Raw genomic sequence first — 57,671 nt, forward strand, 5'->3', positions numbered from 1 at the left:
ATCGCCGATGGTAGTGTGGGGTTTCCCCATGTGAGAGTAGGTCATCGTCAAGATTAAATTCCGAAACCCCAATTGCGAAAGCAGTTGGGGTTTTGTTTTGCCCGCAGGAAAGTTCGTACGGCATTCTCGGACGCCTTGCGGCTGTCCTCGCCAGCCGACAATGCTAAGGTTCAGTCCTAGCTTTTGTACTTTTCCAAGGAAGCCTTCATGCCGGACACCCAGTCCCTCAACGCTGCATTCATGGTCGTTCAGAGCAATAGCCTGGATGAACTGCGCAGCCTTGTGATCAGCATCATGAGGCGTTATCCACTGGCTCCCTTGGAGAACGAAATTGCACTCGTACAGAGCAACGGCATCGCTCAATGGCTCAAGCTGGCACTGGCTGAGGATCCTGAAGCAGACGACTTAGGCGGCTGTGGTATTGCCGCCGCAATTGATGTGCAACTGCCGGGCAGTTTCATGTGGCAGCTTTACCGGATGGTGCTGGGCCGAGAGGAAATTCCGGCAAAGTCGCTGCTCGACAAGGCACCGTTGACCTGGCGTCTGATGCGCCTGTTGCCACAGGTCATCAACCGGCCGCATTTCGAACCGCTGCAACGCTTTCTCACCCATGACACCGATCTGCGCAAGCGTTACCAGTTGTCCGAACGCTTGGCTGACCTCTTCGACCAATATCAGGTTTACCGCGCTGATTGGCTTGAGGACTGGGCAGAGGGGCATCATCAGCTTCGCAATGTAAGAGGTGAAGCGAAGCCGCTCCCAGCGTCCAGTTGCTGGCAGGCAGAGTTGTGGCGCGCCCTGCTGGACGATGTGGGCGAGCAAGGCATGGCCCAAAGTCGGGCAGGCGTGCACCAGCGATTCATGGAGCGCATCAACAGTCTTGAAAGCGCACCGTCCGGACTTCCCCAGCGAGTGATCGTTTTTGGAATTTCCTCGTTGCCCGCACAAGTACTGGAAGCGTTGGCCGGGCTTTCCCGTTTCAGCCAGGTTTTGTTGTGCGTCCATAACCCCTGTCGTTATCACTGGGCCGATATCGTTGCCGACAAGGATCTACTACGTCATCAGTACAAGCGACAAGCCCGCAAAAACGGCATGCCTGTGGTGCTGGACTCGGAATCACTCCACCAACATGCTCACCCGCTCCTCGCTGCATGGGGTAAGCAAGGTCGTGATTACATCAACCTTCTCGACAGCTACGACGAGCCTGACAGCTATCGCGCAGCATTTCGTAACGGGCGTATCGATCTGTTCAGCGAAACCCAGCCGGAGAACATGCTCAATCAGTTACAGGACGATATTCTGGAACTGCGGCCACTCAGCGAGACTCGAGCGCGCTGGCCGGCAGTCGATCTGACTCAAGACGATTCGATCCGCTTTCATATTGCCCATAGCGCCCAGCGCGAAGTGGAGATTCTTCACGACCAGCTCTTGGCCCGTTTCAGTGCCAACCCTCAATTACGCCCTCGCGATGTGATCGTGATGGTGCCTGACATCGATAGTTATGCGCCGCATATCCGCGCCGTCTTTGGTCAGCTGGATCGTCATGACCCACGCTTCATTCCCTTCACCATGGCCGATCAGGGGCAACGCGGACGAGATCCATTGCTGATCGCGGTCGAGCATCTGCTCAAGCTGCCGGATAGCCGTTTTCCCGTCAGTGAGATCCTCGACTTGCTCGACGTTCCTGCGTTACGCGCCAGGTTTGGTGTGCAGGAGCGAGACTTGCCGACCCTGCATCGCTGGATCGAGGGGGCTGGGGTGCGTTGGGGCATCGATGCCGGGCAACGTGCCGAGCTGGGATTGCCCGACGAGTTGGAGCAAAACAGTTGGCGCTTTGGCTTGCGCCGGATGCTGCTCGGTTATGCCGTCGGCAGTTCCGGCGCCTGTGGGGATATCGAGCCGTACGACGAAATCGGTGGTCTCGATGCCGCGCTGATCGGCCCGTTGGTAGCATTGCTGGATGCACTGGAACTCTCGCATCAGCAACTGATGAGGCCTGCACAGCCACAGGAGTGGGGGTATCGGCTTCAGGCGTTGATGCAGCTTTTTTTCAAACCCGAAGACGAGCATGACGACTACCTGCTGGCTCAACTCGAGGAGTTGCGCGAAACCTGGCTGGAAACCTGCGAAGCCGTCGGTCTGCTGGACGAGCTGCCACTGACCGTCGTCCGTGAGGCCTGGCTGGCAGGACTGGATCAGGGGCGTCTGTCGCAGCGCTTTCTGGCCGGAGCCGTTAACTTTTGCACGCTGATGCCGATGCGCGCGATTCCGTTCAGACTGGTTTGTCTGTTGGGCATGAACGATGGCGATTATCCACGCGCTCAACCACCGTTGGACTTCGATCTCATGGGCAGCGACTACCGGCCGGGAGATCGTTCCCGTCGTGAGGATGATCGTTATCTTCTGCTAGAGGCGCTCTTGTCCGCTCGTCATCAGCTCTACATCAGTTGGGTCGGTCGCAGCATTCGCGACAACAGTGATCGGCCAGCCTCTGTGTTGATCGGCCAGTTGCGCGATCATCTCGCCAATGGATGGCGATCGGCTGACGACAACGAGGATCTCCTGATTGCCATGACCCAGGAGCATCCGTTGCAGCCATTCAGTTCGCGCTACTTCCACGACGAAGACAAATTGTTCAGCTACGCCAGCGAATGGCAGGTGCTGCATCAACGTCACGAACGGAACGACGTCGCAACAATGCTTGACCCGCATGTCCAGGAGGAGCCGTTGAGCCTGGAGCTGTTGCAGGACTTCCTGCGCAATCCGGTCCGACACTTTTTCACTCAGCGCCTCAAAGTTTACTTCGAAGCGGCGAAGGTACCTCAGGCTGACGAGGAACCCTTTGTGCTGGATGCGTTGCAGCGATACATGCTCAGCGACAGCTTGCTCGGGGCCGCCTTGAGACACCCGGACAATGTTGGTCAGGCACTCGAGTCTCAGGCCCGTCGCCTGCAAAACAGCGGACTGTTGCCCATGGCCGGATTCGGTGAGTGCCTTCAGCGAGAGTTGATCGAACCTTTGCCAGACTTGTTGCAACGCTATCAACAGCTGTTGGCGTTATGGCCAATGCCATTGACCAACGCGCTACCGGTCAATTTTGAATGGCAGGAACTGCGTCTGGAGGGATGGCTGGGCGGTTTGCACCGGCGCGCCGATGGCGGCGTGCTGTCGGTCACGACGATCCCCAACAGCATAGGCTCGATCAAGAGCCGCAAATGGCATCGCATGACCAAATCATGGGTCAGTCACCTTGTCGCGTGTGCCAGTGGGCTTTCCCTGACGACCGCACTGGTGGCCAGTGATGACACGCTCCTTCTTGATCCTCTGGAACCAACCCGAGCGGGGCGAATTCTTGAGGATCTGCTGCTCGCCTGGCAGACGGGCATGCGCCAGCCGCTGCCGGTCGCGGTGAAAACGGCTTTTGCGTGGCTGGCACAGACCGATCCGGTCAAGGCTGAAGCGGCTGCCCGTAAAGCCTATGAAGGGGATGGTCAGACCAGCGAAGGTGAACGTCGCGAAAGCCCGGCTCTGGCCCGACAATTCGCCGACTATGATGCACTGCAGGCGGATGAAACCTTCTCAGGTTGGTGTGATGCACTGTATCGCCCCTTGCTTGAGGCGGGGTGGCGCACATGGACCCATGAGGAGGCAGGCGCATGAGCAATCAACAGCCGCTCGCGCTGGCATTCCCGTTAAGGGGCAGCCAACTGATCGAAGCCAGCGCGGGCACTGGCAAGACGTTTACCATTTCGGCGTTGTATCTGCGGTTGATCCTCGGCCACGGAGGCGAGGCGAGTGGTTTCGGTCGTGAGCTGTTGCCCCCGCAGATTCTCGTGGTGACCTTCACCGATGCGGCGACCAAGGAGTTGCGCGAGCGTATACGCACACGCCTGGCTGAGGCGGCCCGCTTCTTCCGTGACGAGACACCGCCCCCCGATGCGTTGATCGATGAACTGCGTGCACAGTTCGATCCGCAACAATGGCCCGGCTGCGCCAATCGCCTGGACATCGCTGCGCAATGGATGGACGAGGCCGCGGTCTCGACGATCCACAGTTGGTGTCAGCGAATGCTGCGCGAGCATGCGTTCGACAGCGGCAGTCTGTTTACCCAGACCCTGGAAACCGATCACAGCGACCTGCTCGGCGAAGTGTTGCGCGATTATTGGCGGCTGTTCTGCTACCCGATGCAGGGCGACGCCTTGAGCTGGGTCCGCAGTCACTGGGGAGGGCCGGCGGCCCTGTTGCCGCGTGTACGGGGGCTGTTTGGCACCGAGCGCGAAGGGAACTCAGACAAGACGCCATCCGAACTGATCGAAGAATGTCTGCAGGAACGCCGTGCGGCATTGGTGGAGTTGAAGGGACCATGGCGGCAGTGGTCCGATGAGTTGCTCGCTATCTGCCATCAGGGTGTCGCCAACAAAACGGTGGATGGGCGCAAGATGCAGGCCCGCTATTTCGAACCCTGGTTTGAAAAGCTCAAGGCCTGGGCTGAGGACGAGACGCTCGAACAATTGGATATCGGCACCGGGTTCGCCCGGCTCACACCGGAGGGCATGGCTGAAGCCTGGAAAGGCGAGCCACCGAGTCACCCGGGCCTGGATGCCATGCCTGTGCTCAAGTCGAGTCTCGACAATTTGCCGACGCCCGATGCGGCCGTGCTGCAGCATGCTGCCAAATGGGTCGGTGCTCGCTTTGAAGACGAGAAACGCCGTCGAGCGGAAATGGGTTTCGACGACATGCTGTTGCGTCTGGATGCGGCTTTGCAGTCCGACGGTGGGGAGCGTCTCGCCACGCTCATGCGCGAGCAGTTCCCGGTCGCCCTGATCGATGAGTTTCAGGACACGGATCCGGTGCAGTACCGGATCTTCGAAAGCATCTATCGCATTGAAGAGGATAACCCCGAGACCGGGTTGTTTCTGATCGGGGATCCGAAGCAGGCGATCTATGCCTTCCGGGGCGCGGATATCTACACCTATCTGCGAGCCCGGCAGGCCACGTTCGGGCGTCTGCATACCCTGGGCACCAACTTCCGTTCCAGTCACGGGATGGTCCGTGCGGTCAACCATGTGTTCGAGCGTGCCGAGGCTCGTGAGCAAGGGCGCGGGGCGTTTCTGTTCCGAGAGAAAAACGGCGATAACCCGGTGCCGTTCCAGCCTGTGGAGGCGCAGGGACGCAAAGAACATTTGCAGGTAGCCGGGCTGGACGTACCGGCGCTGAACATCTGGCATCTATCTACCGACAAGCCACTGTCCGGGGCAGTTTATCGCCAGCAGTTGGCGGCAGCCTGCGCCAGTGAGATCACAGCCCTGCTCAATGGCGGGCAGACCGGTCGCGTCGGGTTTGCGCAGGAGGGCAAGGATTGGCGTGGACTGCGGCCAGCGGACATTGCGATCCTGGTGCGCGACGGTAAAGAGGCGCAGGCGATACGCGGTGAGCTCGCAGCGCGTGGAGTCCGCAGCGTTTATCTGTCGGACAAGGACTCGGTTTTTGCCGCTCAGGAAGCCCATGATCTGCTGTCGTGGCTCAAGGCGTGCGCCGAGCCGGATGTCGAGCGTTCCCTGAAAGCGGCGTTGGCGTGCATCACGCTGAATCTGCCACTGGCTGAGCTGGAGCGTCTGAATCAGGACGAACTGGTCTGGGAAACCCGGGTCATGCAGTTCCGTGGTTATCGTGAGCTCTGGCGCAAGCAAGGGGTGCTGCCGATGTTGCGGCGCCTGCTGCACGACTTTCAACTGCCGCAGATGCTCATTGCCCGCAGTGATGGTGAACGCGTGCTGACCAACCTGTTGCACCTGTCGGAGTTGTTGCAACAGGCCGCGTCGGAACTCGATGGCGAACAGGCACTGATCCGTCATCTGGCCGAGCATCTGGCGCTGTCCGGGCAGGCAGGTGAAGAGCAGATCCTGCGTCTTGAGAGCGACGAGCAACTGGTCAAGGTCGTGACCATTCACAAGTCCAAGGGGCTTGAATACCCGTTGGTGTTCCTGCCTTTCATCTGCTCGGCCAAACCCGTGGATGGCAGTCGATTGCCGCTGCATTACCACGATGAGTCCGGCAAGGCTCGCATCAGTCTGAAGCCCGACGCGGAACTGATCGCTGTGGCGGACACCGAACGCCTGGCAGAGGATCTGCGTTTGCTCTACGTCGCGCTGACCCGCGCACAACACGCTTGCTGGCTTGGGGTGACGGATCTCAAGCGAGGCAATCACAGCAGCTCGGTGCTGCACCTTTCTGCACTGGGCTATCTGTTGGGCGGCGGCGTAACGTTGAACGAATCCAGCGGATTGGCTCGCTGGCTGGACGATCTGCAACAGGATTGTTCAGCGCTGAGCGTTGTTGAAATGCCAGAAGCCACCAGCGAGGTTTACCAGCCTCCGCGTAACGAAGCCACGCTGCGTGCCACCCTTTTACCGAGCCGCAGGGCCAGCGAGAACTGGTGGATCGCTTCGTACAGTGCCTTGCGCATCAGTGACGTGCTGAGCGCTGGCAACGACGAAGCCCCCGACAGTCCGCAAGCGCAAAAGCTGTTCGACGACGAACGCCTCGATCCTGAAGCACCGCGCGAGATCATCGCCGGCGGAGCTGATATTCACCGTTTCCCTCGTGGACCGAATCCGGGAACGTTTCTTCACGGTTTGCTCGAGTGGGCGGGTGAGGAGGGCTTCGCGGTCACCCGCGAGTCGCTCGATGATGCGATCGCCCGGCGTTGCAATCGACGGGGCTGGGAGGGCTGGATCACCACCCTCGGCGACTGGTTGCAACACTTGCTCAAACTGCCACTGCCTGCGGGCCTCGACCAACCGCCAGTGGTGCTTGAGCAATTGAAGCAATATCGGGTCGAGATGGAGTTCTGGTTCGCCAGCCACAAGGTCGACGTGCTCAAGCTCGACGAACAGGTGCGTCAATTCACTCACAACGGTGTGGCCCGGGTCGGCGCCGAAGCGGTGCAGCTCAATGGTATGTTCAAAGGCTTTATCGACCTGACGTTCGAGCACGAGGGCCGGTACTACGTGGCCGATTACAAATCCAACTGGCTGGGCGTCGATGACGCCGCGTACACCGAACGGGCCATGGAGCAGTCGATCCTCGACAACCGTTACGACCTGCAATACGTGCTGTACCTGTTGGCACTGCATCGTCAGCTCAAGGCGCGGCTCGCCGATTACGACTACGACCGGCATATCGGCGGCGCGTTGTATCTGTTTCTGCGTGGAACTCGGGCGCCTGGTGGTGGCGTTTACTTCGCACGCCCACCACGGGAGCTGATCGAGCGTCTGGACATCATGTTCCAGGGTAAACCGCAACCCAGGGCCGAGCCCGCGTGGGTGCAGGGAGAATTGCTATGAATCGGACGTTCGCCGACCTGCTGCCCACGCCGCTGACCGCCGACAGCCTCGCGCAGCTGACACCTCTCACCTGTGCCGATGATCTGCTGCTATTGCTCACCCGCTGGGTCGAGCGCGGATGGCTGCGGGCACTGGACAAGGCATTCGTGGCTTTTCTTCATGAATTGGCACCCGATGTCGATCCGCTGGTGTTGCTCGCCGCCGCATTGACCAGTCACCAGCTCGGCCATGGACATGTGTGCCTGGATCTGTTTGAAACCCTCAAGGCGCCGGATTTCGCCCTGTCTTTGCCTCCGGAAGGGGACATGCAACCCGGTGCATTGCTGCTGCCATCGCAGCTGCTTGAAACACTCGACGGGGCGCACTGGTGCAATGTACTGGCCGGCAGTTCGCTGTTGGCACTGGCCGCCGACGAAGGTGCGTCGGCTCAGGAGCGCCCGCTGGTGTTGTCCGGCAAACGCTTGTACTTGCGGCGCTATTGGGCCTACGAGCGGCGTATCGACAGCGCACTGCGTCAGCGACTCGCGGAGCAGGAAGCGACACCACCCGATCTTGCTCGGCGGTTGGACGCACTGTTCGATCCGGCCCAGCGTGCGGATGTCATCGACTGGCAGAAACTCGCCTGCGCCCTGGCTACCCGGAGTGCCTTCAGCATCATCACGGGCGGCCCGGGCACCGGCAAGACGACGACGGTGGTCCGTTTGCTGGCGTTGCTCCAGGCACCTGCGGTCGAGGCTCATCAGCCACTGCGCATTCGGCTCGCGGCGCCTACCGGTAAAGCGGCGGCGCGGCTGACCGAGTCCATCAGTCAGCAGGTGCAGTCGCTGAAGGTCGCTGACAGTGTCCGGGAAAAAATCCCGACCGAGGTGACCACGGTGCATCGACTGCTCGGCAGCCGACCTGGCACGCGGCATTTCCGCCACCATGCCGGTAACCGCCTGCCACTGGATGTACTGGTGGTCGATGAAGCATCCATGATCGACCTGGAAATGATGGCCAACCTGCTCGATGCCTTGCCGCCTCATGCTCGACTGGTGTTGCTGGGCGACAAGGATCAACTGGCCTCGGTGGAGGCTGGCGCGGTGCTGGGCGATTTGTGCCGTGATGCCGAAGCGGGTTGGTACAGTCCGCAGACTCGCCAGTGGCTGGAAGCGGTGAGCGGCGAATCCCTGCAAGACAGCGGTTTGCAAGAAGGCAGTGACAGCTCGCACCCGCTGGCCCAGCAAGTGGTGATGTTGCGTCACTCACGGCGTTTCGGCGAGGGCAGCGGCATCGGTCAACTGGCGCGACGGGTGAATAAGCAACTCTCGGACGAGGCTCGCCAGTTGCTGGATGCCAAAACCCATGGCGATGTGTTTTCGTTGCCACTTCAGAACGAGCACGACCGGAAACTTGAGCACCTGGTGCTCGATGGACACGGCGAAGGCCCCCACGGTTATCGACACTATCTGAGCATTTTGCGCGATCGACGTCCGGTGAGCGGAACGCCGCTCGAGAACCCGGGTTGGGTCGATTGGGCGCGTGACGTCCTGCGGGCCTTCGATACCTTCCAGTTGTTGTGCGCAGTGCGCAAAGGGCCGTGGGGTGTTGAGGGGCTTAATCAGCGCATCACCGATGCATTGCTCAAGGCGCGGCTGATCGAGAGCGACCAGCAATGGTACGAAGGCCGGCCGGTGTTGATGACTCGAAACGACTATGGCCTCGGGCTGATGAACGGTGACATCGGTATCGCCCTGAAATTGCCCGAGCGCGATGGCCCGGATGCCGGTAAGTCGGTGTTGCGCGTGGCGTTCCCGCGTAACGACGGGCGCGGTGGGGTGCGTTTCGTGTTGCCGAGCCGGCTCAATGATGTCGAGACCGTGTACGCCATGACCGTGCACAAGTCACAGGGCTCGGAGTTTGCCCATACCGCACTGATCCTGCCGGACGCCCTGAATCCCGTGTTGACCAAGGAACTGATCTACACCGGAATTACCCGGGCCAAGGACTGGTTCACCTTGATCGAACCCCGCAGTGGCGTTTTTGAAGAGGCAGTACAACGCAAGGTGAAGCGCTTGAGCGGACTGATGCTGGAACTGGAAGAAGGAAGGGCGCCTCGAGGATGAAGGTGCCTGGATGACCGGCGCTTATTGACCGACCGGTCAGAGGTCGCTGTATCGCTGGTGTTCCAACGCTGTGCTATCGTTGCGGCATCATTTCGTAACGATCCAAGAGAATCCCTGCATGAAGGTGGCTGTCTGGGCGACAGAGCGCGTAGTTGTCTGCAAGCAGGCGTTGCTTGCCGGTGTGCTCTGTTTGCTCACGGGTGTGGCCGCTGCCCAGACTCCAGCCCCTGCGGGGATGGCCGAACAGCGGGCCAAATCCGTCACTCAGGTTGTCCTCGGTATCCTCAGTTATGCGCGCTGGCCGGTAGAGCCGGCGCAGTTGCGCCTGTGCATCGTAGGTCCGACCGAATACACCGATGACCTGGTCAAGGGCACGACCCAGGCCACGGGTCGTCCGGTCATCGTGCGCCGGCTGTTGGCCGACAATCCAGCCATCGTCAGCGAGTGCGACGCGGTCTATATCGGCAAGCTCACCACAGACGAACGCAGCCGGCTATTCGCGTCCCTGATCGGCCATCCGGTGCTGAGCATCAGCGAAGGCGGCGATCAATGCACGGTCGGCAGTCTGTTCTGCCTGCGGGTCGGTGATGAACAAGTGTCGTTCGAGGTCAATCTCGACTCCGTCGCTCGTAGCGGTGTGCGCATTCACCCCAGCGTGCTGCAGTTGTCGCGCCGCAAACCGGCGGTGCCATGAGACGCGACAAATCCACAGGGCGCCCGACCCTCGGCTCGGTCATCGGCCGTGGCAACCTGATTGTGGCGCTGGTCGCCGTGGCAATGGCCAGCGTGTCGTTGACGCTGCTCGGGGTGCTGGCGCTGCGGGTCTATGCCGATCACAACCTGCACTTGATCGCCCGCTCGATCAGTTACACCGTGGAAGCCGCCGTGGTGTTCAACGACAAGGCCGCCGCGACCGAAGCGCTGGCGTTGATCGCCTCGACCGAAGAAGTGGCCGATGCCCAGGTGCTGGACGCTCAGGGCCAATTGCTCGCGCGCTGGCAGCGTCCGGAGAACGGCCTGATTTCCGAGCTGGAGATGCAGGTCGCGCGAGTCATTCTGGAAAAACCCATCAACCTGCCGATCCAGCATCAGGATCGTGAGATCGGGCGGATCTTGCTGATCGGCCACGGCGGCAGCCTGATGCGGTTTCTGTTGAGCGGTCTGGCGGGAATCATTCTCTGCACAGCAATCAGCGCCTGGGTCGCGCTGTACCTGGCGCAGCGTCAGTTGCGCAGGATCATCGGCCCGTTGCACAGCCTGGCGGCGGTGGCGCATGCGGCCCGCAGCGAGCGGGCACTGGATCGACGGGTGCCACGGGCAAAAATTGCCGAACTGGACAACCTCGGCACCGACTTCAATGCCCTGCTCGATGAACTCGAATCCTGGCAAACCCACTTGCAGAGCGAGAACGAAACCCTCGCCCATCAGGCCAGCCATGACAGCCTCACCGGGTTGCCGAACCGGGCCTTTTTCGAAGGCCGCCTGATCCGTGCTCTGCGCAATGCCCACAAGTTGAATGAGCAAGTGGCGGTGCTGTTTCTCGACAGCGACCGTTTCAAGGACATCAACGACAACTTCGGTCATGCCGCCGGCGATGCCGTGCTGGTGGCGGTGGCGAATCGGGTGCGGGCGCAGTTGCGTGAAGAGGATCTGGTGGCGCGTCTGGGCGGTGACGAGTTCGCCGTTCTGCTCACGCCCTTGCACAAGACCGAAGACGCCGAACGCATTGCCGACAAGATCCTCGCCAGCATGGACACCCCGATTGCGCTGCCGGGCGACAGCAGTGTCGTGACGTCGCTCAGTATCGGCATCGCGGTTTACCCCGATCATGGCGTCACGCCTGGCACCTTGCTTGATGCGGCCGATGCCGCGATGTATCAAGCCAAGCGTTTGTCGCGCGGCGCCCAATTCACGGCCGGGACGGAGTACCCGGTCGATTCCGTTCAAACCAGGAGCTGATGCCCGTGTCCTCACTTTCCTTTCGCCTGTTTTCCACTCTGTTGCTGACGGCCATGCTGGCCCTGACCGGTTGCCAGACCGCCCCGCAAAAAGGCCTGACGCCGGCCCAGGTCGCGGTTCTCAAGCAGCAAGGCTTCGAGCTGACCGATGACGGCTGGGAGTTTGGCCTGTCGGGCAAAGTATTGTTTGGCAGCGATGTCGAAAGCCTGAATCAGCAAAGTACCGAAATCGTCGAGCGTATCGGTAAAGCCTTGCTGGGTGTCGGCATCGAACGGGTACGAGTGGATGGCCACACCGACGCTTCGGGCAAGGAAACCTATAACCAGCAGCTGTCATTGCGTCGCGCGAAAAGCGTCGGCAAAGTGCTGACCTCGGTCGGCATGAAAGAAGAGAACATCCAGTTGCAAGGCCTCGGCAGCCGCGAACCGGTCGCCTCCAACGATACCGCCGCCGGCCGCACCGAAAACCGCCGGGTGTCGATCGTGGTCAGCGCCGATTAGTCGGCGAACTGCATCTCTCGAGTTTCACCCATCAACAGCGCCTGATTGCGCTCGGTCACCTCGCGGATGTAATCCCACAACAGGGTGATCCGCTTGAGCTTGCGCAGATCTTCCCGGCAGTACATCCAGAACTGCCGGGTGATATCGATTTCCTCCGGCAGCACCGGCAACAGGCGCGGATCCTGAGCCGCGAGAAAGCACGGCAGAATCGCCAATGAGCGCCCCTGCTGCGCCGCCACGAACTGCGCAATCACGCTGGTGCTGCGTAAATTGGCGCTGGCACCGGGCAACACGTTCGCCAGATACAGCAGCTCCGAGCTGAACGCCAGGTCATCCACGTAACTGATGAATTGATGCTTGCCCAGGTCGGCGGGGCGGCGGATCGGCGGGTGTTTGTCGAGATATTCCTGGGTTGCGTAGAGCTGCAAGCGGTAGTCGCAGAGTTTGCAGCACACGTACGGCCCGTGTTCCGGGCGTTCGAGGGCGATGACGATGTCGGCCTCGCGTTTGGACAGGCTGATGAAGTGTGGCAGCGGCAGGATGTCCACCGAGATCGCCGGGTAGGCGTCGACGAAGTGGCTCAGTTGCGGGGTGATGAAGAAGCTGCCGAAACCTTCGGTGCAACCCATCCGCACGTGCCCGGACAGTGCGACGCCGGAGCCCGACACTTGCTCGCAGGCCATGTGCAGCGTGCTTTCGATCGACTCGGCATAACTCAGCAGGCGCTGGCCTTCGGCAGTCAGCACGAAACCGCTGGTGCGGGACTTTTCGAACAGCAAGGTACCGAGCGCCGCTTCCAGCGAACTGATCCGCCGCGACACGGTGGTGTAGTCCACCGCCAGGCGTTTGGCCGCCGTGCTGGCCTTGCGGGTACGGGCGACTTCAAGGAAAAACTTGAGGTCATCCCAATTCAGCGAGCCTAGAGAGGTGATGTTTTTTTGCATGATGGACGAGCTTATATGTGCGTTCTTATTAGAAGTTTGCACATCTATACTCCAAAAACAGTCCGACAACCAATTCGTGACACACGCCTCATCTCAAGGCGAACCTTTCGCCTTGGCTCCTACGATAAAAACAAGTTCTGGAGACCAGCATGAACGCATCGCTTACGCCCAACGAAACCACGATCCAGAAGGTCAAGCTGCTGATCGACGGCGAGTGGGTCGAGTCGCAGACCACCGAATGGCACGACATCGTCAACCCGGCGACCCAGCAAGTGCTGGCCAAAGTCCCGTTCGCCACCGCCGCTGAAGTCGACGCTGCTGTCAGCGCCGCCCAGCGCGCCTTCCAGACCTGGAAGCTGACCCCGATTGGCGCGCGCATGCGCATCATGCTCAAGCTGCAGGCGTTGATCCGCGAACATTCCAAACGCATCGCCGTGGTGCTGAGCGCCGAGCAGGGCAAGACCATTGCCGATGCCGAGGGCGATATTTTCCGTGGCCTGGAGGTGGTCGAGCACGCCTGCTCCATCGGCAGCCTGCAAATGGGTGAGTTCGCCGAGAACGTCGCCGGCGGCGTCGATACCTACACCCTGCGTCAGCCGATCGGCGTCTGCGCCGGCATCACCCCGTTCAACTTCCCGGCGATGATCCCGCTGTGGATGTTCCCGATGGCCATTGCCTGCGGCAACACCTTCGTCCTCAAGCCATCGGAGCAGGATCCGCTGTCGACCATGTTGCTGGTGGAGCTGGCGATTGAAGCCGGCATTCCGGCAGGCGTGCTTAACGTCGTTCATGGTGGCAAGGACGTGGTTGACGGCCTGTGCACCCACAAGGACATCAAGGCGGTTTCGTTCGTCGGTTCGACCGCCGTCGGCACTCACGTTTATGACCTGGCCGGTAAGCACGGCAAGCGCGTGCAATCGATGATGGGCGCGAAGAACCACGCGGTGGTGCTGCCGGATGCCAATCGCGAGCAAGCGCTCAATGCCTTGGTCGGTGCCGGTTTCGGTGCGGCGGGTCAACGTTGCATGGCCACTTCGGTGGTGGTGCTGGTGGGCGCGGCCAAACAGTGGCTGCCGGATCTGAAAGCGCTGGCGCAGAAACTCAAGGTCAACGCCGGCAACGAGCCGGGCACCGACGTGGGCCCGGTGATTTCGAAAAAGGCCAAGGCGCGAATTCTCGATCTGATCGAAAGCGGCATCAAGGAAGGCGCGAAACTCGAGCTGGACGGTCGCGACATCAGCGTGCCGGGCTACGAGCACGGCAACTTTGTCGGTCCGACCCTGTTCTCCGGGGTCACCACCGACATGCAGATCTACACCCAGGAAATTTTCGGCCCGGTGCTGGTGGTGCTGGAAGTCGACACCCTCGATCAGGCCATCGCGCTGGTCAACGCCAACCCGTTCGGCAACGGCACGGGCCTGTTCACCCAGAGCGGTGCGGCGGCGCGTAAGTTCCAGACTGAAATCGACGTCGGCCAGGTCGGCATCAACATCCCGATTCCGGTACCGGTTCCGTTCTTCAGCTTCACCGGTTCGCGCGGTTCGAAACTCGGCGACCTCGGCCCGTACGGCAAGCAAGTGGTGCAGTTCTACACCCAGACCAAAACGGTCACAGCGCGCTGGTTCGACGACGACAGCGTCAACGACGGCGTGAACACCACCATCAACCTGCGCTGAGGAATGGCCATGAAAATCGCATTTATCGGGCTGGGCAACATGGGCGCGCCGATGGCGCGCAACCTGATCAAGGCCGGGCATTCGCTGAACCTGGTGGACCTGAACAAAACCGTGCTGGCGGAACTCGAGCAACTGGGCGGCACCATTCGCGCTTCGGCTCGCGAAGCTGCTGAAGATGCTGAACTGGTGATCACCATGTTGCCGGCGGCGGTGCATGTGCGCAGCGTCTGGCTCGGTGAAGACGGCGTGCTCGCCGGGATCGGCAAAGGCGTGCCGGCGGTGGATTGCAGCACCATCGATCCGCAGACGGCACGCGATGTCGCGGCGGCTGCTGCCAAACAAGGCGTGGTCATGGCCGACGCTCCGGTGTCCGGCGGCACTGGCGGCGCCACGGCCGGGACGCTGACCTTCATGGTCGGTGCTACCCCGGAACTGTTCGCCACCCTGCAACCGGTGCTGGCGCAGATGGGCCGCAACATCGTGCATTGCGGTGAGGTCGGCACCGGCCAGATCGCCAAGATCTGCAACAACCTGTTGCTCGCCATTTCGATGGTTGGCGTCAGCGAGGCGATGGCACTGGGTGATGCGCTGGGGATCGACACCACGGTGCTCGCCGGGATCATCAACAGCTCGACCGGTCGTTGCTGGAGTTCGGAAATGTACAACCCGTGGCCGGGCATCGTCGAAACGGCGCCGGCCTCACGCGGCTACACGGGTGGCTTCGGCGCCGAGCTGATGCTCAAGGATCTGGGGCTGGCCACCGAAGCGGCGCGTCAGGCCCATCAGCCAGTGGTGCTGGGCGCGGTGGCGCAGCAGTTGTATCAGGCGATGAGTCAGCGCGGGGAAGGTGGCAAGGACTTCTCGGCGATCATCAACAGCTATCGCAAGCCGCAGTAATCGTCGTCAGGCCTGTGCTCGCCACAGGTCTGCACATCCAATGCAGTAGGTGTTGCCGGGAAATCACGTCGGGTGGTTTCCCGGCTTTTTTGTATCAGGCGAACACGAAATATTTGCGCACGGTCTCGACCACTTCCCAGGTGCCTTTCATGCCGGGCTCGACCACGAAGATGTCGCCGGCGCGCAGGTGGATCGGCTCCATGCCGTCCGGGGTAATCACACAGTAGCCTTCCTGGAAATGGCAGTACTCCCACTTCACATAGTCCACCCGCCACTTGCCCGGGGTGCAGATCCAGGTGCCCATGATCTTGCTGCCGTCTTCGCTGGTGTAGGCGTTGAGGTTGACGGTGTGCGGGTCGCCCTCGAGCTTTTCCCATTTGCAGGCGTCGAGTACGGGCAGGGGATGGGTGTCGCGCAGAACGGTGATAGGTGCGGGCATGACGGCTCCAGGCCAAAGGGGGTTGGAGCCGTCACCGTAGCTTTCGCGGGTACTGTCGGAATGTCTGGGGTCGACCTCCAGATGCCTGTAAGCGCTGGGGGCAAGTCTGCGTGACTCGCGAATGTGCACCATCGCTGTGCATATCAGACGGTTTTAGTACAAGCGTGCACTATAAAAGTTCAATCAATTTTTAGACTAAAACGAGATAACCATTCTGACACCTATTGCAAAACAAAATCGTCTGTACTATAACATTCGTACTAAAGAACTATTCCTCAAAACGGAGCTTCATCTGAGTCACGGACAGACTTGAATCGGCTTTTTCTCATCTCGACAACTGACTTGGCCTTTGGCTCAAGTGTGAACCTTTATCTGTTGTTAATGAATAATGACAGTTGAATGAACCGGACAGTTAATAAGTGGCGCGGACGCAATGTCTCGCGTGCTTTGAGTTGAAGCCTTAAATGAACAGTTAATTAATTATTTGTGCACTGGCGGATTTATATCTGCGGGATACGCACGCCTATCGGAATTTTATGTGCCCGGCATCAATGGAATGAGGCTTTATTGTGGACGACATAAACGTAATTGAAGTTTCGACGACTGTTGATAGTTCAAGTGAGCTTGGCCGGCACGTCTGGGTGCGTGCCGGCAGTCGCCTGAAAAACGTGCAGATCGGCGATGACTGCTTCATCGGCTTCAGGTGCGATTTGCAGCACGCGTCGGTCGGCAAGTCCAGCATGTTCGCCACTGGTGCCCAGTGCCTGGGGACGGCGCAGTCGCCGGTTCGGATTGCCGAAAATGTCTGGGTGGGCGCCAAGGCCACCGTGACTGCCGGTGTTTCCATCGGTGCCGGGGCCGTGGTGGCGGCTGGCGCGTTGGTGACCGCCGATGTGCCGCCGGACGCAATCGTCGTCGGTCGCCCGGCGCGGGTCATTGCCCAGCGCACTGTGGTCGAGGACGGCCGGCCGAGCCCGGAACCGGTGCTGGCCAAAGTCCGGGAGCGGGCGCGCCAGGGCTTGCCGTCGATGCTCGATCGGTCCACGCAGTCGGTCGCGCGGCTCAAGTCGCTGAACCCCGACACCCAGACCTGGGACATCAGCGACGCCGCCCTGATCGATGCCGAATTGCGCGGCGGGGCGTCGGTGGAAATCGCCCCGGACTGCATCCTGATCGGGCGCAGCAACCGTCAGGGCGGCATGTCACAACTGGGCGGCATTGAACTGGGCACTGGCGCTCGACTGGCGCCGGGCGTGGTGATCGAAGCGGCCGGCGGAGTGACCATCGGTGCCTTCAGCGAGCTGGCCGAAGGCGTCACGATTGTCGCGTCCACTCATGATCATTCGTTCCGCTCACTGCCTTGGGAGGAGGCACCGGTGCGCATTGGAAGTCGTTGCGTTATTGGCGAGGGCGCCATCTTGGTAGGTCCACTGAATATTGGTGACGGTGCCGTTATCAAGCCGTACTCGGTGGTTATAAGGGATGTATTGGAAAACACTGTGGTTCATGGCGTTGTTCAACTAATGGAGATTCAAGAATGATTTTATTTGCCCCCAATCCAACCGGTTCCGGTCACAACATGCGCGCGCTGTCCATCGCTCAGGCGATTAAAAAGCAGCGCCCGGACATGCCATTGACCGTGGCACTGGCTTCCTTGCAGCCGACCTTCACGCCGATGTTCGAAAAGTCCGGCGTTGAAGTTGTGGATATTGCCGGCCGTTTGGTCGATTACTCGAAAAAGAGCAACTTGTCGAAAGAACTCGACTGGAATAATTACATTGGCGGTTATATCGCTAACACCTTCTTGTCCGGCGAGCGGATTTTGTCTTACCTGGCCTTGATCGCCGAATACAAGCCGACCGCCCTGGTGTCGGACTACAACATGGCCGCCTGTCTGGCGGCGATTTTCAGCGGTACGCCGCTGGTGTTCGTCACCGAGCGCTACGACTTCACCCTTTGCCAGCTCGAAGACCATGATCTGGCCGACGGCGGTTTCGAAGTCAACGCGCTGGAAATGGCCCGCGCCCGAACCGCGCTGCACAGCCAGTTCAACTGGATGATCAATCAGAGCCAGCTGGTGCTGACCGACAAACCGTACGTGGCTTCCCTCGATCAGGGCACTCCGGTGGCCGAAGCGCTGGCCAGCGGCAAGGCGCATTTTGTTGGGCCGATGATCCGCGACATCAATGTGCAGACCGGTTTGAACGTGCGCGAGCAACTGAACCTCGGCGACTCGCCGTTCATTGTCGCCTCTATCAGCGGCACGACCATGTTCGCGGAGAACAAGGACGCATTGCTTGCCGCATATCTGGACAGCTTCAAGATCCTGCGCGAGCGCAATCCGGAACTGAAACTGGTGTTGCTGGGCCGTCAGGATATCCAGGCTCAGGACGGTGTAGTTTGTGTGCCGTACTACCCGGACTGGATGGGCCTGCTGCGCGAAGCCAGCCTGCTGATTTCGGCACCGGGCTGGATCACCGTGACTGAGATCGCGGCGATGAATATTCCGACCCTGTTCCTGTTGTCGTCCAAGTCCGAATACCACGAACTGGAAGCTCTGCGTCGTCTGGAGTTGCTGGGCTTCCCGACGCATATCGGATACGACCGTGATCGTATCGTCGAACTGATCCAGGGCGAACTGGAAAAAGACACCGGCGCTTCGACCTATTACGCACCGCATCAGCAAGTGGCTGCGCCGGATGGCGAAGGTGCCGCCCGCGCCGCGACGCGCATCATCGAGTTGTGCCAGGGCAGCGTTGTGTCGCTGACCGAAAGCAAAGCCGCTTAACCTCAAGGAAGAGGGATTCACCATGTCACTGCATCCGCAGTTTCTATTTGATCAAGGCCTCAAGGACATCGACCACGGCGGCTTTTTCGCCGTGACCGATGCCAGTGGCGAGGTGGCGATTTCCAGCGACAAGCAGTTGCAGGATCAGGTCGCCGCGACGCTCTATCAGGCCGAGCACGGCGACGATGTCGAACTGCGTTTTGCCCATGACGGGCTGATGCGTTTGCATGATGCGTCGAATGGCGGTTTCCACGAACTGGCCGACCGTTACTGGACGCCGCACGGCTCCGGACGCTGCCGCACGCTGGCATTGCAACTGGACGCACTGGCGGCATTGATTGCCTATCAGCGCCGGGTGCCGCAGGACGCGGCGAACAAGGCCGCGATCCACGGCCTGCTGGAAAAGGTCGAAGCGCTCTACGCCCGTTCCACCGTCGCCGGCCTGTATAGCAGCGACTGGTCGACGCCGCTGGAGCTGGCGACCTCGATCGATCTCGACATCAGCGCCACGGCCTTGCTCGCGCGTATCGACAATCAGCCGTTGGGTCTCGGGTTGGTCGGGCACTTGCAGATTCATGCAGAAAACCTGATCGGCCGGGTGGCCGGCAGCGACAGCCAGTCGTGTGTCGATGTGGCGCTGACCCGTTGCGGCGTGCGTGCTCAGGTCAGCCTGGTGCTGGCGCAACTGGCCGATGCGCGCGACGACAATGCGTTGTCGAATCTGGCCCGTTCGTTCCTGCTGCAAACCCTGGCGCTGTTCCGCGATCCGGCGTACGGCGGGTATTGGGATCGGGTCGGGATCAATGGCAAGGTGCGTTGCGACTGGCACACCTCGTACAAAAATCACGAGTCGCCATTCCCGATCAAGACTGCCTACGACGTGGCGTTGCTGTTGCAGGCGATTCAGGCCTTGCCGTCCGGCGCGAGCGAAGCGGATCGGGCTTCGGTGACAGCAGCGTTGCTGGAGTTCCACGACGCCCGCAATGGCGGGCTGTTCATGGGCAAGGGCTATTTCTGGTCGACGCCGGATGACCCGACCGTGCCGTTCATTCGCCAGTTCTGGGCGCCGCCGCGTCAGCCGGGGATCTTCAGCATCGGCAACCTGACGTACCTGCCGTTGCACTTGAAAAGCCTGAAAACCCAGCTCGCCGCCGCCCACGCCTTGCAGTCCATCGCGCCGGCCGCTGCCGTCACTCATCATGACGATGCGGCGTTGGTAAACCGGGAGCTGCAAGTGATCGATGGCGGTGGTGATGTGCAGCGCATTCACCCAAATGGCGTGCCGACCATCAATGTCGATCTGCAGCGTTATCTGGCTTGGCTGGCCAAGGCTCGGGCGTCGAATGAAACGCCTTACGGGCTGACCGCCGAAACCGCGCCGCTGGGTTTCCGTGCCGACAAGACTTGGCAGGTTTTCTCCGGGCTGCACGTGATCTCGGACTTGCACGCGCTGGGTCTGCAAATCGAAAACAAGGCCAGCCTGATCGATTGCATCCGGGCTTCACAAAACACCGACGGCGGATTCGCCGAGCAACCGGGGCATCTGAGCGATGTGTTCGCCACTTACTGCGCTGTGCTGTCGCTGCGAGTGCTCGGCGCGTTGCCGAACGATATCGGTGGTTGCGTGCGTTACCTGCAAGCGTGCCAGAACCCCGATGGCGGGTTCGGCGATGTACCGGGTTTCGGCTCGGACATCTGGCACACCAACCTGGCGGTGCTGTCGCTGCACGCCCTTGAAGCCAAGGCGCCGGACGAGCAGGGCGTGATGGCGTTCGCCTTGCGCTGCCGCTCGGCCGACGGCGGTTTCGCCAACAAGCCCGGGTATCCGCCGGACGCGTTTTCGGTGTACCGCGTGGTGTCGACGCTATTCATTCTCAACCGACGCATCGTCGATGCCGAACAGACCGTCGCCTGGCTGCAAAAGCTGCAACTGGCCAACGGCTCGTTCCACTACCGGCCGGGCAAAGCGGTCAGCCTAGTGGGTACTTACATGGCCATCGCAGCGATGTATCTGCTCGACGCGCAGCCGACGTATTTGCAGGAATCGAAAGACTGGATCGCTTCGCATCAGAAGCAGGACGGTGGATTCGGCCCGCTCAATGCGACCTCGGCAACCACCGACGAAAGCTTCGTCTGCATCCAGACGCTGCTGATTCTCGAACAAGGGCTGTCGTCATACTGGGTGGCGTTGTTGAACTGACCCGCACACAGCATCGAAGGACGTTCAATCATCATTTTGCCAGGGGAGGCGCTGATGAAAATTTTAGTGACAGGGGGCGCGGGCTTCATTGGCTCGGCCGTGGTGCGGTTTCTGATTGAAGAGACCGAATGTGAAGTGATCAACGTCGACAAACTGACCTACGCCGGCAACCTTGAATCTCTGGCTGAGGTGTCCGATTCGCCGCGTTACCGTTTCTGCCAGGTCGACATCTGCGACAAACCGGCGCTGGACGAACTGTTCGCACGGCTGCAACCGGATGCGGTGATGCATCTGGCCGCCGAGTCCCACGTGGACCGCTCGATAGATGGCCCGCAAGCCTTCATCGAAACCAATATCGTCGGCACCTACACCCTGCTCGAAGCGGCGCGTGGTTACTGGAACCGACTGGATGCGGCGCGTCAGGCGGCGTTCCGTTTCCATCACATTTCCACCGATGAGGTGTATGGCGACTTGGAACCCGAAGATCCGGCGTTCACCGAGCGCACGCCGTATGCGCCAAGCTCGCCGTACTCGGCGACCAAGGCCGGTTCCGATCATCTGGTCCGCGCCTGGCATCGCACTTTCGGCCTGCCGGTGGTGATGAGCAATTGCTCGAACAATTACGGGCCGTATCACTTCCCGGAAAAACTGATTCCCCACGTCATTCTCAATGCGCTGCAAGGCAAGCCGTTGCCGGTGTACGGCGATGGCGCACAAATCCGCGACTGGCTGTTCGTCGAAGATCACGCCCGCGCCCTGTACGCGGTGGTCACTCGCGGTGAGGTCGGGCAGACCTACAACATCGGCGGCCACAACGAGAAGACCAACCTGCAAGTGGTGCACACCCTGTGCGATTTGCTCGAGGCGCGCGGTGCGGAAAAACCGCCGGGCGTCGCGTACTTCCGCGACCTGATCACCTTCGTCAAGGATCGTCCGGGCCACGACAAACGCTATGCCGTCGATGCCGGAAAAATCCACGCGACGCTGGGTTGGACGCCGCAGGAAACCTTCGAAAGCGGCATGCAGAAAACTGTCGACTGGTATCTGGATAACCGTGCCTGGTGGGTGCGGGTGATGTCCGGTGCCTACGCGCTGGAGCGCCTCGGCGAGCAACGCGACGAAGCCCTCGTGGCCTGAACATTCAGTCATTCAAATCTCACTGCTTGAAAGGAAAAAAGCATGGCCAAGTACAAAGGAATTCTGCTGGCGGGCGGCGCCGGTTCGCGTCTGCACCCGATCACCCTGGGCGTCTCGAAACAGTCGCTGCCGGTGTATGACAAACCGATGATCTACTACCCGCTGTCGGTGCTGATGCTGGCGGAAATCCGCGAGATCCTGATCATCTCCACCCCGGAAGATCTGCCGGGCTTTCAGCGCATGCTCGGCGACGGCAGCCAGTTGGGCCTGAGCCTGAGCTACGCGGTGCAACCGAGCCCGGACGGCCTCGCCCAGGCGTTCATCATTGGTCGCGAATTCGTCGGTGAAGACAACGTCTGCCTGGTGCTCGGCGACAACATTTTCTACGGTGCCGGCTTCGGTGAAACCCTGCTGCAAGCGGCGGCGCGTGATGACGGCGCGACGGTGTTCGGTTACTACGTGGCCGATCCCGAGCGCTTTGGCGTGGTGGAATTCGATGCTACCGGCAAGGCCCTGAGCATCTGCGAAAAACCGAGCGATCCAAAGTCCAACTACGCCGTCACCGGCCTGTATTTCTACGACAACGAAGTGCTGCAGATTGCCGCCGACATCAAGCCGTCGCCGCGCGGCGAGCTGGAGATCACTGACGTCAACAACGTCTATCTGCAACGCGGCAAATTGAACGTGTCGGTGATGGGGCGTGGCATGGCGTGGCTGGATACCGGCACCCACGATGCGTTGATGGAGGCCGGCAATTTCGTGCAGGCCATCGAGAAACGCCAGGGCCTGAAAATCGCTTGCCTCGAAGAAATCGCCTACCACAAGGGCTGGATCGACGACGCGCAGTTGCTGGTGCATGCGGGCAGCATGAGCAAGACCGGTTACGGTCAGTATCTGGCCCGTTTGATTCACGATGACGTGGTGGTGGCGATGGATGCGCAGCGCCCGTTGAAAGGCGCTGCCTGATCCAATGTGGGAGCGAGCCTGCTCGCGATGAGGGCTTAACATTCACTGAAAGTGTTGAATGTAAGTCAGCAATCGCGAGCAGGCTCGCTCCCACAGGGTCAGTGGCCGGTCACGCTGTCGAGTTGGGCAGCTTTGACCGTGGCGCGTGGATCGGCCGACGGGGTTTGCAAACGGGCCAGGCGATTGGCGTGCGTCGGCGCTTCGGCCGCCAGCGGCGAACGGCGTTTGCGGGTTTCCTCACGCAGCACCGGCAAGACTTCCTTGCCGAACATGTCGAGTTGTTCCAGCACGGTTTTCAGCGGAATGCCGCCATGGTCGAACAGGAACAGCTGGCGCTGGTAGTCGCCGAAGTACTCGCGGAAGGTCAGGGTCTTGTCGATGATTTCCTGAGGGCTGCCGACGGCTAGTGGGGTCATTTCCATGAACTCTTCCAGCGACGGGCCATGGCCGTACACCGGGGCGTTGTCGAAGTAGGGACGGAATTCACGGCGCGCATCCTGGGAGTTGCGACGCATGAAAATATGCCCGCCGAGGCCGACGATCGCCTGCTCCGGCGTGCCGTGACCGTAATGGGCAAACCGCGCGCGGTAGAACTCGACCAGCGCCATGAAGTGCTCACGGGGCCAGAGGATGTGGCTGGCGAAAAAACCGTCGCCGTAATAAGCGGCCTGCTCGGCGATTTCCGGGGTGCGGATCGAGCCGTGCCAGACGAAGGGCGGCAGGTCATCGAGGGGCCTGGGGATCGAGGTGAAATTTTTCAGCGGAGTGCGAAAGCGTCCGCTCCAGTTGAGGTCTTCTTCGCGCCAGAGCCGGTGCAGCAGGCGATAGTTCTCCATCGCCAGTGGCAGGCCGTCGGCGATGCTTTTGCCGAACCAGGGATAGACCGGTGCGGTGTTGCCCCGGCCGAGCATCAGGTCCATGCGCCCGCCGCAGAGGTTTTGCAGCAGCGAATATTCTTCGGCCAGGCGCACCGGATCGTTGGTGCTGATCAGGGTGGTGGACGTCGAGAGAATGATGCGTTGGGTCTTGGCTGCGATGTAGGCCAGCAGCGTGGTGGGAGAGGAGGTGATGAACGGAGGATTGTGGTGCTCGCCGGTGGCGAACACGTCCAGTCCGATGTCTTCGGCCTTCTGCGCAATTTGCAGGGTGGCCTGGATGCGCTCGGATTCGCTGGGGGTACGGGCGTTGGTAGGGTCTTGTGTGACGTCGCCAACGGTGTAGATCCCGAATTGCATAAAGCCTCCTTGCCTTGGGTAAAGGTGTGTTTGAAACCCTCGCCGCGAAGAATGAATCGTCGCGGCACTTGAAATGTACGCCTGTACACGTACAATCGCAATTCTGCATCATCGTCTGAACGGCTTTGAACACCTCATCGAGAGAGGAACGCGACATGGAACTGGGATTTATCGGTCTGGGCACGATGGGCGCACCGATGGTGCTGAACCTGCTGAAAGCCGGGCATCGGGTCCGCGTGTGGAATCGTTCGACGGCACCACTGGAGGCACTGGCCGCGGCCGGCGCCGAAGCTGTCGAGACACCGGCGCTGGCGGCCCAGGCCGAGGTGCTGATCTCGATGCTCGGCGATGACACGGCAATCCGCTCGGTGTTCTTCGACGCCAAGGCGCTGGACGGTCTGCGGGCCGGCAGCGTTCACGTCAACATGTCCACGGTGTCCGTGGCGCTGGCCAGGGAACTGGCGGCCGTGCATGAAGCACGCGGCGTCGGTTACGTGTCGGCACCGGTACTGGGGCGTGTCGATGTGGCGGCTGCCGGCAATCTGAACATTCTCGCCTCCGGGCCCGCCGAAACGCTGGCTCGGGTACAGCCGTTGTTCGATGTGCTGGGGCGCAAGACCTGGACGCTGGGCGACACGGCCGAGGTGGCCTGCGCTGCCAAACTGTCGGCCAACCTGATGATCGCCTCGGCAATCGAATCCATGGCCGAAGCCTCGACCCTGGCCGGCGGCTATGGCATCCGTCGCGAGGCGTTCATCGAGATGATCACCTCGACCCTGTTTGCCGTGCCGGTCTATCAGGGCTACGGCAAGCTGATGGTCGATGAAACATTCGAGCCGGCCGGTTTCAAGTTGTCGCTGGGTCTCAAGGACGTACGCCTGGCGCTGGAAGCTGGTGAAGCGGCGCAGGTGCCGCTGCCGTTTGCCAGCGTGTTGAAGGACAACCTTCTGGACGGCATGGCCCATGGTCAGGCCGATCAGGACTGGGCCTCGCTGTCGAAAGTCAGTGACCGGCGTGCCGGCGTGAAGTAATCCAAAAGTTTCAAGCAACGTAACTTGTGCGCAAGTTACGTTGGCCTTTTGCGCCTTGCGTTATTGTCGGACAGTGATTGCTCTTTTATTGGGAAATGAAAGAAGTCTGATAATAGTGCTTGTAAAATGTACGACTGTAGACGTACATTTTTATCGGGGTTTAACAACAATAAAAGTTCTGTCTGTTTTTTCGTCTGCTGATCGTAAATAAATAATAGCTAGGAGCCGTTATGAAAAATCTAATGCAATGGAACAGCCTTCCCTCCGAATCCAATGAATGGCTCGAGAAGGTGCGTGCACTGAATCCGCTGATTATTCAGCACCGCGATTACAGCGAGCAGACCAATGCGACGCACAAGGATGTGATGTCCCGATTCTTCAAGGAAGGTTTTGGCCGGACCTCGGTGTCCAAGGCGTTCGGCGGGTCCCAGGTCGATATCCAGACCACCTCGGCCCTGCTGCTGGAGTTCGCCCGGTTTGACGCCTCGCTGTCCTGGCAGCTGGCGGTGCAAGTGGCGATGGGGCGCCTGTCGGACTACCTGCCGGAAGCCACCTCCGAAGCGATCTACAACCACTGCGACGGTTTTGTGATCGGCGCCATTCACTCCGGCGGCGAAGCGCTGCCGATGGGCGACGAGTACCTGCTGAGCGGCAAATGGGCGTTCGCCAGCGGCTCGGCCCACGCCGACTGGCTGGTCTGCACCGCGACCGTCAAAGGCACTGAAAACAACACTAATCCGGAAGTGCGGATGTTCTTCGTGCCCGCCAGCCAGTGCACCATCCTGCCGACCTGGGACACCCTGGGCATGCGCGGCACCGGCAGCCATCACTTCCAGTGCTCCAACGTGATCGTCCACAAGTCTTTCTCGCTGGATGTCGAAACCCTCAAGCAATCCCCCGAAGCGCGCAATTCCCGGGCCTATGCCACCGGTTACTACGAGTTCGGCACCTTGGCGGCGATGTCCACCGTGCTCGGCGTGGCCCGAGCGGCGGTCGATCATTTCCGCAATGACCGCGCCGTGAACACCGACCCGGGCCTGGAAGGGGTGATCTTCGAGAAGACCGGTCGCGCCATCTCCTCGGTGCATACCGCACAACTGCTGCTGGAAGATGCGATCCACCAGGTCATCAACCGGGGTGAAACCGTCGGCGAACCGGTCAGCGCCCGCGTCGGCCTGGCCGCCTCGGTGCTGACCGAGAACTCGGTCAATGCGGTCAACCAGATCTACTCGATGGCCGGTTCCAAAGCCGTCTACAAGTCGCACTTCCTGGAGCGTTGCTTCCGCGATATTCACACCGGTTCGAAGCACTTCACGTTGTCGCCTTTGAACTTGCATGGTATCGGCAAGTATTACCTGGATAAAACCAACGTACTGGCCGCGGCGTAACAGCGGATAAATAAAGCGGGCGCGTTTACAAGTGAAAGTTCACAGGGATCGATAACGCGCCCGTCTTTAGTTGCACCTTTATTTTCTTAAAACTCAAACTTTTGTGCTCGCAGCAAAGAGTCAAGGGAGTGCCACATGCTTGCTCGAAACATTATCAAGTCGCTGATCTTTATTGTTCTTGTGGTGGTGTTGTCCGCTGCACTGGGCTGGCGTTTCTGGTCGCCGCCACCGGCGGCGGCCGAGCAACGGATCCCCAGCACCCGGGTCGGTCTGGCCGTGGTCAAAAAGCAGCCTTACACCTACTACCTCGAGGCCATCGGCAAACTCGAGGCCCAGCGTCAGGTGCTGGTGTCGGCTGAAGTCAGCGGCAAAGTGGTGGACATCGATTTCGAATCCGGCGATGAAGTGAAGGCGGGGCAAGTGCTGCTCAAGCTCAACGACGCGCCGGAGCAAGGCGAACTGGTGCGCCTGAAAGGCGAGTACGAATCGGCCAAAGCCCAGTTCGCCCGGGTCCAGGAACTGGCCAAGACCGGCGCCGAAAGTCGTCGCGCCTTCGACAGTGCCCGCGCTCAATACGACGCGGCCAAAGGCGACATGGAGCGCATGCAGGCGCAGATCGCTCAACGCCATATCCGCGCGCCGTTCGCCGGCACCCTCGGCATTCGCCAGGCGCACCTGGGCCAATACCTGCAGGCCGGCAGCGCGGTGGCAACCCTGACCGATCCGGGCGTGCTGCGCGTCAACTTCACCCTCGCCGAGCGCGATGGCTCGCAAGTGCAACTGGGCCAGACCGTGCAGGCCAAGGTCGATGCCTGGGGTGATGTGACCTTCGCCGGCAAGATCGTCGCGGTCGATCCGCAGATCAACCAGTCCCACACCATCAATGTGCAAGCGGTCATCACCGACACGCAAAAACGCCTGCGTCCCGGCATGTATGCACGGGTCTCGGTGACCCTGCCGCAGACCGCCGAGCTGCTGATTCCGGAAACCGCGATCACCTACAACGCCTACGGCGAAAGCGTGTTCTCGGTCTACACCGACGAGGCCGGCGTGCAGAAGGTCAAGCGCGAAAGCATCAAGGTCGGCGAGCGCCGCGATGGCTGGGCGGTGGTCGACAAGGGCCTGACCGAAGGCGTGCAAGTGGTGACGTCCGGTCAGCTCAAACTCCACGACGGCGTGGCGGTGGAAGGTGTCCCTGACACGATTGCTCTTAAACTCAGTGGGCTGGAAAAATGAATTTCACCGACCTCTTTCTTCGCCGCCCGGTGCTGGCCGTGGTGGTCAGCACGCTGATCCTGCTGTTCGGGGTGCGCGCGCTGATGAACCTGCCGATCCGCCAGTACCCGATGCTGGAAACGTCGACCATCACGGTTACGACCCAGTACCCCGGCGCCTCTTCGGAACTGATGCAAGGCTTCGTCACGCAGCCGATCAGCCAGGCCGTGGCCTCGGTCGAGGGCATCGACTATCTGTCGTCAGCCTCGACCCAGGGCCGCAGCCAGGTGACGATCCGCATGGCGCTCAACAGTGACTCCATCGCGGCGCTGACCGAGGTCATGGCCAAGGTCAACCAGATCAAATACCGCTTGCCGAAGGACGCGTACGACCCGGTGGTGGAGCGCACGTCCGGCGGATTCACCAGCGTGGCCTACGTCGCGTTCGCCAGTTCCAACCTGACCATTCCAGAGATGTCGGATTACATCTCCCGCGTCGTGGAACCGATGTTCGCCGGCATCGAAGGCGTGGCCAAGATCAACATCATGGGCGAGCAGAAACTGTCCATGCGCCTGTGGCTCGATCCGCAGCGTCTGGCCGGTTACGGCATGACCGGGCAGGACGTGTCGGCAGCCATCGAGGGCAACAACTTCCAGGCGGCGCCGGGTCAGGTCAAGGGCCTGTACGTGGTCAGCAACCTGCGGGTCAACACCGACCTGAACAGCGTCGAAGATTTCCGCGACATGGTGCTGCGCAACGACAACGGCCACATCATCCGTGTGCGTGACGTCGGCACCGTGGAGTTGAACGCAGCCTCCACCGACACCAGCGGCGCGATGAGCGACGTACCGGCGCTGTTCCTTGGCCTGGACGCCGCACCGACCGGCAACCCGCTGGTGATCGTCAAACGCGTGCGCGAATTGCTGCCGCAGATCCAGGAAACCCTGCCACCGGGCGTGACCGTGCAGATCCCGTTCGAAGTGGCGCACTTCATTCAGTCGTCGATCGACGAGGTGAGCTACACCCTGCTCGAAGCGCTGGTGATCGTGGTGCTGGTGATTTACCTGTGCCTGGGCACGTTCCGCACTGTGCTGATTCCGCTGGTGACGATTCCGCTGTCGATGCTCGGCGCAGCGATGCTGATGCAGATGTTCGGCTTCAGCCTCAATCTGCTGACCTTGCTGGCGATGGTTTTGGCCATCGGGTTGGTGGTGGACGACGCCATCGTCGTGGTGGAGAACGTCCACCGTCACATCGAAGAGGGCAAGAGCCCGTTCGAAGCGGCGCTGATCGGCGCGCGCGAAGTGGCCGGTCCTGTGGTGGCGATGACCTTCACCCTGGCGGCGGTGTACGCGCCAATTGGCTTGATGGGCGGCCTCACCGGCACGCTGTTCAAGGAGTTCGCCCTGACCCTGGCCGGCGCCGTGGTGATTTCCGGCATCGTCGCGCTGACCCTGTCGCCGATCATGAGTACCCGTCTGCTGGACGCGAAGACCAGCGAAGGCTTCATGGCGGTCAAGGCAGATCGATTCTTCCAGTACCTGTCCCGTCGTTATGGCGCGCTGCTCGGCGGTTCGCTGGCGCGGCGCTGGATCAGCCTGAGCGTGGCGCTGGTGATCTTCTTCAGCCTGCCGTTCCTCTATCGCTCGGCGCAGACCGAACTGGCGCCGCTGGAAGACCAGAACATCCTGCTGACCGCGATCAAGGCGCCGCAGCACGCCAACCTGAATTACCTCGAGGCCTACGCCCACGAGCTGTACAAGACCTTCAACGAAATCCCCGAGGGTTACAGCAACTGGGTGGCGAACGGTTCCGACGGTCTGTCCAACAGCGTCGGCGGGATCAACCTGGTGGACTGGGAAAAGCGCGGCCGCGATGCCAACACCATCCAGCCTGACTTGCAGGCGCGGGTGAACCAGATCGAAGGCACGAGCATTTTCGTGTTCCAGATGCCGCCGCTGCCGGGCTCCACTGGTGGTCTGCCGGTGCAGATGGTGATCCGCAGCGATCAGGAATACCTGGCGCTGTACAACGTGATGGATCAGCTCAAGCAAGCCGCGCAGGCCAGCGGTCTGTTCGCGGTGGTCGACAGTGATCTGGACTTCAACAACCCGGTGGTGGAAATCCAGGTCGACCGGGCCAAGGCCAACGCCTTGGGCATCCGCATGCAGGACATCGGCGAAACGCTGAACAGCCTGATCGGTGAGAAGTACGTCAACCGGTTCTCGTTCCATGGTCGCTCCTACGACGTGATCCCGCAGTCGGTGTCGGCGGATCGCCTGACTCCGGAAACCCTGAAGCTGTATTACGTGAAGGACCAGAAGGGCAATCCGGTGCCGCTGTCGACACTGGCCACTCTCAGCGTCAAGGTCGAGCCGAATCGCCTGACCCAGTTCAACCAGCAGAACTCCGCCACGTTCCAGGCCATTCCGGCGCCGGGCGTGACCTTGGGTGATGCGGTGGGTTTCCTGCAAAAACAATCGGAAGGTTTCCCCGCCGGCTTCAGTTTCGACTGGCAGTCCGACGCACGCCAATACGTGCAGGAAGGCAACAGCCTGGCGTTCACCTTCGGCCTGGCCCTGGTGATCATCTATCTGGTGCTGAGCGTGCAATACGAGAGCTTCCGCGACCCGTTCATCATTCTGATCAGCGTGCCGTTGTCGATCTGCGGGGCCCTGGTGCCGCTGGCGCTGGGCATGACGTCGATGAACATCTACACCCAGATCGGCCTGATCACGCTGATCGGTCTGATCAGTAAGCACGGGATCCTGATGGTCGCGTTCGCCAACGAGTTGCAGCGCCAGCAAGGCATGGACCGCGTGCAAGCCATTCAGCATGCCGCGCAGGTGCGTTTGCGGCCGATCCTGATGACCACCGCTGCCATGGTGGTCGGCCTCGCGCCGCTGTTGTTCGCCAGCGGTGCCGGCGCCAACAGCCGCTTCGGCCTGGGCCTGGTGATTGTGGTGGGGATGCTGATCGGCACCTTGTTCACCCTGTTCATTCTGCCGTCGGTGTACACGCTGCTCAGTTCGATCAAGCAACCGAGCCACGCACCCGAAGCCGAGCCGGCCGGCGTGCCGCAACCCATCCTGTGAGGACGTGACATGCATTCGATTACACGTTTGATGCTGGCGCCGCTGGCGGCGTCCATCCTGTTGGCGGCGGGCTGTGTGAACTACGCCGGGATCGATCATCAGGGCAAATTGCTGGCGGTCTGCGATGCGCCGTCCGACAGCCTGAAAGACAAATTGCCGCCGGCCCAATGGCCGCGTGCGGACTGGTGGACATCGCTGGGCGACCCACGTCTGGGTGCTCTGATCGAAGAGGCGTACGCCAGCAACCCGGACTTGCAGGAAGTCGCTGCCCGGGTCGCGAAAGCCAACGCATTTCTCGACCTGCGCGACGCCGAGCGTTATCCGGAAATGGACGCATCGGCGGGTGTCACTCGCGGTCGGCTGTCGCGCTTCGAGGACTACAGCGGCGAGGGCCACAAGTACTTCACCGCACGCAATCTGGCGGTCAATTTCGGCTACACCTTCGACCTCTGGGGCGGCCAGCGCGCCGCGTGGGAATCCGCGCTCAACAGCGCACGAGCGGCGGAAGTCGATCTGCAATCGTCGCGGCTGATTCTGGCGGTCAACGTGGTCAAGGCTTACAACCAGTTGGCGTATGCGTGGCAGGTCTCGGAGCTCAATCAACGGGATCTGGAACGCTTGAGCAAACTGGTTGACCTGACGGATTCACGTTACGGCTCGGGCCTCGACAACCTGTCGCAACTCAAGCAGGTGCAGAGCCTCAAGGCGCGTTCGGAATCGACGTTGATCGGCGCCAACGAAGACATCGAAATCGCCCGCCTGCAGTTGTCGGCGCTGATCGGCAAGGGTGTCGATCGTGCGCACACGCTCGAGCGCCCATCGAATCTGCAAGCCAGTGTGGTGGCCTTGCCGGCGCAATTGCCAGCCCAACTATTGGGCCGCCGTCCGGACATCGTCGCCGCACGTTGGCGCGTGGAGGCCGAGACTAAAAACGTCGAGGCGGTGAAGACCACGTTCTACCCGAACATCAATCTGGTGGCAGCGGCGGGTTCCCATGCATTGACCGGTGATGCGCTGTTCGCCGGGGTCAGCAAGTTCTGGAACGTGGCGCCGACGGTGTCGCTGCCGATCTTCGATGCCGGGCGTCTGCGCTCGGATCTCAAGGCCGGCAATGCCGAACTCGACAGCTCCATCGCACAGTACAACCGGGTGCTGAATTCGGCCCTGCACGAGGTGGCGATTTCGGTGACGCAGTTGCGTTCGTTCGAGCAGCAGATCGTCGTGCAGCGCGATGCCTGTGCAATTGCGCAGTCGTCCTACGATCTGTCGCAGTCGCGCTACAAGGCCGGGGAGGACACGTTCCTCGATGCGCTTAACATCGAGCAACAATTGATTCAGGACGAAATGCGCCTGGCCTTCCTCAACAGCAAGCACATCGACAGCTCGGTTTCGTTGATGGCAGCGCTGGGCGGCGGGTTCCAGGCGCCTGCGCTGGAGACCGCGCAGAGCAGCGATTTGTAGTTGTTTTGCGGGACGCCGCCTCCGGGGCGGCTGTCGCGGGGAAAAAACATCTTGTGTATAGTCTTACTGTTCTCGTATAGACGAATACAAGACGGATTTTTCCCGCCTATATCATCAAGGGTACCTACCTATGAACGTCCCGAATCATCCCAATCAGGATCAGATCCTTCTGGAAAATGTGCTGTCCGCATTGGGAAGCCCGCTGCGCCTGACCGTGTTGAAAGTATTGGCCGATGGCCAGGAACATCCGTGCGGCCGGATCCTCAAGGGTGCATCGAAGTCGACCATGACCCACCACTGGCGGGTTCTGCGTGACAGCGGTCTGATTTGGCAGCGCCCTTACGGTCGGGAAAACCTGCTGTCCCTGCGTCGTGAAGACATGGACGTGCGTTTTCCGGGCCTGCTCGACTCGCTGCTGTCGGCGGTCAAGACCGATGAACAGACCATCAGCGTCATCAGCAAACACGAAGTGACCGAAGAAAACGGAGCCGAGTGACAGACACCGCCGGTGAAGGGTTGGCCTTCCACGGCAACCAACAATTCACCATCACCAGGAAGGTGTGAGCGGGTATGGATACAAGTCATTACTGGTCATCGCGACCGCTGTCGGAATTGACCGGCTCCGAGCATCACTGGCTGTTTTTGCCCGGGGCATTGACCCCACGTCTGAAAGCCATGGGCGATTATTCAATTGAAGTCGTCGAGCAGTCCCATGGCCCGCTCAATCCTGAAGAAGCGCAAGCGCTGAACGTGCCGCCAAACACCCTTGGCTGGGTGCGTGAGGTGGTGATGAAGCTCGATGGCGAGGCATGTGTCACGGCGCGCAGCCTGACCAGCGTGCCGGCGCTGAATGGCGACTGGGCGGATCTGAACGGCTACGGCCGTCGACCGCTGGCCGAGATTCTCTACACCTCGGAGCAGACCCTGCGCGAACCCTTCCAATGTGCCTTGCTGCCGCCCGGTGCGCCGTTGGCCGCGCTGTCCTATCGCTACGCGCCGCAAGCCGAACGTCTGTTGGCGCGGCGTTCGCGTTTCACCCGCAATGGTTCGGCGCTGCTGGTCAGCGAGTGCTTTCTGCCAGCGTTCTGGGCTCGGGTCGAGTACGCTCAGGCGCTCAAGTCGGCCTGATGAAATGAAACCTGCGGAAGCGAACCCCCGCAGGTTTTTTTTCGCCGGTTTTTCAGAGCCGGATCACCGCTTCGATTTGCTTGATGGCCGGCGTCAGCGCTTGCGCCAGTTGCTCGGCTTTCGAGGTCGGGCGCATGGTTCTCGACGAGCGCAGAAACAACGGATCATCGAAGCGCTTGCGCAGCCGTGCCAGCGATCCGCTGATGGCGGGTTGTTTGACGTGCAGACGTTCGGCCGTGCGGGACACGCTGCGTTCGCGGAACAGCACCAGGAAAATGATGATCAGGTTCAGGTCGATATCCGCGAAGTTGTCTTCATTGAATAGCATGGTTACATCCCTGTCATGACCCGCCGGCAGGCTTCAGCCGAAGCCGGCGGGTGTCTGGATCACTGCTCGGGTGCCAGGCGCAGTTCGTCGTTCAGACGGTAGTAACTGCGGTTGAAATAGACCAGGCCTTCCGTGGCCTCGCTGTGTTGCTGCAGCTCGAGAATTTCACAGTAGAAGATGCTGTGGGTGCCGACCTCGTCGACCTTGCTGACTCGGCAATCGAGGCTGACCAGCGCCTCCTCGATTACCGGCGAACCGGTCTTGAGGGTCTGGCAATTCACGCTGGAAAAGCGCTCCTGCATGCTCAACTGCCGATTGGCGAACGCACCGGAGGTCGACTGGTGATCGCCGGTCAGGACGTTCACGCACAGCACGCCATTGGTCTTGAAATGCTCGTGATTGGACGACGAGCGATTGACGCATACCAGCAGCGTGGGCGGTGAATCCGTCACGCTGCACACCGCCGACGCGGTAAAGCCGAAACGCCCCGCAGGGCCATCGGTCGTGACGATGGTGACGGCACTCCCCAGCATCGCCATTGCATTACGAAACTCCGTTGAATCAACCATCGCGTCACCTCATTCCATGTAGGTTTAATGGAGCCGATCCGTTCTTCCTTGTCCGTTGTCGTTGTGCGAAAACGGGTATCGGGCAACACGTTCGCTCTGGCGATATAGTACGTATGTATACGTACCTTGCAAGCTATTCCTTGTGCTTAATTTGCCGAAGAAAAAAACATGTTTACGGGAGTGCCAAGGCTTGCAACAAGGCTGTGGCATAGGGCGGCAACGCGGCGATGTCGCGGGCGCACAGCAACAGTTTGCGCCTGGCCCAGCCTTCGCTCATCGGCAGGGTCTTGAAGGCTTGCGGCGCGGCGCGCTGAACCGCCGCCAGCGGCACGATGCCCAGGCCGGCACCTCGGGCCACCATGCGCATCACCCCGTCGAAGCCATCGGCGCGGATGCGGATCTGCATCCGCGAGCCGCTGTGCAGCGCCTGCTCTTCCAGGTAAATCGCCAAAGCGCTGTCGGCCTGCAGCCCGACAAAGTCATGGCGCAGAGCGTCGCTGAAACTGACTTCAGTTGCGTCAGACAGTGGATGTTCCAAAGGCAGAATCAGCACCAGCGGATCATCGCGAAAGGCTAGGGTCTGCAAGTCGGTGGTGTCGATCGCGTCGGACACAATGCCCAGATCCGCCGCGCCCTGACGCAAGGCATGGGTGATGCGAGCGCTGGGCAGTTCCTGCAAATCGATGTCGAGATTGGGATGTTCACGCAGGAAATCCGCCAGCACCTCCGGCAGGTATTCGCTGAGCGCCGTGGTGTTACACAGCAGACGCACCTGGCCTCTGACGCCGCGGGCATATTCGGCCAGATCCTGTTGCAGACGTTCGGCCTGTTGCAGCAACACCCGCGCATGTTGCGCCAGGGCCTTGCCGGCCGGGGTTGGTGTGACACCACGGCGCCCGCGCTCGAGGAATTCGGTACCCAATGAAGCTTCCATTGCCCTGATACGCGCGCTCGCCGCCGCCAGCGACAGATGACTGCGTGCGGCGCCGGCGGTGATGTTGCCGCTGTCGATGATGTGCAAATAGAGGCGCAGGTCGGTGAGGTCGAAGTGCATGGACAGCCTCAGTTTGCAGAGTGACAGAGCTGGCCTAATCGCGAGCAGGCTCGCTCCCACAATTGATCGGCGGCTAGCACAAAATCTGTGGGAGCTAGCCTGCTAGCGATGGGGCCAGCAGCTTCAGAAGATTTAAGCCTCTTGTTTGGAGAGAGGCTGCCTCAGTGTATGACAGATTTTCAGTTCATCCGCACAAGCGCAAAGTGTAGCCATGAACGCACTCGCAGACTTCTATCAAAACCTCGGTCTGACCCTGTCATTGCTGGTGATCACGACCTTCGTCGTCGCCGGCATGATCAAGGGCGTGATCGGCCTCGGCCTGCCTACCGTCGCCATGGGGCTGCTCGGTCTGGCTATGGCACCGTCGCAGGCTGCGGCGTTGCTGATCATTCCGGCGACCCTCACCAACGTCTGGCAACTGGCGTTCGGCGGGCATTTGCAGGGGCTGGTGAAACGCTTGTGGCCGATGCTGCTGGCGATCTTCCTCGGCACGGCCATCGGCACCTTGTGGATCGGCATGGCAGGCGGGCATTGGGTGGTGCGCGGACTTGGCGCGGCGCTGTTGCTCTATGCGTTGAGCGGATTGTTCCTGCCGACGCTGAGTGTCAGTCGCCGCCATGAACCATGGCTGGGGCCGGTGTGTGGCGTGATCACCGGCGTCATCACTTCGGCGACGGGGGTGTTCGTGATTCCCGCCGTCCCGTACATGCAGGCCCTGGGCTTGAGCCGCGATGAACTGGTGCAGGCGCTGGGGCTGTCCTTCACCGTGTCGACCCTGGCGCTGGCCGGCGGATTACTCTGGCGCGGGTCGCTCGGCGGCGCGGAACTGAGTGCTTCGCTGCTGGCCCTGATCCCGGCAGTGCTCGGCATGCTGCTCGGGCAATGGCTGCGCCAGCGCATCAGTGCCAGTCTGTTCAAGCGGGTGTTTTTCATCGGTCTGGGCGCGCTCGGCGCCCATCTGCTGATCAGCGGTTAGCGGACGAATCGCTGAGCATTTCAATCGGGCGGATATCGAAATCCCGCTCCAGGTATTCCATGCGCTGGGCCAGGAACTGCTGCATGTGCGGCAGGTTCGAGTGCACGTCCAGATGCGCCTGGCTTTCCCAGATCTCGTAGAAGATGAACAGGGTCGGGTCTTCCTTGTCGCGCAGCATGTGGTACTCGATGCAGCCGGGTTCGGCGCGGCTCGGCTCGACGTAGGCGCGGAAAAACGCTTCGAAAGCCTCGGCTTTTTCCGGGCGGGTCTTGGCGTGCAGGATGAAGCCCTGGCGTTCGCTCATCGCAAAAAACTCCTCAGATTCAGATGGCGGCCAATCCTACGGCAACAATCGGCAATCGATTCGTGCGTTTTACTCAAATGATTTTTGCGCCATCGGTGCTTATTCCGCGCGAGACGGATCGCTAATCTGCCGCCATTGCATTTTTCCACTTCTCCATCCAGCGCTCTGCGCTGCGCATCGGAATCCGATCGAGGCTCTCCCATGAAAAAAGTGCTGTTGCTCAATGGCGGTAAAAAATTCGCCCACTCCGACGGTCGCTACAACACCACCCTGCACGAAGCGGCGTTGAGCGTGCTGGATCGTGGCGGTCTCGACGTCAAGACCACCTTCATCGACGAGGGTTACGACGTCGCTGAAGAGGTCGCCAAATTCCTCTGGGCCGACGTGATCATTTATCAGATGCCGGGCTGGTGGATGGGCGCACCGTGGACCGTGAAAAAGTACATCGACGAAGTCTTCACCGAAGGCCACGGCAGCCTCTACGCCAGCGACGGTCGCACCCGTTCGGATTCCTCGCAGAAGTACGGCAGCGGTGGTCTGATCCACGGCAAGCAATACATGCTGTCGCTGACCTGGAACGCACCGCAGCAGGCGTTCGATGACCCGACCGACTTCTTCGAAGCCAAAGGCGTGGACGCCGTGTACTTCCCGTTCCACAAGGCCAACCAGTTTCTCGGCATGACCGGCCTGCCGACGTTCCTCTGTGTGGACGTGATGAAACGCCCGAACATCGAGGCCGACGTGGCGCGTTACGAGCAGCATCTGACCGAGGTGTTTGGCCTCAAGGCCTGACGCTCGGCTACTATCGAAGGCCTGAGCTTGCGCAGCAGGCCTTTCGATTCGAGGACACCCGTGAAAGCCAGATCCGATGAGTTGCAGATTTTCGTCTGCGTGATCGAATGCGGTTCGATTTCCGCCGCCGCCGAGCAGGTCGGACAGACGCCGTCGGCGGTCAGCCGCACGCTGTCGCGACTGGAAGCCAAGCTCGACACCACGCTGATCAACCGCACCACTCGGCGCATGGACCTGACCGAGGAGGGCAAGTACTTCTTCGAACAGGCCAAGCTGATCCTCGACCAGATGGACCAGCTCGAAGAGCGCCTGTCTTCGCGCCAGCAGACGCCATCAGGGCGACTGCGGATCAACGCCGCGTCGCCGTTCATGCTCCACGCCGTCGTGCCGTACATCGACGAATTCCGCCGGCTGTACCCGGACATCCAGCTCGAACTCAACAGCAATGACCTGATCATTGACCTGCTGGAACAAAGCACCGACGTTGCTATCCGCATCGGCACCCTCGCCGATTCGACGTTGCATGCCCGCTCGCTGGGTTGCAGTCCGCTGCTGATCGTCGCCAGTCCAGCGTATGTGGAAAAACACGGTGCGCCGCGCGAAGTGGCCGATCTGAGCGAGCACACCTTGCTTGGCTTCACCCAGAACGAAGGCCTCAACCAGTGGCCGCTGCGTTACGTGCACGGCGACCGTTGGCCGATCACCCCGGCAATCAGCGCCTCCAGCGGCGAGACGGTTCGCCATCTGGCGCTGGAGGGGCAGGGTATCGCCTGCCTCTCGCACTTCATGACCATCGACGACATTCGCGCAGGGCGCCTCAAAGTGTTGCTGGCGGAATTCAACAGCGGTTATCGCCAGCCGATCAACGCGGTGTACTACCGCAACTCGCAGCTGGCGCTGCGCATCCAGTGCTTCCTGGACTTCATCCAGAGCAAACTGGCGGCTTACGCCAGCGCTGATTTCAAGGGCTGATTCGTGATCCCTGCGCAACAGTGATTTGGTTGAGGGCGGGTTTTTCCACAGGGCTCGCCGGTCGATACTCGCTCCATCACTTACTCACGCAGGGAGTTTCTCCATGAACGTATTCGTCACCGGCGCTGCCGGTTTTATCGGCGGCTCCATCGCCACCGGTCTGGTCCAGGCCGGCCACACCGTCACCGGTCTTGTGCGCAGCGCCGAACAGGCCAGTGAGCTGAAAGCGCTGGGCATCACCCCGGTAATCGGCACCCTCGACGACAAGACACTGCTGGCCGAACAGGCCCGCGCCGCCGATGCCGTGATCAACGCCGCCAGCAGCGACCATCGCGGCGCCGTCGAAGCCTTGCTCGATGCCCTGCGCGGCTCGAACAAAGTGTTCCTGCACACCAGCGGTTCGAGCATCGTCGGCGATGCGTCCGGCGGCAAATCCAGCGACGTCATCTACTTCGAAGACAACCTGCCGGAGCCGACCGTCGACAAGGCCGCACGAGTGGCCATCGACAATCTGGTCCTCGCCGCAGCGCAGGACGGCGTGAACTCGGCCGTCATCTGCAACACCCTGATTTACGGCCACAGCCTGGGCGTCAATCGCGACAGCGTGCAACTGCCGCGCCTGCTGAAACAGGCACGTAAAAGCGGCGTGGTTCGTCACGTCGGCACCGGTCAGAACATCTGGTCCAACGTGCACATCGAAGATGTCGTGGCGCTGTACCTGCTGGCCCTGACCAAAAACGTCCCGGGCACCTTCTACTTCGTCGAAAGCGGCGAAGCGTCGTTCATCGACATGACCACCGCCATGGCCGAAGCCCTGAATCTGGGCCAGCCACAAGACTGGCCACTGAAAGATGCCGAAGCCGAGTGGGGCTACGAAATGGCCAACTACGGCCTCGGCTCCAACAGCCGCGTACGCGGCAAACACGCCCGCGAACTGCTGGGCTGGGCGCCGAAGCGTACGTCGGTGGTTGAATGGATTCGTAACGAAATGGTGTGAGGGTTGATTAAACCCGAGAGGGCTTTGCGACTAACCTGTGAACGGCTGCCTTTGGGCAGCCGTTTGTGTTTTTGGATTTGTCTTGGCGCCGAGATTGAGTGAGTTCGCCACTTTTTCAGAAACTGAATGACGACTCTATTCGGCCAGAGAAAGATGCAGAAACTTGCTGTCCTTGAGCTTCAGCTTGCGTTCAATCGATTCAACGCTCTGACCCGTTTCGATGGCTGTCGAACTGGCAATCGCGCGTATCAACGCTTCGGCAGTGAGCTTTTTGGGGCGGCGGCGCGGAGCAGTCATGGCAGGAACTCTATAGAAAGCGTCTGCCGAGTATAGCGCCTGGACTGATGTTGAAAACCTTGTGGTCTGGGCGAAACCTTCAGCCGGGTCATGAAAATCCCACCCCGCGATTTTCATTATTCGCGACAAGACATATCCAAAAACGACAACCCTTATCCCTCCACGAAAATTACTTTCACCTGGTTTGAAAACTCGATCTCGAAATGATTTATGAGTTTCACAACCCATTCGAACGTGACCCTTTCGAGGAGTACCGCATGACACCGTCCTTCGGCTATTGGCTGCTGGTGTACGCCGCCGTTGCCATCATCGCCCTGATCGTTCTGATCGCCCGTTACCGGCTCAATCCGTTCATTGTCATCACCCTGATTTCCATTGGCCTCGCGCTGGTGGCGGGGATGCCGCCGTCCGGGGTGGTGGGGGCGTATGAGGCCGGGGTGGGCAAGACGCTGGGGCACATTGCGCTGGTGGTGGCGCTGGGGACGATGCTCGGCAAGATGATGGCCGAGTCCGGTGGTGCCGAGCAGATGGCGCGCACGTTGATCGAGCGCTTTGGCGAGAAGAACGCGCACTGGGCGATGGTGTGCATCGCGTTTCTGGTGGGGCTGCCGCTGTTTTTCGAAGTCGGTTTCGTGTTGCTGGTGCCGATTGCCTTTACCGTGGCGCGGCGGGTGGGCGTGTCGATTCTGATGGTCGGTCTGCCGATGGTCGCCGGGCTGTCGGTGGTGCATGCGCTGGTGCCGCCGCACCCGGCGGCGATGCTGGCGGTGCAGGCCTATCAGGCGTCGGTCGGGCAGACCTTGCTGTACGCAATTGCCATCGGCATTCCGACGGCGATCATTGCCGGCCCCCTGTACGCCAAATTCATCGTGCCGCGCATTCAGTTGCCGGCGGATAACCCGCTGGAAAAACAATTTCTCGAACGCGAACCCCGCGACAGCCTGCCGGGTTTCGGCATCACCATGGCGACCATTCTGTTGCCGGTGGTGCTGATGCTGATCGGCGGCTGGGCCAACCTGATTTCCGCGCCCGGCAGCGGTTTCAACCAGTTCCTGTTGTTCATCGGCAACTCGGTGATCGCGCTGTTGCTGGCGACGCTGTTGAGTTTCTGGACGCTCGGCATTGCGCAGGGTTTCAACCGCGAATCGATCCTCAAATTCACCAACGAATGCCTGGCACCGACCGCCAGCATCACCTTGCTGGTGGGCGCCGGTGGCGGGCTGAACCGGATTCTGGTGGACGCCGGCGTCACCGATCAGATCGTCGGCCTGGCCCACGAATTTCACCTGTCGCCGCTGATCATGGGCTGGCTGTTCGCCGCGTTGATGCGCATCGCCACCGGTTCGGCCACGGTCGCGATGACCACGGCTTCCGGCGTGGTCGCGCCCGTGGCCATCGGTCTGGGTTATCCACACCCGGAACTGCTGGTGCTGGCGACCGGCGCGGGCTCGGTTATCTTTTCCCACGTCAACGACGGCGGCTTCTGGTTGATCAAGGAATACTTCAACATGACCGTGGCCCAGACGTTCAAGACCTGGACGGTGCTGGAAACCCTGATCTCGATTGTCGCTTTCGCCCTGACCGTCGGTCTTTCTTACCTGCTGTAGTCGGAGTTATCCGCCATGGACATCCTTTATCAGATCCGCGCCCGTCAGGATTCCTTCAGCGCCGGTGAAGGACGCATCGCCCGTCTGATGCTCGACGACGTAGGATTTGCCGCCTCCGCCAGCCTCGAAGACTTGGCGCAGCGGGCCGAAGTCAGCACCGCCACGCTGTCGCGCTTCGCCCGCACCGTCGGTTGTCGCGACCTGCGCGATCTGCGACTGCAACTGGCCCAGGCCAGCGGCGTCGGCAGCCGTTTTCTCGACCCGGCGGGCACGCCCGAACAGTCGGCGTTTTACGGGCAGATCGTCGGCGATATTGAAACCACGCTTCGCCAGCATCTGGCGGCGTTCGACGAATCGCGCTTCGCCGATGCGGTGAAACTGCTGGGCCAGGCGCGGATGATCCACGCCTTCGGCATCGGCGGTTGCTCGACCCTGTGCAGCGATGAGTTGCAGGTGCGATTGGTGCGCCTCGGCTACCCGATTGCGGTGTGCCACGACGCGGTGATGATGCGTGTCACCGCCGCCAGCCTCAGCGCCGAGCAGGTGGTGATCGTCTGTTCGCTGACCGGCATCACCCCGGAGTTGCTGGAGACCGTAGCGCTGGCGCGCAACTACGGCGCACGGATTCTCGCCATCACCCGCGCCGACTCGCCGCTGGCGGAACTGGCCGACATCGTCCTGCCGCTGCAAGGCGCCGAGACCTCGTTCATCTACAAACCGACGGCGGCGCGCTACGGCATGCTGCTGGCCATCGACGTGCTGGCCACCGAGCTTGCGCTGGCCAATCCTGAAGACAATCAAGAACGTCTGCGGCGGATCAAACTCGCCCTCGACGAATACCGTGGCGGCGACGATCACCTGCCGCTGGGAGACTGACATGCTGTACGACACTCTGATTCGCAACGCGCTGGTCATCGACGGCAGCAACAGCCCCGGTTACGCCGCCGACGTGGCGATCCTCGATGGCCGCATCGCGCAGATCGGCGACTTGCGCGATGCCCGCGCCACCGATGAAATCGACGCCGCTGGCCGTGTGCTGGCGCCGGGTTTCATCGACGTGCACACCCACGACGACACCGTGGTGATCCGCCAGCCGCAGATGCTGCCCAAGCTCAGCCAGGGCGTGACCACGGTGATTGTCGGCAACTGCGGGATCAGTGCGGCGCCGGTCAGCTTGCGCGGCGATCCGCCGGATCCGATGAACCTGCTCGGCACTGCAGCGGCGTTCGTTTATCCGCGTTTCAGCGATTATCGGGCGGCGGTCGAAGCGGCCAACACCACGTTGAACGTGGCGGCGCTGGTCGGGCATACGGCGCTGCGCAGCAATCATCTTGATGATCTGTTTCGCACCGCGACCGACGATGAAATCAGCGCCATGCGCGAGCAGTTGCGTGAAAGCCTGGAGGCAGGCGCCCTCGGTTTATCCACAGGTCTGGCGTATGCGAGTGCGTTCTCGGCATCCACCGATGAAGTCATGCAATTGACCGAAGAATTGAATGCGTTCGGCGCGGTGTACACCACGCACCTGCGCAGTGAATTCGAACCGGTGCTGGAAGCAATGGACGAGGCCTTCCGCATCGGCCGCCACGCTCAGTCGCCGGTGATCATTTCCCACCTCAAATGTGCCGGCGCCGGTAACTGGGGGCGCAGTCCGCAGTTGCTCGCTTCGCTGGAAGAGGCGGCGAAAACTCACCCGGTCGGTTGCGATTGCTATCCGTATGCGGCGAGTTCTTCGACCCTGGATCTGAAGCAGGTCACCGACGCCCACCGCATCACCATCACCTGGTCGACGCCGCATCCGGAAATGGGCGGTCGCGACCTGATGGACATCGCCGCCGAATGGAACCTGTCATTGCTCGACGCCGCCAAACGCCTGCAACCGGCGGGCGCGGTGTATTACGGCATGGACGAGAACGACGTGCGCCGGATCCTCGCCCATCCGCTGTCGATGGTCGGCTCCGATGGCCTGCCGGAAGACCCATTCCCGCACCCGCGTCTGTGGGGGGCTTTCCCACGGGTGCTCGGACATTTCAGTCGTGATGTCGGGCTGTTTCCGCTGCACACCGCCGTGCACAAGATGACCGGTCTGTCGGCCGCGCGTTTTGGCTTGAAGGAAAGGGGCGAGATTCGTGAAGGCCACTGGGCGGATCTGGTGTTGTTCGACCCGGCGACCGTGCGCGACGTGGCGGATTTCAACGACCCGCAACGTGCCGCGCAAGGCATCGAGGGTGTGTGGATCAATGGCGTGTTGAGTTACCGCGACGGTCAGGCCAATGGCCAAAGACCAGGGCGTTTCCTGGCGCGCCAGGGCGATCTGCGCGACGGCTTTCATTGAATTTTGCTGACTGCGTCACGGTGATGGCACATTGCAATTAAAGAAAGCCATCACCAAGCCGAATTGCTGACATCCACCCCGGCTACACTCTGGGGCCAATCAGTCAGGGAGCAACCCATGAGCTTCGGCAAAACCACCCCGATCCTGCGGATTTTCGATGAAGCCAAAGCCGTGGAGTTCTACGTCGACTTCCTCGGCTTCAAGATCGACTGGCAGCATCGTTTCGAACCCGGTTTCCCGTTGTACCTGCAAGTGTCGCGCGGCGAGTGTGTGCTGCATCTGTCCGAACACCACGGCGATGCGACACCGGGTTCGGCCCTGCGGATCGAGACCGATGAACTGGAGGCGTTTCAGCAGCAGTTGCTGGCCAAGGAATACAAGTTTTCGCATCCACAGATTCAGGCCATGCCGTGGGGCAGCCAGGACATGACCATCGCCGATCCGTTCGGCAATCGTCTGGTGTTCACCAACGCGATCAGCCTCTAGCCGTCGTTCGAGACCCGGTGAGTCTGCCGAAACTCACCGGGCGGCATGCCGCGTCGGCTCTTGAAGGCGCGGTGAAAGGAGCGTGATTCGCTGAAGCCCAGATACTGGGCGATGTCCTGAATCGGCAGGGTGCTGTTGAGCAGGTAATGCTCGGCCAGTTCCTGGCGCAGTTCATCGAGAATCTGTTGATACGACGTGCCGGCCTGATGCAACTGGCGTTGCAGCGTGCGTACCGACACGGCGAGATGTTCGGCCACCTGTTCCTTGCGCGGCAGGCCTTCCTTGAGCAACTGGCGCAGGATGCTTTTGACCCGCTGCTCCAGCGACGCATCCTCCAGGGTCGCCATCAAACTCTGAGCGTGTTCTTCCAGGGTGCGCAGCAAATGTGCATCGGCCTGGCGCAACGGCAATTGCAAATACGGCAGCGGCACGATCAGCGCGGAATACGCCTGATCGAACAGCACCGGGCATTCAAAAAACTGTTCGTACTGCGCCAGCGTCGTGCCCGCCGGGAGTGAGTGTTCCAGCCACACCGCGGCCGGCGACAGTCGGGTATCGGCGATCCAGCGTGCGTATTGCAGCCAGGAGCCGAGTACGTTTTCCACCAGATGCCGGCGAATCCGCGGGCGCTCAAAGCGACAGCTCCAGATCAGGTGTACGTGGCTGTCGTGTACCTCGGCGCGGCTGACGCCCATGTCGCCCACCAGTTTTTCGAACGGCATGATGCGGCTCATGGCGTCGCCCAATGTCGCGCAGTTCATGGTGATGTAGCCGAGCACGCTCCAGGAGTTGGGCAGCACGAAATTCGCCGCGTTGAGGCCGAACAGCGGATCGCCCGAGTATTCGCAAAAGTAATCGAGCAACCGCTCATGGGTTTCCCCCGGCAAGCGCAGGCTGTTGTCGCTCAACTGCTGCGCCTGCAACCCGGCCGCCGCCAACGCAGGCTCGATGGCCATGCCCAGATGTTCGGCATGGCGCAGGTACTTGAGCAGCGGTGGGACGGAGGTGAAGCCGAGCGATTGCATGACCGAATCCTCTTGATCGAGGCCGCCGGGGGCGGATGAGCGCTCTGAAAGGTAATTTGAATCCGCGAATAAAGTAAATGGCTGACGCTTGCGCGACGTTGAGGGTTGAGGTGATCAACCCTTGGAGAATTTGAGCGAGACAAGCCTTAAGTCTTTGTGACAAAGCCCGCGTCCTGCGGGCTTTGTCATTGAACGATCAAGAAGAAGCGGCGAGTGCACCGCACTCGCCACCTCCCGCATCAATCCGTCGGCACGACCTTGTCCAGCGCACGGTTAACGGCCAGTTCGGCGATCATCACGATCTGAGCGATGCCTTGCAGGGTTTTGCGATGGCTGCCCTCGACCAGCGCTACATGATTGTTGAGCATGACGGTGGCGGAGCCGAGGGATTCGCTGGCGTCGACCAGCAGGGATTCGGTGTCGGCTTCGGGGTGAGCCTGGTAGAGGGTGTTGGGTTTGTAGGGCGCGGCCATGATGTGGGCGCTGAGTGGGCCCAGGTGATAATCGAGGGCGCGTTCGGCGGCTTCGTTGAAACGTTTCGAGCCGGGGCATTCGTAGGGGGATGCCGGATCCGGGAGGGTTGTGGGTTCGGTGAGCGGTGGGTTTGGCGTTACCTTGAACATGGGTGACTAACCTCTGGTTAGGCCGCACCTTTTCGCCGCTAAGCGAAAGGGTGGCAGCTGTGCGCAAGTTAGCGGACCGGTAAGTCACCCAAAACCCGGCGCACCCGAAGGTGCCATGCGCACAGCCACCATCAAGTGCAGGCTTGCGCCTGACTGGATTCGACATGTGCAACCGTTGGGGGACATTCCGAACCGCTAAGTTCGATCACTGGAAATCAGTGACGCAATCAAATTACGCAGCCAGCCCAAGGCGCACAAGCCGGCGGATTCTGGCGTAGCCGTAGGCAACGGCGCAAGGTTTTGTGGGCTTCGGGACGTATCACCGCGTGTCCTTAAACACCGCTGACCAAGCGTGTGTAATTGCGTTTCATAACCCGTCATCCAATTCCTGAAGATGGCAATTTCAAGACAAAAAAGAAGGGCAGCTTTTCAGCTGCCCTTCTTTGTACTTCGGTTTTCGTGTGCGGGGTTTACACGCGGAAATGGCTCACCATCTGCTGCAACTGCCCACCCAACCGCGCCAGTTCAACGCTGGACTTGGCCGTCTCATCACTCGCCGCTGCGGTCTGTTCCGACACGTCGCGGACGTTGATGATGCTGCGGCTGATTTCTTCGGCCACGGCGCTTTGCTGTTCGGCGGCAGCGGCGATCTGCTGGTTCATCGACTGGATGTTCGACACCGTGCGGGTGATGTTTTCCAGCGAGTCGCCGGCCTTGCGGGTCAGGGCGACGCTGCTGTCGGTCAGGGCGCGGCTGTTGTTCATCACGGCGGCCACTTGCTGCGTGCCGTTCTGCAGACCGGCCACCAGACCTTCGATTTCCTCGGTGGATTTCTGCGTGCGCTGGGCCAGGCCACGGACTTCGTCGGCGACCACGGCAAAACCGCGACCGGCCTCACCGGCACGAGCCGCTTCGATGGCAGCGTTGAGGGCCAGCAGGTTGGTCTGTTCGGCCACGGCCTTGATCACGTCCATGACGCTGCCGATCTTGTCGCTTTCCTGTTGCAGCACGCTCATGGCTTCGGTGGAGCGCACCACTTCGCTGGCCAGACGCTCGATCTGGGCGATGGCTTCGTTCACCACTTTGTCGCCTTCGCGGGCTTCGCCGTCAGCGGCGGCTGCGGCTTGCGAGGCTTCTTCGGCATTGCGCGCGACTTCCTGCACGGTGGCAGTCATTTCGTGCATGGCGGTGGCGACCTGATCGGTCTCGACCTTCTGGCTGTTCACGCCAGCGCTGGTCTGTTCGGTGACGGCCGACAGTTCTTCGGCGGCGCTGGCGATCTGGGTCACGCCGTCGCGGATGCCGCTGATCAGGTCGCGCAGGGTTACGCCCATGCGGGCGATGCCTTGTTGCAGCACGCCGAGTTCGTCGCGGCGGGTGACGATCACGTTCTGGCTCAGGTCGCCGCTGGCGATGCGGTCGACCACGGCCATGGTTTCCTGCAGCGGACGGGTGATCTGACGGGTGATGATGAAGGCAGCGATGATGCCGACCAGCAACGCCAGCAGGGTGCTGATCAGTTGCAGGGTACGGGCCTGGGCGCTTTCGGCGTCACGGCGATCCAGCTGGATCTGATACAGCTGCTCGCTCAGCGATACGATCAGGTTGCCCTGATCGGTCATTTCCTTGCGCGCCTGTACCGCATCGGTGTTGGCGTTCTTGAAGGCCTGCAAGGCGCTGCGGTAGTTGGTCAATGCGGTTTCCAGCTGACGCAGGGCGTCCTGTTGGGTGCTGGCGAAATGCATGTTCAGTGGCTTGAGGCTGGCGATGGCCACGTCCAGTTGGCCGACGGCTTTCTGCTCGGTTTCGGCGTTGGCGGTGGCGGTGTAGCCACGCACTTCGTAGCGCGCCAGGATGAACGCTTCCTTGGCGGCGGTGACGGCCTGGAACTGCTCGAAACGCTCATCGCTCAACGGCATTTGCTGGACGCGGTTGCTCAGCGCTTCGATCAGGCCGTAGGCCGTCGCGGCACTGGTGGCCATCGAGTCGCGCGCCGTGTTGCCGGTGCGGTAGGCGTTACGCATCTTGTTGAGCGAAGTCTGGTACTCGGCGATGGTCGCCGCCTGCTCCTTGAGCAGCTTGACGTTTTCCGGGCTCTTGAAGCTGCTGATCAGCTTCTGCTGTTGGGCGGCGAACCCGTCGAGGGTGGTCTGCACGTTCTGCGCGGCGGTTTCGTCGCCGTTGGTCAGCATGTATTGCAGGCGCACCACGCGCAGTTTGGTCAGGCCAGCGTTGAGCTGGGTGATGTCGCTCATCCAGTTGCTGCGGTCAATCAGGCCGCCCAGGCTGGTCCAGCCAGTGAGTGCCAGGATGCAGGTCAGGGCCAGGACGAGGCCGAATCCGAGGCCCAGTTTCAGGTTCACGCTGATGTTGCCGAACCAGCTATTCATCAAAAATCCTCCAGAAAAACGTTGTGCGTCTTGATCGTCGGTCAGGCTGGAAGATTGTTGTTTTTTTGCGCCAGCAAGGGTGTAAGCAGGACTGTATCGGCCGCAAATCCGAGAGCTGAAAGGATTTTGTCCTACGGAATTTGTAACAGGCACTCACAAGACTTTTTTCACATGGGTTTCACTGCCTGCCCACGCCGTGCTCTCTAACCTCGCCGCATCGAATGACAAGTGATGGCGGCTTTTTGTGGAATTGCGACTGAGTCTGTTCGGCGTCAAGCGCTCGATTGATCTGAGCGGTCTGGCCCGTTTTCGAAACACCTGGGTGGTATTGGCGGCCTCGGTGCTTGTGATCCCTTTGACCCTTTGGCTGCTGGCCCCGGCGGCGGTGCCTGACCTTGCCCACGGCAATGTGGCCGGGGCGCAGGCGCTGAAGGACGGTTGGAACAAAGGCGAAATCATCGTGCTGGTGCGCCATGTCGAGCGCTGCGACCACTCGAAAGCCGCTTGCCTGAGCGGCCACGATGGCATCACCGATCGCTCGCGCAGTGTCGCGGTGAGCGTCGGCGCGCAGTTCGAGCAGTTGGGCCTGGACAAGGCCGACGTCTACAACAGCCCGATGGTGCGCACGGTGCAGACCGCCGGCTACATGTTCAACAAGGCGGCGACCGGCGAAGACTGGTTGATCAGTTGCAAGGGCCGGATGTTGCAGGATGCGCTCGCGCACAAGGTCCCGGGACGCAACCTGATTCTGGTAACCCACAGCGAATGCATGGCGCAGCTGGAAAAAGACCTCAAGGTGCCGGCCTCGACCCTCGGGTACGGCGCATCGCTGTTTGTTTCCGCCGCCAGCCCGGCGGCCCCACAGATGCTCGGCTTCATTGAAGCCTCCGACTGGCGCACGGTGACCACCCAATGAAATCCCGCTTTTATGCTTACAACTTCGGCATTCCGCTGCTCTGCGCAGCTGTGGTTTTTCTGATGTTCGACATGACCCATATCGACATCGCCTTCAGCAATCTGCTGTTCGATCCACTGACCCACACCTTTCCGCTCGACAAGATTCACTTCTTTGAAAAACTGACCCACAAGTGGGCGCGGATCATTCCGAACTGGACGGCGGAAATCGCCTTGATCGGCGCCATGCTGTCGTTCGTCTGGCCGCTGGTGAAACCGCAAAAGCATCCGCGTCTGGGCGGGTTTCTCGAGCGCTGCAAAGTCGCACCGGTACTGCGCTTTGCCGCCGATCATCGTAGGGATTTTCTGTTTGTGGTGGTGGCTTTCGCGGTCTGCACCGGGGTGATCCATTTCCTCAAGGCACACACCAGCGTCTACTGCCCGATCGAGACCACGCTGTACGGCGGAAAGATGCCGCACATCGAGTGGTACAACAATTTCCAGCTGTTCCACGAAGCGGGTGAAGGGCGTTGCTGGCCGGGCGGCCATGCCTCGGGTGGTTTCACTATGCTGGCGCTGTATTTCGTGGCGCGTCGTTATCAGTGGCGTTTCTCCAGCGCGTTGTTGTGGGGCTCGTTGCTGCTCGGTTTTGTCTACGGCACTACGCGAGTCCTACAGGGCTGGCACTACATGTCCCACACGTTCTGGGCCGGCATCTTCGTGTGGCTGGCGTGTTTGCTGACGGCGCTGGCGTTTTACGGGCGGGCTCGTCTGGAATTGCCGGTGTTGAGCAAGCGTGAGCGGAAGGTGTTCGGCGCGCAGCCTGAGGTTTCTCTCTGAGTCCTCGCCGCTGAAATGAAAAACCCGCCATCACCGGCGGGTTTTTTGTTTGTGCTGTGGTGGCATCAGTAGCCCACGAAATAATACGCCTGGCGCCCGACCATCATGGTCTTGTGGACTTTCAGCGGGGCGGCGGGTTCGCTGTCTCCCGACATCACGGCGATATTCGATGGCGAGGCGCTGAGGAAGTCCTTCAATTGCGCATCGGTGTCCAGGCCCTTGAGGACGCTCCGGGTATAGAACACGCTGGCGCCGCCGACCCGCTCGTTGGCTTGAAACAACGCGACTTGATTGCCGCTCGCTTGCAGCGACTGGATGTGTTCGGTCAGCGGCAGGAACGACAGATGTTTATCGGCGTTCGGCAGTGCCCATTGCGCGGCACCTAGATAGCTGGCGATGACCACCGCCAGTATCCCCGCCGCCAGTGTCTGACGGTGACGGGCGATGCGTCCGACAAAACCGTTCTTGTGATCCTTCAACCTGTCGAACAGCACGCCTGCATATTCCGCCGCGATCACTGCCGCTGCGGGTGTCATCGACATCAGGTACACCGTGCGTTTGCTCGAGGCCAGGGTCAGCAGGATGAACTGCGCAATGATCCACAGGCTGAAAAACAGCAGGTAACGGTTGGCCTTCAGCTCCTTGCGAAAATGCCACAGACCCAGGTACACCAGAATGTTCCACGGCAGAAACGCCTGCGGCAGTTTGGCGAGGTAGTAGTAAAACGGCTCGTAGTGGCCGGCTTCGACGAACGATCCGCTGAAACGTCCGACGCTGTTGGTCAGCAACACTTCGCTGACGGCCTGGACGCCGCCACGCTGATAGAGCACGGCGAGCCAGATCATCAGCGGGATCAGGCCGACAAGGGTCAGCAAACCCGGACGCAGCCAGTCCGTCAGCTTGAAGCGCTTGTCCATCAGGTTGTCGGCCAGCAGAAAAGCGAAAATCACCACCCCCGGCATCGCCAGCCCGAGCACGCCTTTGCTCAACGTAGCGATCGCAATCCCGACTACAAACAGCAACGAATTGCCCGGGTTCGATGCTCGCTGCGCCTGGAAGAACGCCAACAGTGCCGTGGTCACTCCAAGTGCGAGCAACGCATCCTCGCCGACCCCGCGCACGTTGCTCCAGTAACTGGCCATGGTCGCCAGCAGAATCCCCGCCGTCCAGGCGATGGCCTTCGGGCGTTCGAAGCGGCGCAACATGGCGTACAGCAGCATCACGCTGAGCAACCCGGCCACCGCCGACGCCAGTCGTACCGCCCAGGGCGAGACACCGAAAACCCGCAAGGCGCCGGCGTCCAGCCACAGGCTCAGGGGCGGTTTTTCCAGAAAGGGCTCGCCGAACAGACGCGGCGTCACCCAGTCGTTGTCCAGGTGCATTTCCATCGCAATGCCCGCAACCCGGGCCTCGGTGGAACCTTGCAGTTGATGGCTGCCGAGGGCGAAAAAGAACAGCAGAGCGGCAAGCAGAAGCAGGGAAGAGGCGGCACGCGACATGGGTTCAGGCAACCGGAAGTGAGCGGAAACCCGAGCTTACGCGGCCATTCCTTAATAATTTGTGAACGTCAGGAGAGCGGTCGCGACCAGCGTTGCTCCGACGTTTCGAAACGCGGATTGACCCGCGCCGTCAGCACATGATCCTGCCAGCGCCCGGCAATGTTCAGGTACGCCTTGGCATAGCCTTCACGCTCGAACCCGAGGCGTTCCAGCAACCGGGCGCTGCGTTCATTGCCGGGAATGTAGTTGGCCATGATCCGGTGCAGGTTCTGGGTCTCGAACATATAGGCGATGGCCGCCTCCAGCGCTTCCTGCATCAACCCCTTGCCCTGATGCGCCTCGTCGATGTGATAACCCAGATAACACGCTTGAAACGCACCGCGAATGATCCCGCTGAAATTGCAGGCGCCGATCATCTGCGCGCCGTCCGGGGTCAGCAACGCCATATGCACCGCCAGCCCGGCTTCGAAGGCACTGGCCTGAATTTCAAGGCGTCGGCGGATCTGTTCAGTGGAAAAGTAATCGGTGGTGCGAATCGGTGACCACGGCGCGAGATGGCGTTGATTGCGCTGGTAGAACGCGCTTTCCAGCGGCGCCTGATCCGGGGCGAGTACCGCGAGCGTCAGGCGTTGACAGGGCAGGGTCAGCAGCGGCATCGGGTGCTCCGGAAGCAGGGAATGATTGACAGAATTGTCCGGCCGGACGGAAAACACAACTGGATCGCCGAACGCAGAGCACTATAAATTTCCCTGATTCACTTCACATCCGGTTATGTGATTCGTCGTTCAAGGAGGACATGATGGAATGGGCATTCAAGACGGGGGAGCAGTCGCTGCGACTGATACCGGCGGATCCGGCGTTTTATTCGTTGTTTCAGCAGGCGCTGAACGCCAGCTACCTCGATCATTCGGAATTTCTGCCCTGGCCGCGTGAGTACACCAACGCGGAGCAGGCGCTCGAGTTCCTGCTGAAGGCCCGAAAAGAGTTCAACAGTGAAACCGGCGAGCGACGATGGCTGATCGTGACCGAGGACGGGCAAGCGCTGATCGGTTGCATCGGACTCAAGCCCCGCTCGCGCAACCGCTACGTCGTGGGTTATTGGGCCAACACCGAGCAATCGGGCAAGGGCTACATGCGCGCTGCCCTCACGCACCTGCTCAACAACCTTCCTGAATTCACCTTTTACCTGACGGCGTCCTCTGCCAATGCGCGAAGCCGGCGTCTGGCCGAGGCTGTCGGGTTTGCGTTGATCAGGATCCACCCAGGGGCCCGGCAATCGGAACGGCACGGCGAGCAAGACACCTGCGTCTATCGCCTGCCAGGCAAACCGCAGGCGAAAAAAAGCCCGCAGGAGCGCGGGCGAACCGTAGTTTCTTGAATGAGCGAGGCCAATGTACACGGCCATCACCGCCGCCGGGGTGAAGAAAAGTTCATGTCGATGAACGACTTGCGTCATCGACGAGCGGTCGTTTTTCAGTGCACGACAGGCGCCGTCGTACGGGGCACCAGATTCACCGGATCAAGGTTCTCCACGGCGCGATTGACCAGCATTTCAGTCATGATCGACAGCTGCCGGATCGCCAGCAACCGGCTGCGCTGAGAGCCTGTGAAATCATCGGCAATGTTCGCCGTCATCATGTTGAGCGCCGCCAGGGTTTCACAGGCATGGGTCAGCAGAGTGGCCGTGTCCACATCGGTGCGCACGGAGAAAATCTCGTTGAACGGCAGGGTGCGACGCGGCTTTCTCACGTATTCCTGAGGCTGGGCAAGCAAAGCCGGTTCTTTCGATTCGGTCTCGTGAGGCGGTGTTTGATCAGGCAGGCTTGGGGTGTCTTTTTTCATGACGAGGCTCCATGGTTTCAGGCTCCCGGCGAATCCCTTTGGTAAACCATCTGCCGGGTTGCAGCGGAGCGCGAAGACTAGCGTTTGGAAGCATCTTGAACCAGTTCATGAAAGTCGACGCGGGTTGCGGGAAATTTCCTAGGACGTTGGCTGGAGGCGTCATTGGATGCGGAACGGCGGATGCGACAAGGCCCGCACTGGGCGAGCCTTGTCATTGAGAGTCGGTGGGCCGGGGTAATCTGAATTAAATTGCTAACCTATTGTTTTTTATAATTAAAACCTGTTCTGATTATTCGATGGAATACCATTTGGAATACTAAAAACCAAAAAAGAGGCTTTTTTGTATTTGGCTTAATGAAAGTAGACGCTCAGTCGGTGAGGCTGCAGCGCTTGTAGCCCGGAAAGTTAATCTGTCTCCTTCATCCCCAATCCTTTCGGCAGCTACCATCGTTTCTTATGACCTCACGCTGGCCATCAAGCATAGGCACTGCGGCATAGTGTTATGGCTCAGCATGATGAATCCTCGCGCTTGCCCCGCCAAGCCAGAGCGGTTCATAACAGAGATTTCCTGCTTCCATCCAGACTGGTTTAGGCAGTAGTTTTCCAAAAATTAGACCAATGTAGTTACTGCAGACTCTTTACCTTCTAAGCCTAGCGCGCTAGCCTCATCCGTGATGGCGATGTGCCTAATCAGGGATTCGATTTGTGGCTAAGACTACCTATAGAGTGGACATGCCTTGCTTTTCGCTTAGAGCTGATTCTCGTCAGTTAGGGTGCGCTTTTCTTCCGCATTCCTTCTTTCTCATAATTCCAGACCTCATAAGATCCGCAGACTGTTGTGGCGTCCTTCCAATTTTTTTTAGCCCGCTTTTCAAGGAGGAATCTACGTGACGATAACTTATGGCGGGACGCTTCCGGATTCTAGCTGGGGATGTGAGTTCACCGAGGTATTCAATGCAAATGGAATTGACTTCGTAAAACTCTGCCATGTTCATGTGTCCCAGATATCAAAAATAGCCAAGGTACTTTCCGAGTCTGTAGTGGATACTTCATGGATGATGACCTTGGATGCCGGCACCAGATCCTCCTATGAATACACTGTTCAAGAAACCGCGCAGCTTCTTGTCGAAATATTTAAAGCTGCTGAAAGAGAAGACTCTGTCGTTGATGAGTTTGGTGAGCTAATGGTCTCAATGGGAGCGGCCAAAGCTCTTGAGGTTGTTTTCAAACACACTCTCATACCCATCGCGGAGCTTTGGAAGCCTCAAGCTAAACAGAATGAAGGCTTCGATTTTCATAGTATATGCCCTGGCCATATCATAAATTTTGGAGAGGCGAAGTATTGCTCAAGCACTACTTCGTATGGGCGTGCGCTAAAACAAGCTGGAGAATTCGTTACGGTAAAAAAACACAAACGAGATAGAGTTCACTTAGTAAGCCTGGCTACAAGCGAAGGGATTTATAATCTTGATAATAACGTTCATGGTGTTATTGCGGCGTTTTCGATTCATGCTGATGATCAGCTCACAGTATATAGAAATGCACTAAAGAAAGCTGCAGAGTTTTCCAAAAATCATAGCGTGAAATTTGTTTATATGATTGGTGTGACTCATGAAGGTTAGATTGATTCGAAATAGTTTGACTCCTTTTGAAGATCTGGTTGGAGTGCTTGATGAAGTCCATAGGATAGGGCCGATTAATTCAGGTATATTAGAAACTCTATCTTTATATAGAGTGTTTCATCCGGATGTGTTTTCTCAGCTTGAAGAGCGAATAATCTCCGCGCTAGGACTTTTCTATAAGGTGATTAGGCCTGAGAACCTATATTCTTTGCTTCTATCTTCCATAGGTGAAGCTCATAAAAAAACCTACGGGGGATACTTGACTCCCGTGCAGGCAAGTGTTCGTCGAGCTATTGATAGCAAGCAATTTGTATCAATATCGGCGCCAACTAGTGCTGGGAAATCCTATTCGATTCGGGATTTCATTGCTGAGCAAGAGGGGGATGCAGTTGTTGTTGTACCTTCTAGAGCTTTGATTGCTGAATATATAAATACTATGAAGGAGAGATTTGATGGCGATAAGGGGGTAATGATCACTCCATTTGTTGACGCTATTTTTACAAGTCGAAATCCTCGTAGAATATTTGTACTCACTCCTGAGCGAGCTAGAGATCTTTTTACAACTTCAGCCAAGCTGGATCTAAGAGTCTTTTTCTTTGATGAAGCACACGTTTCTGAAGATCGGTCGCGGGGTGTGATTTTTGATGTTTTAGTAAGGCGAATACAAAAAACATTCTCATCAGCAAAACTTATTTTCGCTCATCCTTTCGTGGATAATCCTGGCGCTCAGTTTAAGAAACACGATATTCCTGAAGGTAATGGTTATGCTAGGTCTTACACTCACGGGACAGTGGGAAAAATTTGTGTCTTTCAACATTCAAATGGCAACTGCTATATATTTTCACCTTTCGAAGAGAAAGGTAATCTTCTACGCAATTGTATAAAGTTTGAGGGTGGATTTGAGTCTTTTGCCTTTAGTGGTGATCATTCAATTTTAATTTATGTGTCCAAAGCATCTATTTATAATGGCTCCTTTCTAGAGGGGTATGAAGAGCATATAGCAAAATTTCCAAGCATTACGCATCCTAAGGCCAGGCAGATAATAACTTCTGTCGAGAATTTGCTTGGTGCCAACAAAATTGATCATCGCTCAAGAATGGTTGAACTACTGCAAAAAGGAGTAGTTATCCATCATGGATCAGTTCCATTAGAAGTTCGCTTTTTGGTCGAAGAATTCATTCGGGCAGGTTTTGCAAAGATTTGCTTTGCAACCAGTACCCTTGCTCAGGGTGTAAATATGCCCTTTGATATCGTCTGGCTAGATAATATGCGATTTCAAGGCGAGAGTGACGAAGAGAAGTCACTTTCATTTAAAAACTTGATTGGGCGAGCGGGGCGGCTTTCAAAACAAGCGATATTCGATTATGGATATGTGTTTACAAGAAGTGCTGATCTTTTTATTACTAGGATTAACGATAAATTTGTGTTGAACGAAAGGTCAGTCATAGATCAGCCGTATGACGAAGATAGTGATAACGCCGAGCTCTTAGATTCTATGAAAGATGGGACATTTGACGACGAGCTCCATTTGCCCTCTACAAAAATTGATAGATTATCCTCTCCTGAAGTTATTGACGCTGCCAAAGAAATATTGGATGTGCTGTATGGCTCAAATTTGACTATTAGAAGTGTCCTTCAGGGGAATGAAAATCGTGATACCAGAATTCGCTTGAATGACTATTTTTTAGTTATCTTCGAGCGTTCTTTGGACAGAGAGCTAGGCAAGGGGGAGATGAATGTCTTTGAAAGTGCAATCAGCATAATGCTTCAAACGTTTCAAGGTCGATCATTCAAGGAGATTGTAGGGGTTAGATATAGCCGTATATCACGTAGGAGCTTTGGGCGTCGTGGCGCTGCTGAGTTTTCTCAGCCGGCTCATAAGTTACCTCATAGTGGTCTTTATGTTTATTCACTTCACAAGGATGGGACGCCCGCAACTGATGTCAGTTACGATGTGGTCGTCTTTGATACATATGATTATCTAGATCAGGTTATATCTTTTTCCCTATCGGACGTTTTTATAGCGGCTTTTAAAATCTACAAAACGTTAACCGCTGATGCCCGTGCAGACAAGATGATTGAGTTGTTAAGGTTTGGAACAAATAATTCGATGCATATGCTACTTATGCGTTACGGTTTTGCGCCCGAAGATATCGAAGAGATCACGGGTTATGTGCAATCTATATCGGAGTCAAATATAGTATTTAAAAGCACTGTTTACGAGGCGCCTTATCATGTGCGAGATATTATCGATTGGTACCTCCCTTAATGAAAGAGGTCGTTATAGGTTGTAGTAAGCGCTACTGAATTTATTATTGGTCTTGCAAGCTCAATTGTTTGTTTTTAAGAGCTACTTGATAGCGTAGAATTTCAATTTGAACTGGAAAGCAATGCAGGAAAACTGGGGTCAGACCACGTTTACGTGCAATACGGTGCAAGTTGTTTATGAAAATAGTAGTCTGATCGAAGTTTATTTTCTTTGGTTTGAAAATGTTTGGGAGGGCTTGTGACTCACCGAAAAATTAAAGGGCTGCTCCGTAGTGTAAACCTACCATGAAGGATGCTCAGGTTTTTTTTCTCGAGCTATAGACACTCGTTGAACGACCTCATGACATTTGTCTTTATAGATCTGTTCCTTTAATAGCGTCATGGCGTATTGCTTTAATTCAGATTTATTAGAGAAGCCTTTGTCAGCAATTAGCTGGATTA

Annotated in this window: 48 protein-coding genes and 1 pseudogene (1 of these 49 running past the window's edge); 33 read left to right on the forward strand and 16 right to left on the reverse strand. The window is 59.4% G+C overall.

Annotation, left to right across the window (positions count from 1 at the left end; translation table 11 throughout):
- The first annotated feature begins 207 nt into the window (after positions 1 to 207).
- The 6 genes from recC to CAF76_RS14140 all read left to right on the forward strand — a co-directional run bounded on the left by recC (position 208) and on the right by CAF76_RS14140 (position 11,910).
- On the forward strand, positions 208 to 3,660 hold the full coding sequence (gene recC, locus CAF76_RS14115) for an exodeoxyribonuclease V subunit gamma (protein ID WP_085647621.1): 3,453 nt from the start codon (positions 208 to 210) through the stop codon (positions 3,658 to 3,660).
- Complete coding sequence (recB, locus tag CAF76_RS14120; RefSeq protein ID WP_085647622.1) at positions 3,657 to 7,346, forward strand: exodeoxyribonuclease V subunit beta; 3,690 nt, start codon at positions 3,657 to 3,659, stop codon at positions 7,344 to 7,346. The genes recC and recB overlap by 4 nt, the downstream gene beginning before the upstream one ends.
- A complete protein-coding gene (gene recD, locus CAF76_RS14125; RefSeq protein WP_085647623.1) occupies positions 7,343 to 9,451 on the forward strand; it encodes an exodeoxyribonuclease V subunit alpha in 2,109 nt (702 codons plus the stop codon). The genes recB and recD overlap by 4 nt, the downstream gene beginning before the upstream one ends.
- 118 nt (positions 9,452 to 9,569) lie before the next feature.
- On the forward strand, positions 9,570 to 10,145 hold the full coding sequence (locus CAF76_RS14130) for a YfiR family protein (RefSeq protein ID WP_085647624.1): 576 nt from the start codon (positions 9,570 to 9,572) through the stop codon (positions 10,143 to 10,145).
- Positions 10,142 to 11,410, forward strand: coding sequence for a diguanylate cyclase domain-containing protein (locus tag CAF76_RS14135; RefSeq protein WP_064593290.1), 1,269 nt, complete (start codon positions 10,142 to 10,144; stop codon positions 11,408 to 11,410). Before CAF76_RS14130 ends, CAF76_RS14135 begins: the two co-directional genes overlap by 4 nt.
- Positions 11,410 to 11,910 carry an OmpA family protein gene (locus CAF76_RS14140; protein WP_064593291.1) on the forward strand — a complete coding sequence of 167 codons (501 nt, stop codon included), beginning with the start codon at positions 11,410 to 11,412 and terminating at the stop codon, positions 11,908 to 11,910. Before CAF76_RS14135 ends, CAF76_RS14140 begins: the two co-directional genes overlap by 1 nt.
- On the opposite strand, the gene CAF76_RS14145 is transcribed toward CAF76_RS14140, so the two are convergent.
- Positions 11,907 to 12,854 carry a LysR family transcriptional regulator gene (locus tag CAF76_RS14145; RefSeq protein ID WP_039772937.1) on the reverse strand — a complete coding sequence of 316 codons (948 nt, stop codon included), beginning with the start codon at positions 12,852 to 12,854 and terminating at the stop codon, positions 11,907 to 11,909. The genes CAF76_RS14140 and CAF76_RS14145 overlap by 4 nt on opposite strands.
- A 149-nt stretch (positions 12,855 to 13,003) precedes the next feature.
- Between CAF76_RS14145 and CAF76_RS14150 the strand changes: the two genes are divergently transcribed.
- Positions 13,004 to 14,530 carry a CoA-acylating methylmalonate-semialdehyde dehydrogenase gene (locus CAF76_RS14150; RefSeq protein WP_085611248.1) on the forward strand — a complete coding sequence of 509 codons (1,527 nt, stop codon included), beginning with the start codon at positions 13,004 to 13,006 and terminating at the stop codon, positions 14,528 to 14,530.
- Positions 14,531 to 14,539: 9 nt separating this feature from the next.
- Positions 14,540 to 15,427 carry a 3-hydroxyisobutyrate dehydrogenase gene (gene mmsB / locus CAF76_RS14155; protein WP_085647625.1) on the forward strand — a complete coding sequence of 296 codons (888 nt, stop codon included), beginning with the start codon at positions 14,540 to 14,542 and terminating at the stop codon, positions 15,425 to 15,427.
- 94 nt (positions 15,428 to 15,521) lie between these two features.
- Here mmsB and CAF76_RS14160 read toward each other — a convergent pair whose 3' ends face one another.
- Positions 15,522 to 15,866 carry a cupin domain-containing protein gene (locus CAF76_RS14160; RefSeq protein WP_007953863.1) on the reverse strand — a complete coding sequence of 115 codons (345 nt, stop codon included), beginning with the start codon at positions 15,864 to 15,866 and terminating at the stop codon, positions 15,522 to 15,524.
- A gap of 641 nt (positions 15,867 to 16,507) precedes the next feature.
- Between CAF76_RS14160 and CAF76_RS14165 the strand changes: the two genes are divergently transcribed.
- Genes CAF76_RS14165 through rfbA form a run of 5 tightly spaced genes read left to right on the forward strand, consistent with a single transcriptional unit; the run spans position 16,508 to position 22,957 of the window.
- Positions 16,508 to 17,407, forward strand: coding sequence for a DapH/DapD/GlmU-related protein (locus tag CAF76_RS14165; protein WP_371857885.1), 900 nt, complete (start codon positions 16,508 to 16,510; stop codon positions 17,405 to 17,407).
- Positions 17,404 to 18,654 (forward strand): hypothetical protein, encoded by a 1,251-nt coding sequence (locus CAF76_RS14170; protein ID WP_064593295.1) that lies wholly within the window; start codon positions 17,404 to 17,406, stop codon positions 18,652 to 18,654. Before CAF76_RS14165 ends, CAF76_RS14170 begins: the two co-directional genes overlap by 4 nt.
- Positions 18,655 to 18,676: 22 nt before the next feature.
- A complete protein-coding gene (locus CAF76_RS14175) occupies positions 18,677 to 20,854 on the forward strand; it encodes a prenyltransferase/squalene oxidase repeat-containing protein (RefSeq protein ID WP_085647627.1) in 2,178 nt (725 codons plus the stop codon).
- 54 nt (positions 20,855 to 20,908) lie between these two features.
- The gene (rfbB, locus tag CAF76_RS14180) at positions 20,909 to 21,991 is read left to right on the forward strand and encodes a dTDP-glucose 4,6-dehydratase (RefSeq protein ID WP_085647628.1); all 1,083 of its coding nucleotides are present in this window, start codon (positions 20,909 to 20,911) and stop codon (positions 21,989 to 21,991) included.
- Between the two features lie 42 nt (positions 21,992 to 22,033).
- Positions 22,034 to 22,957, forward strand: coding sequence for a glucose-1-phosphate thymidylyltransferase RfbA (rfbA, locus tag CAF76_RS14185; RefSeq protein ID WP_064593297.1), 924 nt, complete (start codon positions 22,034 to 22,036; stop codon positions 22,955 to 22,957).
- Between the two features lie 98 nt (positions 22,958 to 23,055).
- Here rfbA and CAF76_RS14190 read toward each other — a convergent pair whose 3' ends face one another.
- Positions 23,056 to 24,192 (reverse strand): LLM class flavin-dependent oxidoreductase, encoded by a 1,137-nt coding sequence (locus CAF76_RS14190; protein ID WP_039772929.1) that lies wholly within the window; start codon positions 24,190 to 24,192, stop codon positions 23,056 to 23,058.
- A 125-nt stretch (positions 24,193 to 24,317) separates the two neighbouring features.
- Here CAF76_RS14190 and CAF76_RS14195 point away from each other — a divergent pair, with 125 nt between their 5' ends.
- The 7 genes from CAF76_RS14195 to CAF76_RS14225 all read left to right on the forward strand — a co-directional run bounded on the left by CAF76_RS14195 (position 24,318) and on the right by CAF76_RS14225 (position 33,510).
- Positions 24,318 to 25,223, forward strand: coding sequence for an NAD(P)-dependent oxidoreductase (locus tag CAF76_RS14195; protein ID WP_256579615.1), 906 nt, complete (start codon positions 24,318 to 24,320; stop codon positions 25,221 to 25,223).
- A gap of 230 nt (positions 25,224 to 25,453) precedes the next feature.
- Positions 25,454 to 26,611: an oxidoreductase gene (locus CAF76_RS14200; protein WP_085647630.1), complete on the forward strand. Its 1,158-nt coding sequence runs from the start codon at positions 25,454 to 25,456 to the stop codon at positions 26,609 to 26,611.
- 135 nt (positions 26,612 to 26,746) lie between these two features.
- Positions 26,747 to 27,847, forward strand: a complete 1,101-nt coding sequence (locus tag CAF76_RS14205) for an efflux RND transporter periplasmic adaptor subunit (protein ID WP_039772925.1) — start codon at positions 26,747 to 26,749, stop codon at positions 27,845 to 27,847.
- Complete coding sequence (locus CAF76_RS14210; protein ID WP_011332346.1) at positions 27,844 to 30,921, forward strand: MexW/MexI family multidrug efflux RND transporter permease subunit; 3,078 nt, start codon at positions 27,844 to 27,846, stop codon at positions 30,919 to 30,921. Before CAF76_RS14205 ends, CAF76_RS14210 begins: the two co-directional genes overlap by 4 nt.
- Before the next feature lie 9 nt (positions 30,922 to 30,930).
- A complete protein-coding gene (locus CAF76_RS14215) occupies positions 30,931 to 32,382 on the forward strand; it encodes an efflux transporter outer membrane subunit (protein ID WP_085647631.1) in 1,452 nt (483 codons plus the stop codon).
- A 130-nt stretch (positions 32,383 to 32,512) separates the two neighbouring features.
- Positions 32,513 to 32,878, forward strand: coding sequence for a helix-turn-helix transcriptional regulator (locus tag CAF76_RS14220; protein WP_074691998.1), 366 nt, complete (start codon positions 32,513 to 32,515; stop codon positions 32,876 to 32,878).
- A 74-nt stretch (positions 32,879 to 32,952) separates the two neighbouring features.
- Positions 32,953 to 33,510, forward strand: a complete 558-nt coding sequence (locus tag CAF76_RS14225) for a chorismate lyase (protein WP_085647632.1) — start codon at positions 32,953 to 32,955, stop codon at positions 33,508 to 33,510.
- Between the two features lie 52 nt (positions 33,511 to 33,562).
- On the opposite strand, the gene CAF76_RS14230 is transcribed toward CAF76_RS14225, so the two are convergent.
- The 3 genes from CAF76_RS14230 to CAF76_RS14240 form a co-directional block, all read right to left on the reverse strand.
- Positions 33,563 to 33,838 carry a LysR family transcriptional regulator gene (locus CAF76_RS14230; RefSeq protein ID WP_007953837.1) on the reverse strand — a complete coding sequence of 92 codons (276 nt, stop codon included), beginning with the start codon at positions 33,836 to 33,838 and terminating at the stop codon, positions 33,563 to 33,565.
- A gap of 59 nt (positions 33,839 to 33,897) precedes the next feature.
- Positions 33,898 to 34,407, reverse strand: a complete 510-nt coding sequence (locus CAF76_RS14235) for a flavin reductase (protein WP_007953834.1) — start codon at positions 34,405 to 34,407, stop codon at positions 33,898 to 33,900.
- A 172-nt stretch (positions 34,408 to 34,579) separates the two neighbouring features.
- Positions 34,580 to 35,461, reverse strand: coding sequence for a LysR substrate-binding domain-containing protein (locus CAF76_RS14240; RefSeq protein ID WP_064593304.1), 882 nt, complete (start codon positions 35,459 to 35,461; stop codon positions 34,580 to 34,582).
- Between the two features lie 211 nt (positions 35,462 to 35,672).
- Between CAF76_RS14240 and CAF76_RS14245 the strand changes: the two genes are divergently transcribed.
- Positions 35,673 to 36,437 (forward strand): sulfite exporter TauE/SafE family protein, encoded by a 765-nt coding sequence (locus CAF76_RS14245; protein ID WP_085647633.1) that lies wholly within the window; start codon positions 35,673 to 35,675, stop codon positions 36,435 to 36,437.
- Here the strand turns inward: CAF76_RS14245 and CAF76_RS14250 are convergent.
- Positions 36,427 to 36,741, reverse strand: coding sequence for a putative quinol monooxygenase (locus CAF76_RS14250; RefSeq protein WP_064593306.1), 315 nt, complete (start codon positions 36,739 to 36,741; stop codon positions 36,427 to 36,429). The genes CAF76_RS14245 and CAF76_RS14250 overlap by 11 nt on opposite strands.
- A 201-nt stretch (positions 36,742 to 36,942) precedes the next feature.
- Between CAF76_RS14250 and CAF76_RS14255 the strand changes: the two genes are divergently transcribed.
- The 3 genes from CAF76_RS14255 to CAF76_RS14265 all read left to right on the forward strand — a co-directional run bounded on the left by CAF76_RS14255 (position 36,943) and on the right by CAF76_RS14265 (position 39,502).
- Positions 36,943 to 37,533, forward strand: a complete 591-nt coding sequence (locus CAF76_RS14255; protein ID WP_085647634.1) for an NAD(P)H-dependent oxidoreductase — start codon at positions 36,943 to 36,945, stop codon at positions 37,531 to 37,533.
- 60 nt (positions 37,534 to 37,593) lie between these two features.
- Positions 37,594 to 38,505 (forward strand): LysR family transcriptional regulator, encoded by a 912-nt coding sequence (locus tag CAF76_RS14260; protein ID WP_064593308.1) that lies wholly within the window; start codon positions 37,594 to 37,596, stop codon positions 38,503 to 38,505.
- Between the two features lie 103 nt (positions 38,506 to 38,608).
- Complete coding sequence (locus CAF76_RS14265; protein ID WP_085647635.1) at positions 38,609 to 39,502, forward strand: NAD-dependent epimerase/dehydratase family protein; 894 nt, start codon at positions 38,609 to 38,611, stop codon at positions 39,500 to 39,502.
- A gap of 135 nt (positions 39,503 to 39,637) precedes the next feature.
- Here CAF76_RS14265 and CAF76_RS28745 read toward each other — a convergent pair whose 3' ends face one another.
- Positions 39,638 to 39,799, reverse strand: coding sequence for a hypothetical protein (locus CAF76_RS28745; protein ID WP_178076178.1), 162 nt, complete (start codon positions 39,797 to 39,799; stop codon positions 39,638 to 39,640).
- 257 nt (positions 39,800 to 40,056) lie between these two features.
- Here CAF76_RS28745 and CAF76_RS14270 point away from each other — a divergent pair, with 257 nt between their 5' ends.
- The 4 genes from CAF76_RS14270 to CAF76_RS14285 all read left to right on the forward strand — a co-directional run bounded on the left by CAF76_RS14270 (position 40,057) and on the right by CAF76_RS14285 (position 44,227).
- Entirely contained in the window at positions 40,057 to 41,406 is a 1,350-nt protein-coding gene (locus tag CAF76_RS14270) for a GntP family permease (RefSeq protein ID WP_085647874.1), read from the forward strand.
- Positions 41,407 to 41,421: 15 nt separating this feature from the next.
- Positions 41,422 to 42,282, forward strand: coding sequence for a MurR/RpiR family transcriptional regulator (locus CAF76_RS14275; RefSeq protein ID WP_039769047.1), 861 nt, complete (start codon positions 41,422 to 41,424; stop codon positions 42,280 to 42,282).
- A gap of 1 nt (position 42,283) precedes the next feature.
- Entirely contained in the window at positions 42,284 to 43,741 is a 1,458-nt protein-coding gene (locus CAF76_RS14280) for a D-aminoacylase (RefSeq protein ID WP_085647636.1), read from the forward strand.
- A 117-nt stretch (positions 43,742 to 43,858) separates the two neighbouring features.
- Positions 43,859 to 44,227, forward strand: coding sequence for a glyoxalase superfamily protein (locus tag CAF76_RS14285; protein WP_011332360.1), 369 nt, complete (start codon positions 43,859 to 43,861; stop codon positions 44,225 to 44,227).
- Here CAF76_RS14285 and CAF76_RS14290 read toward each other — a convergent pair.
- From CAF76_RS14290 to CAF76_RS29065, 4 genes and pseudogenes are all read right to left on the reverse strand, one after another.
- Entirely contained in the window at positions 44,224 to 45,252 is a 1,029-nt protein-coding gene (locus CAF76_RS14290; protein WP_085647637.1) for an AraC family transcriptional regulator, read from the reverse strand. The two genes, CAF76_RS14285 and CAF76_RS14290, sit on opposite strands and share 4 nt — an antisense overlap.
- Before the next feature lie 239 nt (positions 45,253 to 45,491).
- Positions 45,492 to 45,875 carry a DUF6124 family protein gene (locus CAF76_RS14295; RefSeq protein ID WP_011332363.1) on the reverse strand — a complete coding sequence of 128 codons (384 nt, stop codon included), beginning with the start codon at positions 45,873 to 45,875 and terminating at the stop codon, positions 45,492 to 45,494.
- Between the two features lie 470 nt (positions 45,876 to 46,345).
- Positions 46,346 to 47,209, reverse strand: a complete 864-nt coding sequence (locus tag CAF76_RS29060) for a methyl-accepting chemotaxis protein (RefSeq protein WP_371857340.1) — start codon at positions 47,207 to 47,209, stop codon at positions 46,346 to 46,348.
- A 42-nt stretch (positions 47,210 to 47,251) separates the two neighbouring features.
- Positions 47,252 to 48,265, reverse strand: a pseudogene (locus tag CAF76_RS29065) (methyl-accepting chemotaxis protein); the annotation flags it as partial.
- Between the two features lie 244 nt (positions 48,266 to 48,509).
- Between CAF76_RS29065 and CAF76_RS14305 the strand changes: the two are divergent.
- Together CAF76_RS14305 and CAF76_RS14310 are read left to right on the forward strand one after the other, a co-directional pair.
- A complete protein-coding gene (locus tag CAF76_RS14305; protein ID WP_085647638.1) occupies positions 48,510 to 49,181 on the forward strand; it encodes a histidine phosphatase family protein in 672 nt (223 codons plus the stop codon).
- Complete coding sequence (locus CAF76_RS14310; RefSeq protein ID WP_085647639.1) at positions 49,178 to 49,999, forward strand: phosphatase PAP2 family protein; 822 nt, start codon at positions 49,178 to 49,180, stop codon at positions 49,997 to 49,999. The genes CAF76_RS14305 and CAF76_RS14310 overlap by 4 nt, the downstream gene beginning before the upstream one ends.
- 65 nt (positions 50,000 to 50,064) lie before the next feature.
- On the opposite strand, the gene CAF76_RS14315 is transcribed toward CAF76_RS14310, so the two are convergent.
- Complete coding sequence (locus CAF76_RS14315; protein ID WP_085647640.1) at positions 50,065 to 51,498, reverse strand: glycosyltransferase family 39 protein; 1,434 nt, start codon at positions 51,496 to 51,498, stop codon at positions 50,065 to 50,067.
- Positions 51,499 to 51,566: 68 nt separating this feature from the next.
- Positions 51,567 to 52,154 carry a ribosomal protein S5-alanine N-acetyltransferase gene (gene rimJ / locus CAF76_RS14320; protein ID WP_085647641.1) on the reverse strand — a complete coding sequence of 196 codons (588 nt, stop codon included), beginning with the start codon at positions 52,152 to 52,154 and terminating at the stop codon, positions 51,567 to 51,569.
- A gap of 143 nt (positions 52,155 to 52,297) precedes the next feature.
- Here rimJ and CAF76_RS14325 point away from each other — a divergent pair, with 143 nt between their 5' ends.
- On the forward strand, positions 52,298 to 52,876 hold the full coding sequence (locus CAF76_RS14325; RefSeq protein ID WP_085647642.1) for a GNAT family N-acetyltransferase: 579 nt from the start codon (positions 52,298 to 52,300) through the stop codon (positions 52,874 to 52,876).
- A gap of 95 nt (positions 52,877 to 52,971) precedes the next feature.
- On the opposite strand, the gene CAF76_RS14330 is transcribed toward CAF76_RS14325, so the two are convergent.
- The gene (locus tag CAF76_RS14330) at positions 52,972 to 53,340 is read right to left on the reverse strand and encodes a DUF6124 family protein (protein WP_085647643.1); all 369 of its coding nucleotides are present in this window, start codon (positions 53,338 to 53,340) and stop codon (positions 52,972 to 52,974) included.
- 887 nt (positions 53,341 to 54,227) lie between these two features.
- Here CAF76_RS14330 and CAF76_RS14335 point away from each other — a divergent pair.
- Together CAF76_RS14335 and CAF76_RS14340 are read left to right on the forward strand one after the other, a co-directional pair.
- On the forward strand, positions 54,228 to 54,962 hold the full coding sequence (locus CAF76_RS14335) for a hypothetical protein (RefSeq protein ID WP_085647644.1): 735 nt from the start codon (positions 54,228 to 54,230) through the stop codon (positions 54,960 to 54,962).
- Entirely contained in the window at positions 54,952 to 57,231 is a 2,280-nt protein-coding gene (locus CAF76_RS14340; protein WP_085647645.1) for a DEAD/DEAH box helicase, read from the forward strand. Before CAF76_RS14335 ends, CAF76_RS14340 begins: the two co-directional genes overlap by 11 nt.
- A gap of 279 nt (positions 57,232 to 57,510) precedes the next feature.
- Here CAF76_RS14340 and CAF76_RS14345 read toward each other — a convergent pair whose 3' ends face one another.
- Positions 57,511 to 57,671, reverse strand: the 3' portion of a protein-coding gene (locus CAF76_RS14345; protein WP_085647646.1) for a hypothetical protein. Its footprint extends 1,138 nt past the window's final position; only the last 161 of its 1,299 coding nucleotides appear in the window; its start codon lies beyond the right edge, outside the window; the stop codon is at positions 57,511 to 57,513.

Origin of the sequence: Pseudomonas sp. B40(2017), from assembly GCF_002112855.1 — a bacterium.
Lineage (GTDB): Bacteria > Pseudomonadota > Gammaproteobacteria > Pseudomonadales > Pseudomonadaceae > Aquipseudomonas > Aquipseudomonas pharyngis.

Excerpts from the sequence above, each read along its gene's own strand:
- recC (WP_085647621.1), top strand. The coding sequence starts at position 208 with ATGCCGGACACCCAGTCCCTCAACGCTGCATTCATGGTCGTTCAGAGC.
- recB (WP_085647622.1), top strand. The coding sequence starts at position 3,657 with ATGAGCAATCAACAGCCGCTCGCGCTGGCATTCCCGTTAAGGGGCAGC.
- recD (WP_085647623.1), top strand. The coding sequence starts at position 7,343 with ATGAATCGGACGTTCGCCGACCTGCTGCCCACGCCGCTGACCGCCGAC.
- CAF76_RS14130 (WP_085647624.1), top strand. The coding sequence starts at position 9,570 with ATGAAGGTGGCTGTCTGGGCGACAGAGCGCGTAGTTGTCTGCAAGCAG.
- CAF76_RS14135 (WP_064593290.1), top strand. The coding sequence starts at position 10,142 with ATGAGACGCGACAAATCCACAGGGCGCCCGACCCTCGGCTCGGTCATC.
- CAF76_RS14140 (WP_064593291.1), top strand. The coding sequence starts at position 11,410 with ATGCCCGTGTCCTCACTTTCCTTTCGCCTGTTTTCCACTCTGTTGCTG.
- CAF76_RS14145 (WP_039772937.1), bottom strand. The coding sequence starts at position 12,854 with ATGCAAAAAAACATCACCTCTCTAGGCTCGCTGAATTGGGATGACCTC.
- CAF76_RS14150 (WP_085611248.1), top strand. The coding sequence starts at position 13,004 with ATGAACGCATCGCTTACGCCCAACGAAACCACGATCCAGAAGGTCAAG.
- mmsB (WP_085647625.1), top strand. The coding sequence starts at position 14,540 with ATGAAAATCGCATTTATCGGGCTGGGCAACATGGGCGCGCCGATGGCG.
- CAF76_RS14160 (WP_007953863.1), bottom strand. The coding sequence starts at position 15,866 with ATGCCCGCACCTATCACCGTTCTGCGCGACACCCATCCCCTGCCCGTA.
- CAF76_RS14170 (WP_064593295.1), top strand. The coding sequence starts at position 17,404 with ATGATTTTATTTGCCCCCAATCCAACCGGTTCCGGTCACAACATGCGC.
- CAF76_RS14175 (WP_085647627.1), top strand. The coding sequence starts at position 18,677 with ATGTCACTGCATCCGCAGTTTCTATTTGATCAAGGCCTCAAGGACATC.
- rfbB (WP_085647628.1), top strand. The coding sequence starts at position 20,909 with ATGAAAATTTTAGTGACAGGGGGCGCGGGCTTCATTGGCTCGGCCGTG.
- rfbA (WP_064593297.1), top strand. The coding sequence starts at position 22,034 with ATGGCCAAGTACAAAGGAATTCTGCTGGCGGGCGGCGCCGGTTCGCGT.
- CAF76_RS14190 (WP_039772929.1), bottom strand. The coding sequence starts at position 24,192 with ATGCAATTCGGGATCTACACCGTTGGCGACGTCACACAAGACCCTACC.
- CAF76_RS14200 (WP_085647630.1), top strand. The coding sequence starts at position 25,454 with ATGAAAAATCTAATGCAATGGAACAGCCTTCCCTCCGAATCCAATGAA.
- CAF76_RS14205 (WP_039772925.1), top strand. The coding sequence starts at position 26,747 with ATGCTTGCTCGAAACATTATCAAGTCGCTGATCTTTATTGTTCTTGTG.
- CAF76_RS14210 (WP_011332346.1), top strand. The coding sequence starts at position 27,844 with ATGAATTTCACCGACCTCTTTCTTCGCCGCCCGGTGCTGGCCGTGGTG.
- CAF76_RS14215 (WP_085647631.1), top strand. The coding sequence starts at position 30,931 with ATGCATTCGATTACACGTTTGATGCTGGCGCCGCTGGCGGCGTCCATC.
- CAF76_RS14220 (WP_074691998.1), top strand. The coding sequence starts at position 32,513 with ATGAACGTCCCGAATCATCCCAATCAGGATCAGATCCTTCTGGAAAAT.
- CAF76_RS14225 (WP_085647632.1), top strand. The coding sequence starts at position 32,953 with ATGGATACAAGTCATTACTGGTCATCGCGACCGCTGTCGGAATTGACC.
- CAF76_RS14230 (WP_007953837.1), bottom strand. The coding sequence starts at position 33,838 with ATGCTATTCAATGAAGACAACTTCGCGGATATCGACCTGAACCTGATC.
- CAF76_RS14235 (WP_007953834.1), bottom strand. The coding sequence starts at position 34,407 with ATGGTTGATTCAACGGAGTTTCGTAATGCAATGGCGATGCTGGGGAGT.
- CAF76_RS14240 (WP_064593304.1), bottom strand. The coding sequence starts at position 35,461 with ATGCACTTCGACCTCACCGACCTGCGCCTCTATTTGCACATCATCGAC.
- CAF76_RS14245 (WP_085647633.1), top strand. The coding sequence starts at position 35,673 with ATGAACGCACTCGCAGACTTCTATCAAAACCTCGGTCTGACCCTGTCA.
- CAF76_RS14250 (WP_064593306.1), bottom strand. The coding sequence starts at position 36,741 with ATGAGCGAACGCCAGGGCTTCATCCTGCACGCCAAGACCCGCCCGGAA.
- CAF76_RS14255 (WP_085647634.1), top strand. The coding sequence starts at position 36,943 with ATGAAAAAAGTGCTGTTGCTCAATGGCGGTAAAAAATTCGCCCACTCC.
- CAF76_RS14265 (WP_085647635.1), top strand. The coding sequence starts at position 38,609 with ATGAACGTATTCGTCACCGGCGCTGCCGGTTTTATCGGCGGCTCCATC.
- CAF76_RS28745 (WP_178076178.1), bottom strand. The coding sequence starts at position 39,799 with ATGACTGCTCCGCGCCGCCGCCCCAAAAAGCTCACTGCCGAAGCGTTG.
- CAF76_RS14270 (WP_085647874.1), top strand. The coding sequence starts at position 40,057 with ATGACACCGTCCTTCGGCTATTGGCTGCTGGTGTACGCCGCCGTTGCC.
- CAF76_RS14275 (WP_039769047.1), top strand. The coding sequence starts at position 41,422 with ATGGACATCCTTTATCAGATCCGCGCCCGTCAGGATTCCTTCAGCGCC.
- CAF76_RS14280 (WP_085647636.1), top strand. The coding sequence starts at position 42,284 with ATGCTGTACGACACTCTGATTCGCAACGCGCTGGTCATCGACGGCAGC.
- CAF76_RS14285 (WP_011332360.1), top strand. The coding sequence starts at position 43,859 with ATGAGCTTCGGCAAAACCACCCCGATCCTGCGGATTTTCGATGAAGCC.
- CAF76_RS14290 (WP_085647637.1), bottom strand. The coding sequence starts at position 45,252 with ATGCAATCGCTCGGCTTCACCTCCGTCCCACCGCTGCTCAAGTACCTG.
- CAF76_RS14295 (WP_011332363.1), bottom strand. The coding sequence starts at position 45,875 with ATGTTCAAGGTAACGCCAAACCCACCGCTCACCGAACCCACAACCCTC.
- CAF76_RS29060 (WP_371857340.1), bottom strand. The coding sequence starts at position 47,209 with ATGGGCGTAACCCTGCGCGACCTGATCAGCGGCATCCGCGACGGCGTG.
- CAF76_RS14310 (WP_085647639.1), top strand. The coding sequence starts at position 49,178 with ATGAAATCCCGCTTTTATGCTTACAACTTCGGCATTCCGCTGCTCTGC.
- CAF76_RS14315 (WP_085647640.1), bottom strand. The coding sequence starts at position 51,498 with ATGTCGCGTGCCGCCTCTTCCCTGCTTCTGCTTGCCGCTCTGCTGTTC.
- rimJ (WP_085647641.1), bottom strand. The coding sequence starts at position 52,154 with ATGCCGCTGCTGACCCTGCCCTGTCAACGCCTGACGCTCGCGGTACTC.
- CAF76_RS14325 (WP_085647642.1), top strand. The coding sequence starts at position 52,298 with ATGGAATGGGCATTCAAGACGGGGGAGCAGTCGCTGCGACTGATACCG.
- CAF76_RS14330 (WP_085647643.1), bottom strand. The coding sequence starts at position 53,340 with ATGAAAAAAGACACCCCAAGCCTGCCTGATCAAACACCGCCTCACGAG.
- CAF76_RS14340 (WP_085647645.1), top strand. The coding sequence starts at position 54,952 with ATGAAGGTTAGATTGATTCGAAATAGTTTGACTCCTTTTGAAGATCTG.